The organism is Actinoplanes sp. NPDC051851, assembly GCF_040681165.1.
GTDB lineage: Bacteria > Actinomycetota > Actinomycetes > Mycobacteriales > Micromonosporaceae > Actinoplanes.
This window is the reverse complement of record NZ_JBFAYF010000009.1, coordinates 1-57671: the sequence shown is the minus strand read 5'-3', so window position 1 is coordinate 57671 and position 57671 is coordinate 1. Positions and strand designations below refer to the sequence as shown.

Below are 57671 nucleotides of genomic sequence, written 5' to 3'. Positions count from 1 at the left end.
CCCAGGCCCGCCTCCTCGACATCGGCCACCACACCCCGCTGATCAGCATGCAGCGCACCGCCTTCGACAGCGCCGGCGCCGCCGTCGAGTTCTCCGACAACCTCTACCGGGCAGACCACTACGCCATCGACGTCACGGTCTTCAACCGCTGAACCCTTTTCCGGTACGCCGTGACCACGGACGTCCCGCCTACCGCGGGCCGCGACCTGCCCTGCCCGGGCACGGCCGCAACGCGACACCGGCTCCTGGCTGGTGCTCAGGGGTGTCTCAGCCACCCTGAGGGACCCTTCAGCGCCAGCTCGTCCGGTTGCGGCTGGTCGTGAGCGGTGCCTCGAAGGGCTGGAGGCACCCCTGAGCACCAGCCACAACCGGGACCGCACCCCTGTCAAGGGTGACCCCCGTGACTTCAGGGCGAGCCGGGCAGGGGTTAATGTGCCCTATGCGTGACCGCCACCAGGACCGGCCATGGGCATAGTCGCCACCGTGCGCGCCTACCGCCGCCCCGGCCGCCACCGGCTCGACCTCGCGCCCGGCGCCCGCATCCCGGCGTCCCCCTCTCCCGCGCCCCTCTCACTCACCCCGCGGAGCCGGCAGGACGATCTGTACGAGGTCTACGCCAGCAACCCCGAATACTGGCGGTTCAGCGGGGACCTCGACCCCGACGACATCACCCGCCCCCTGGTCTCCGGGATGCTCGACGACCTCGGCCCGGACGAGGAGGCCCTGGTCGCCCGCGCCGAGGACGGCCGGATCGTCGGCTACGCCGAGATCCTGCACCACCACCCGGTCGACGGGCACCCGTGGATCGGCCTGCTGCTGATCGACGGCCGCCACCACCGCAAGGGGTACGGCCGAATGATCGCCACCCAGCTGGAGAACCGATTCCGGATGGCCGGGCGATCCACGCTCTACCTGGGCGTCCTCACCAACAACCTGAAGGCCCAGCAGTTCTGGACGGCACTGGGCTATCGCCGCGTGGACCTGCGGCCGGATCGCGCCAAGGCCCGCCCGACCCTGGTCCTCGCCAAGCAGCTGCTGCCACCCGGCTGATCGCTCTCAGCGCCCGGCTCGCGACAGGTATCGGAGCCCGCGGAGCACCACACGCGAACCGGCGCCGGGGCCTGAGCAGCCCGATCGCGCTCCCGCACGTCCGGCCGGACGGCGACGTCCTCCTGCCCGAGATTCCCGCCGGCGAGCCGGACCACGACGTCGATCACCGGGTACACCTCTACGGCAGCCGGGCGGGGCGCTGATCACCGGGTCTTGCTGCAGGTGAGGTCGGGGCGGTCGGCGAGCGTGTCGTCGAGGTCGATCGTGGCGCGGCAGGTGCGGGTGGTGGTCACCGCCTTCGCCACCACGTTCTGGTAGTCGTCGAGGCCGCTGGCGGTCAGCGTCACCACGGCGACGCCGTCGGTCGGCGGCACCACGGAGCGGGCCAGGACGCCGGTGCCGCCGGAGCTGTAGCCGACTCCGGTCAGCGTGGCGTCGACCAGGCTCGTCGCGGCGACTCCGGGAAACGTGAAACGGACGATGAGCGTCTGCCCGGCGGGCTGGACCTCGGTCAGCCGCATCGAGAGTACCGGGGAGGACGGCCGCGGGCCGTCGGGGCGCGACACCACGATCAGCGCCCCGGCGGTGGCGAGAACGACCGCGACCGCGGCGAGCAGGGCGGCCGCGGTGAGCACGCGGAGCGCGGAGCGCACCTGGGCGAGCAGGGCGGTGAGCAGCGCGAGGGCGGCCGTGCCGGTGGCGAGGACCGCGAGCACACGGGCGGACGTGACGTCGCCCAGGTGCCGCGCGGTGATCAGCACGACGGCGATGATCAGGGCGCCGACCAGGCAGACCGCGGCGGTGAGCGGCGCGCGGGAGAAGCCCGGCCCGGCATCGGGTGCCGACGGCTCGGTGTCGGCGGTCATGGTGCTGACGCTAGCGCCCGGCGGTCGCGAGCGCCGGGAGAACCGGCCGGACCGGGCGGCGTCGTTGCCGTCCGGTCCGGCCGGTCGTATCCGGGTTGGCGTCCGGAAGTCAGATCAGGATCACGTGCAGGTTGCGGGGGCCGTGGACGCCCTCCACCCGGTTCAGCTCGATGTCGCTGGTGGCGGAAGGGCCGCTGATCCAGGTCAGCGGGCGGGTCGGGTCGAGGCGGGCGAGTGCCTCCGGGACCGAGGCGACCACCTGGGTCGCGCGGACCACGCAGACGTGGATGTCCGGCAGCACGCTGGCGAAGTCGACCTCGATCAAGAATCCGGCCGATTCCTCGGATTCCGCCAGCTACACCGGCTGGCAGCTGACCGACACCGACGGATCAGTGACCACATGGACCAAGGGAAGCACCGGCATCTGGGCCGTCGCCTGGGTCGACGAGGCTGGCACCGAGGGCGAGACCACGTACGCCCGTGACGCTAACGGCAGGGTGACCACCATCCTGGCGCCGACACCCACTGGCGTCACCTGCACGACGTCGTCATTCAAGGTCGCCGGTTGTACCGCATTGCAGCTGAACTACGCCACTGCCACCACGGCAGCCGGCACCGGTGAGTCAGGATGGGGTGATTACTCCGGTCTGATCTCCGGCATCACGTGGACCGGCTATGACCCGGCCACCTCTGCCGTGGTCACCAAGCAGGTCGCGGCGTACCAGTACGACTCCGGCGGACATCTGCGCGCCGCATGGGACCCGCGCCTGAACACCCCGTTGAGGGCTCGGTACAGCTATGACGCCGCAGGACGCGTCAGCACCATCACGCCGGCCGGGATCAACGCCTGGACTCTGGCCTACGACACCAGCGGCCGCATCGCCAGCGTGTCTCAGGCCGACCCGGCCAACGGCGCAGCAGTTCAGACCGTCGCCTACAACGTTGCCGTCTCCGGCGTGACCGGTGCGCCGGACGTATCGGGCACGACCGCGGCGACATGGGGACAGAGCTCGGACCTCGCCTACACCGGTGCGGCGGTCTTCCCCGCGTCGCACGTTCCCCCGGTCAGCTCCGCAGGTGCCTACACCCCGGGAAGCGGTGACTGGCCGTACGCCACCATCGCGTACGCCGACATCGACGGGCGCGTGGTGAACATCGCCGGTTACGGTGCTGGGGCATGGCAAATCTCGTCGAACCGGTACGACAGCGATGGCAACGAGATCTGGACTCTGGACCCAGGCAACCGCGCTGAGGCGCTGAACCCGACCGCCGATACCGACCCCTACGTCGCCTCGCAGGCATCATCCGCGGCGCGCGCCGACCTCATGGCCACCATCAAGACTTACAGCGACGACGGCACCGACGTGACCACCACACTGGCCCCGGCGAGTATCGTCCAGCTGAGCAGCGGCGACACCGCCTCGGCACGGGTCAAGACCGCCTACACCTACGACGCGGGGGCACCGAACTCCGACGAATATCACCTGCTCACCAAGACCGTAGTGACGCCGGTCGCACTCGACGGCACCACCGTTCCTCCTGCCGACACCAGAACCACGGTGACCGGCTACGACCCCATCGACGGATCCTCCTCCACCGGGGACACCTCGGGTTGGATCCTCTACAGCCCGACCACGGAAACCACCTGGATGGGCACGAGCGCGTCGGCGGCGAACGATCTCACCACCAAGACCAGGTACGACGCCTCCGGCAACGTTGTCGAAAGTCGCCTCCCCGGCGTGGCGGCCACCGATGCCAGCACCACGGTCACGACCTACTACACCGCCGCGGCGAACTCCACGTACCCAGCATGTGGCGGCAAGGCCTACTGGGCCGGAGAGGTGTGCCGCACGGACGCCGGCGGCGCTCCCTCGAGCGGATACGCGGTCCCCTCCGAGGTCTACACCTATGGCCTCTACGGCGGACCGGCGACTGTCACCGAGACATCCGGTTCCGTGACCCGGGTCACGACCACGACCTACGACGCGGCGGGTCGCGAAACGGGCACGAGTGTGAAGGTGTCCGGGCTCGCGTCATCCACAGCCGTCTCCGCGACCAGCGTCGGGTACGACACCGGCACCGGCGCGATCCTCACCACGACGCAGGGCACAGCGGCGCTCACCAGCACCTACGACGCCATCGGTCGGGCGCTGTCGTACACCGACGCCGACGGTGCGACCACGACCTACACCTACGACATCGACGGCAACCTCACCTCCGTCAACGACGCGAAGGCGACCACCGCCTACACCTATGACTCGGCTTCCGAACACCGCGGCCTGATCACGGCCGTCAGCGCGGGGATGGGCGCAGGCAAGTCCGACTTCACCGCGGTCTACAACGCCCGGGGACGGCTGTCCGCCCAGACCTATCCCAACGGCATGACCACCGAGTACGACTACGACAACACCGGAGGCCTGCGGAACCTCAAGTACACCCTCCCCACCTACACGGGGGGCACCGCGGGAACACTCGAGTTCGCCGACACGCTGGACGCCGTGGGCCGGACCGTGCACAGCCAGTCGCCGCTCTCCTCTCAGGAGTACACGTATGACAACGGCGGCCGGCTGACGTCCGTCGAGGACACCGCCGCCGGCGTCTGCACCACACGGGCGTACGCCTTCGACAAGCAGTCTCAACGCACCTCGCTCACCACCTACGCGGCCGCGAGTGAGGGCACGTGCCAAACCACCACCTCCAGTGGCATCGTCACGAACACCTTCGACACCGCGAACCGGATCACCAACTCCGGTTACGCGTACGACCAGCTCGGGCGGACCACGACAGTCCCCGCGGCCTCGGTCACGTCCGGCAGTGACGCGTTGGCGGTCAACTACTACGACAACGATCTGCCGGCCGGCATGTCCCAGGGCAACGACGCGAAGGCGTACACCACCGACCCTGCCAATCGTTACCGCAAGGTCACGGACAGCACGTCCGGGACCGAGAAGAAACGAATCCTCAACCACTACGCCGGAGCATCCGACTCTCCGTCATGGACCTCCTCCTCCTCCACCGACGGCGGCGCGACCTACACCTGGGAGCGGTACGTCACCGGGATCGACGGCAGCCTCGCGGCCGTTCAGAACTCTGACGGCAGTTCCCTCCTGCAGATCAACAACCTGCACGGTGATGTCGTGGCGACGGTGCCGAACCAGGTTCCCACCGCCACGGACACGACCGGCGCAAGCACCGACGCCTACTTCGAGTCGACCGAGTACGGAATCGCCCGCAGCACTACCACGGCCACCCGTTACGGCTGGCTGGGTGGCAAGCAGCGATCCGGCGACGCGCTGGCATCCGTCGTCCTGATGGGCGTGCGTCTCTACAACCCCGCGACGGGGACCTTCCTCACGGTCGACCCCGTCGACGGCGGCTCGGCGAACGCCTACGACTACTGCGACGCTGATCCCGTCAGCTGCTACGACCTCGACGGGCGGATGGCCGAGGCGGCTCTCGTCGCGTCGCTGGGCCTGGGCCTCACTCTCTGGGAGGTGGTCGTCGTCATCGGTGCGATCGCCTTGACGGCGATCGTCGGTTATGTCGTCTGGTACGGCGTCAAGTACGCGAAGCGCAAGCTCCTCGAGAAGTACAACCGCATGCTCGCCGAGGACGCGGACATGTCCCAGCACGCTAAGGACCAGGCGGGCTCTCGGGGCATCTCCGAGGACTCGATCAGAAACACCATCAAGAACGGCAAGGCCACCAAGGGCAAATCCCACAACACGATCAAGTACAAGACCAAGAAGATCTGGGTCGTGGTGAACAAGCACACGCGGAAGATCGTCTCGGTCGGCTGGAACTGATCTGCGAGAAACGGACGAGTAATGCAACCTACGGTTACCTATGACGAGGAAGCGGACGCCGCGTACCTCAACCTGGCGCCCGGCTCCTCCGAGATCCGGAAAAGGCAGTTCGAGGTCAGTGTTCCGGACGGCGCGGAGTACGAGGTCTACCTGGACCTGGACGCGTCCCACCGGATCATCGGGGTGGAGGTGATCGGAGCCTCCGCCGCGTTGACGGCCGAGACACTGATCGGCCTGCCGCGAATCTGATCCCGCACGACGACGGAGCGATGGGCGGTGCCACTACGGCGCCGCCCATCAAGCCGGGATTCAGCGCGATGGCCGGGCGGGCCCGGGTGACGCCGTTGCCGCCCAGGCCCGCCAGGTCGTATCCGGGTTGGCGTCCGGAGATCGAGGGGTCAGATCAGGATCACGTGCAGGTTGCGGGGGCCGTGGACGCCCTCGACGCGGTTCAGCTCGATGTCGCTGGTGGCGGACGGGCCGCTGATCCAGGTCAGCGGGCGGGTCGGGTCGAGGCGGGCGAGTGCCTCCGGGACCGAGGCGACCACCTGGGTCGCGCGGACCACGCAGACGTGGATGTCCGGCAGCAGGGTGAGCATGCGGCGGCCCTGGTCCGGGGCGGCGTTCAGGACGATCGTGCCGGTCTCCGCCACGGCCACGGCCGCGGCGGTCAGCACACCGTCTGCCGCGGCGATCTGCTCCTGTGTCAGGCCGTCGTCGGCCAGGGCGCCGGCCGGGCGCCACGCTTGCGGCAGTTCTCCGGGTACGACGACCGTCCCGCTCACGATCCCGGCGACCGTCACCGCGATCTGTGACTCGTCGACCCGGTGGACCGTGGCCTTGTAGTCCGTCAAGCGGTCGACCAGGCGTTCCAGGTCGGCGGGCGGGAACGAGCGGCGGTACTCCCGGGGCACCTCGGCCGCGACGGGTGCGTCCCGGAGCGCGGCGCGGATCCGGTCGAGGATCAGGTCGCGGCTGCTCATCGTGATGCCCACCAATCCCGGAAGGTCTGCTCCGGCATCTCCGGAAGGTCCCGGGTGGCGGTCCACCCGTTGAGCGGCGGCGGCACGCCCCGGCCGCGGCGCCCGGCGATCCGGGCGAGTTTGGCGGCCCGCTGCGCCCGCGCGTAGAGCTTCGGCCGGGCCATCGTGAAGGCCGCGGCCTTCATCGCCGCCTTCTCCGCGGGGTGGTGCCGGACCCGGTTGCGCAGGTGCACCAGGATCGCCGGGATGTCGATCTTGACGGGGCAGGCGTCGAAGCAGGCGCCGCAGAGCGACGAGGCGAACGGCAGTGACGCGTTGTCCTCGACGCCGGTGAGCTGCGGCGACAGCACCGCGCCGATCGGGCCGGGGTAGACCGAGCCGTACGCGTGGCCGCCGGTGCGCTCGTAGACCGGGCAGACGTTCAGGCACGCCGAGCAGCGGATGCAGTGCAGCGCCTGGCGGCCCACCTCGTCGGCGAGCACCGCGGTCCGGCCGTTGTCGATCAGGACCAGGTGGAAGTCCTGCGGGCCGTCGCCGGGCGTCACCCCGGTCCACATGGTCGTGTAGGGGTTCATCCGCTCCCCGGTCGACGCCCGCGGCAGCAGCTGCAGGAAGACCTCCAGGTCCTGCCAGGTCGGCACGAGCTTCTCGATGCCCATCACGGTGATCAGCGTGTCGGGCAGGGTCAGGCACATCCGGCCGTTCCCCTCCGACTCGACGACCGCGAGGGTGCCGGTCTCCGCGATCGCGAAGTTCGCCCCGCTGATCGCCACCTTGGTGGAGAGGAACGTCTCGCGCAGGTAGGACCGGGCCGCGGCGGCGAGCGCGGGCGGATCGTCGGTCAGGGCCGGGTCGACACCGGGCATCTCGCGCAGGAAGATCTCGCGGATCTCGGTGCGGTTCCGGTGGATCGCCGGGACCAGGATGTGGCTCGGCTTGTCGTGGCCGAGTTGCACGATCAGCTCGGCCAGGTCGGTCTCGACCGGGGTGATCCCGGCGTCCTCCAGGGCCTCGTTGAGCCCGATCTCCTGGGTCGCCATCGACTTGACCTTGACGACCCGCTCCGAGCCGGTCCGGCGGACCAGGTCGATGACGATCGCGTTCGCCTCGTTGGCGTCGGCGGCCCAGTGCACGACGCCGCCGGCCGCGGTGACCTTCTCCTCCAGCTCTTCCAGAAGTGCCGGAAGGTTCGCCATCACCTGGGCCTTCAGCGCCGACCCGGCGTCGCGCAGCTCCTGCCAGTCGGGCAGCTCGCCGATCACCGCGCCGGACTTGCCGCGGATCGTCTTCGTCGCGTGCCCGAGGTTGCGCCGCAGCTGGGCGTTGCCGAGCTCGTGCAGCGCCGCCTTCGGGAACGGCTCGTCGCCGCGCAGGTTGCCGACGCCGCGCGGCGCGGTGGCCGGCATGCCGAGGAAGGTCGTCATGAGGACTCCGTACTGGCGAGGATCTCGGCGAGGTGGACGGTGCCGACCTCCGAGGAGAGCCGGGAGAGGCCGCCGCCGATGTGCATCAGGCAGGACGTGTCGCCCGCCGCGCAGACCGAGGCGCCGGTCGACGCGATGTTGGTCATCTTGTCGGCGAGCATCGCGGCCGAGGTGGCGGCGTTCTTCACCGCGAACGTACCGCCGAAACCGCAGCACTGCTCGGCGCCGGGGAGCTCGACCAGATCGAGGCCCCGGACGTGACGCAGCAGCCGGAGCGGCTTGTCGCCGACCCGGGTCATCCGCAGGCTGTGACAGGTCGGGTGGTAGGTGACCCGGTGCGGGTAGTACGCCCCGACGTCCTCCACGCCCAGCACGTCGACCAGCAGCTCGGAGAGCTCGTAGGTCCGGGCGCCGGTCTCGTGCGCGTCGGCGGCGAGCCCGTGCTCACCGCAGGCCGCGGCGACCATGGCGTGCTGGTGGCGGATCGACCCCACGCACGAGCCGGAGGGTGCCACGATCACGTCGTACCCGGAGAAGGTGTTGACGTATCGCTTGACCAGCGGCAACGCCTCCTTCTGATAGCCGGTGTTGACGTGCATCTGCCCGCAGCAGGTCTGTTCGAACGGGAAGACCACCTCGTGACCGAGCCGTTCCAGCAGGAGCACGGTCGCCTTCGCCGCCGCCGGGAAGACGGTGTCGGCGAGGCAGGTGGCGAAGAGGGCGATCCGCACGGTCTCAGCCTCCCAGGCGTGATGCGGCGGCGCGCCACGCGGACTCGTCGCCGCGCGGTGCGTACCGGACGATCTCGTGAGTATCCCGGACCAGGGCCCGCATGTCGGCGAGGCCGCCCCGGACGGCACCCTGCGCGCGGGCCTGGACCAGCACGTTGCCGAGCGCGGTGGCCTCCACCGGGCCGGCCAGCACCGGCAGCCCGCAGGCGTCCGCGGTCAGTTGGCAGAGCAGTTCGTTGCGCGCCCCGCCGCCGACCACGTGCACCGCGCCGACGTTCTTCCCGGAGAGCTCCCGGACCTGCCGGACCGCGCGGCGGTGGGCCAGCGCGAGACTGTCCAGGATGCAGCGTACGGTCTCCGCACGGCTCGCCGGTACCGGCTGACCGGTGCGGCGGCACGCCTCGGCGATCCGGGCCGGCATGTCGCCGGGCGCCAGGAAGCCGGGGTCGTCGGCGTCCACCACGGCGGTGAACGCGGGCACCGCGGCGGCCTCGCGCAGCAGCGTGGGCAGGTCCGGGTCGCCCCAGGTGCGCAGGCTCTCCTGGAGCAGCCAGAGGCCCATCACGTTGCGCAGGTAGCGGATGGTGCCGTCGACGCCGCCCTCGTTGGTGAAGTTCGCCGCGCGGCTCTCCTCGGTCAGCACCGGCTCGTCCAGCTCGACGCCGACCAGCGACCAGGTGCCGCAGGAGATGTAGGCGAAATCGGTCCCGGCGGCGGGCACCGCGACCACCGCGCTCGCCGTGTCGTGCGAGCCGACCGCGACCACCGGCACGCCCTGGTACTCGCCGATCACGTCACCCGGGCGGCGCAGGTCCGGGAAGATCTCCCGGCGCAGTCCGAGGCTTTCGATCAAAGGCCAGGACCATTCCTGGGTACGCACGTCGAGCAGCCCGGTGGTGGAGGCGTTCGTGTACTCGGCGCCGGTCTCGCCGGTCAGCCAGTACGCCAGCAGGTCCGGGACGAGCAGCATCGAGGCCGCCGCGGCGTACTGCGGGGTGCCCGCCGCCGCGACCAGCTGGTAGATCGTGTTGAACGGCAGCTTCTGCAGCCCGGCGATCTCGTAGAGGCGCTTGTCGTCGAAGCGGTCCGCGATCCCGTCGGTGCGGGTGTCCCGGTAGTGCACCGGGTTGCCGAGCAGCGCCCCGGTCGTGTCCAGGAACCCGTAGTCGACGGCCCAGGTGTCGATGCCGATGCTCGCCACCGGCCCGGCCGCCTCGAGGCCGCGCAGCACGCCCCGGTAGAGGCTGAGGATGTCCCAGTGCAGGGTGCCCCCGGCCCGGACCGGCTCGTTGCGGAACCGGTGGGCCTCGGTGAGCTCCAGCGTGCCGGCCGCGACGCGGCCGACCATGACGCGCCCGGAGGACGCGCCGAGGTCGACCGCGGCGACCGTCGTCGAGCTCGTCACCGCAGGAACGCCCCGGCGACGCCGGCGTCCACGGGGACGTGCAGGCCGGTGGTGTGGGTCAGGTCGCCGCCGGTGATGGCGAAGACCGCGTTCGCGATGTGCTCGGGGAGCACCTCGCGCTTGAGCAGGGTGCGCTGGGCGTAGAACTCGCCGAGCTTCTCCTCCGGCACGCCGTAGACGGCGGCCCGGTCGGCGCCCCAGCCACCGGCGAAGATGCCGGAGCCGCGGACCACGCCGTCCGGGTTGATCCCGTTGACCCGGACGCCGTGCGGGCCGAGCTCGGCAGCGAGCAGCCGGACCTGGTGCGCCTGGTCGGCCTTGGCCGCGCCGTACGCGACGTTGTTCGGCCCGGCGAAGATGCTGTTCTTGCTGGAGATGTAGATGATGTCGCCGCCCATGCCCTGGGCGAGCAGCACCCGCGCGGCCTCCCGGGAGACCAGGAAGGAGCCCTTGGCCATCACGTCGTGCTGCAGGTCCCAGTCGCGGGCGGTGGTGTCCAGCAGCGACTTGGAGAGCGACAGGCCGGCGTTGTTGACGACCAGGTCCACCCCGCCGAAGGCGAGCACGCCCTCGCGGACCGCGGCGGCGACCGCGTCCTCGTCGGTGACGTCGAGCGAGACGGCGACCGCGGCGTCCGGTCCGCCGATCTCGGCGGCGACCCGGCCGGCGGCCTCGGTGTCCCGGTCGCTGACCACGACCACGGCGCCCTCGGCGGCCAGGCGCAGCGCGATCGCCCGGCCGATGCCCGAGCCGGCGCCGGTGACCAGCGCGATCCGGGTGGCGAGCGGCTTCGGCTTCGGCATCCGCTGGAGCTTGGCCTCCTCGAGGGACCAGTACTCGATGCGGAACTTCTCCGACTCGTCGATCGGGGCGTACCGGGAGACCGACTCGGCGCCGCGCATCACGTTGATCGCGTTGACGTAGAACTCGCCGGCGACCCGGGCGGTCTGCTTGTTGGCGCCGAACGAGAACATGCCGACGCCGGGGACCAGCACGATCGCCGGGTCCGCGCCGCGGATCGCCGGGGACTCGTCGGTGGCGTGCCGCTCGTAGTAGGCGCGGTAGTCCGCCCGGTACGCCTCGTGCAGCTCCTTGAGCCGGGCGATCGTCTCGTCCAGCGGGGCGTCCGGCGCGGTGTCCAGCACCAGCGGCTTGACCTTGGTGCGCAGGAAGTGGTCGGGGCAGGAGGTGCCGAGCGCGGCCAGCTCGGCGAGCCGCTCGCTGCCGGCGAAGTCGAGCACCACGTCGCTGTCGGTGAAGTGGCCGACCTGGGCACGGTCCGTGGAGGCGAGCCCGCGGATCACCGGGAAGAGGTCGGCGGCGCGCTCACGGCGTACCGCAGGGGGAAGAGCCGGAACGATCTCGGCGCCGAAAGGCGCGCTGCGGCCGTGCGAGGCCAGATAGGCCGCGGCCGTGCGGATGATCTCCTGGGAGTTGGCCTCGCACGCGTCGCTGGTGGCGCCCCAGGCGGTGATGCCGTGACCGCCCAGGATCACGCCGATCGCCTGCGGGTTCGCCTTCTGCGCGGCCGCGATGTCCAGGCCCAGCTGGAAGCCGGGACGTCGCCAGTCGACCCAGAGGACGCGGTCGCCGAAGATCTCCTTGGTCAGCGCGGGGCCGTCGGCGGCGGTCGCGATCGCGATGCCCGCGTCCGGGTGCAGGTGGTCCACGTGCGGGACGTCGACCAGGCCGTGCATCGCGGTGTCGATCGACGGCGTCGCGCCGCCCCGGCCGTGCAGGCAGTAGTCGAACGCGGCCACCATCTCGTCCTCGCGCTCGACGCCCGGGTAGACGGTCGGCAGCGCGCGGAGGCGGTCCAGGCGCAGCACGCCCAGGCCCTTCTCGGTCAGGGTGCCGAGGTCGCCGCCGGAGCCCTTCACCCAGAGCAGCTCGACGGACTCGCCGGTGACCGGGTCGTTCTCGGTGCCCTTGGCGGAGGTGTTGCCGCCCGCGTAGTTGGTGGTGGCCGGGTCGGCGCCCAGCCGGTTGGAGCGGGCGAGCAGATCGCGCACGGTCTGATTCACGGTCGTCTTCTCCATCGTCATTTTCAGGCTTTTTTCGGTACGGCGCGGCCTGCCGGTCAGGCGCCCCAGCCGGCCTGGACGCCGCCGGCGCGCTCGGCGCGGATGCGGTCGAAGTAGCCGGAGCGGTGGTACGCGGCGACCGGGTCACGGTCCAGGCCCTGCGACTCACGCAGGTCGGCGAGCATCGGGCGGACGTCGGTGTTGAAGGCGTCCATGAACGCGGCGTTGGCGGCGAGCACGTCACCGGACTGCTGCGCGGCGGTCAGCGCCTCCTGGTCGACCAGGAGCGCCTTGGCCGTGGCCTCCTGGATGTTCAGCACCGAGCGGATGATCGCCGGGATCTTCGCCTCGATGTTGTGGCACTGGTCGAGCATGAACGCGATGCCGGAGTCGGTGCTCAGCGCGTCGCCGCGGACGATCTCGTACATGATCCGGAAGAGCTGGAACGGGTCGGCGGCCCCGGCCATCAGGTCGTCGTCGGCGTAGAAGCGCGAGTTGAAGTCGAAGGCGCCGAGCTTCCGCTGGCGCAGCAGGAACGCGACGATGAACTCGATGTTGGTGCCCGGCGCGTGGTGACCGGTGTCGATCACGACCTGCGCCTTCGGGCCGAGCTCCAGGCAGTGCGCGTACGACGTACCCCAGTCCGGGACGTCGGTGGTGTAGAAGGCCGGTTCGAAGAGTTTGTACTCCAGCAGCATGCGCTGGTCGGCGCCGAGCCGGGCGTAGACCTCGCGGAGCGCCTCGGCGAGCCGGTCCTGGCGTCCGCGGATGTCGTCCTGGCCCGGGTAGTTGGTGCCGTCGGAGAACCAGAGCTTCAGGTCCTTGGCACCGGTCGCGTCCATCACGTCGACGCATTCCAGGAGGTGGTCGGTGGCCTTGCGGCGGACCCGGGGATCGGGGTGGCAGACCGAGCCGAGCTTGTAGTCCTCGTCCTGGAAGACGTTCGAGTTGATCACGCCGATCGCGACGCCGTGCTCCTTGGCGTGCGCCGAGAGCGTGGAGAAGTCGTCGACCCGGTCCCACGGGATGTGCAGCGAGACGGTCGGGGCGATGCCGGTGTGGCGGTGCACCACGCCCGCGTCGGCGATCTTCTCGTACGGGTCGCGGGGCACGCCCTCCTGCGGGAACACCTTGAAGCGGGTGCCGGAGTTCGCGTAGCCCCAGGACGGGGTCTCGATCCGCTGGCCGCGCAGGGCGTCGAGGACGCGCTGGCTGGGCTCGACGTTGCTCATGCTTCCACTCCCGGGGGCTCACTCGATGAAACGTTTCACTCCGCTCCTCAAAGATAAGAGGCGTGTTACGCCCACGTCAAGGCGGAGCGGCGTGACAAAACGTCAGGAAGATCAACCATGAAATGTTTCAGCCGGGAGCGCCGAGCGCTCCCGGCCGACCGTCACCAGAGGTGTCAGTGGGTGGTGCCGTATCGGCGGGCGGTGAGGCCGTTCAGGAGAGCCGCGAAGACCAGCACGGCACCGAGCGCGAGCAGCTGGTACTGCGAACCCTCGTTGCCGATGAACGCGAGCAGGATGCCGGCGTTCAGCCAGACGATCAGCAGCGTCGCCAGGACCACGCCCGCGACCCGGCCGATGCCGCCGGTGATCGCGACGCCGCCGAGCACCGCGATGGTGATCGCCGGGAGCGCCATGCCGTTGCCGGAGACGCCGGCGTCCGGGCGGGCCGAGGCGAACTGCCCGACGGTGACCACGGCGACCAGACCTGCGATCAGGCCCGCGTAGACGTACGCCTTCAGCCGGGTGTCCCGGACCGGCAGGCCCGCCCAGCGGCTCGCGACGTCGTTGGTGCCGATCGCGTAGAGGCGGCGCCCGTACGTGGTCCGGGCCAGCAGCACCCAGACCGCCACGACCGTGGGCAGCAGGAAGGTGAAGATGCCGAGGGGGACGTTCGGGATGTACTGCCCGAAGAGCGGCAGCTCGACCGAGCGGCTGATCGAGTACAGCTCCTGGACCGGGCCGGTGCTGATCGGCTGCTGGTCGTTGATCACGATGGCGAGCGACTTGTACGCGTAGAACGTGGCCAGGGTCGCGATCAGGGCCGGGAAGCCGACGTACGAGACCAGGTAGCCGTTGACCGCGCCGAGCAGCGCGCCGAAGACCGCGGTCAGCACGATCGCCGCCCAGAGCGGCCAGCCCCAGTGACCGTACGCAAAACCGAAGATCATGCCGGCGAGCGAGACGATCGCACCCACCGAGAGATCGATGCCGCCCCGGCCGGAGAGGATGACGAGCAGCTCGGCCAGGCCCAGCATGGCGAGCGGGACCGCGTTGATCAGCGCCGCGGACATGTAGTCGAAGTCGTAGGACGCGGTCAGGTAGCCGCCCGCGTCCTGGACGAAGAAGTTCGCCACCACGGCGACGATCAGCACCGCGAGCAGCGCGATCCGCTGGGTGAGCAGGACGCGCAGCAGCCGCGCGCCGAACGTCTCGGCGGCCGCCGGGCCGGGCGCGGTGGTGACCGGCGGATCGCCGGCGGGCGGCTCGGTGGTCGTTGCCGTGCTCATCGGTTCCTCCTGGTCCGGGCGCGCAGCAGGTCGGCGCCGACCGCGACGATGATGAAGATGCCGACGAAGAGGTCGGAGAGCTGCGACTTCCAGCCCAGCTGGGTGACGCCGGAGCTGACCGACTGGACCAGCAGGGCGCCGAGCAGGGTGCCGAGCACCGACCCGCGCCCGCCCATGATCGAGGTACCGCCGATCACGACCGCGGCGATCACCGCGAGCTCCCGGCCGCTGCCGACCGACTGGTCCAGCGTCGAGGTGCCCTGGGCGATCAGGAAGCAGGCGCCCAGGCCGACCAGGAGACCGGTCAGGACGTACGCGAGAAGCACCCGGCGCTGCACCCGGACGCCGGCCAGACGCGCCGCGACCGGATCGCCGCCGATCGCGAAGAAGTGCCGGCCGCCCGCGGTGTGCCGCAGGTACCACCAGATCGCCGCGGTGATCAGCACGGTCAGCAGGAACGCGTGCGGTACGCCGAGCGTGCGTCCTTCCGGTCCACGGCCGAAGAACGCCAGGGTGCCGGGGATGCCGTTGACCGTTCCCGAGCCGAAGATCCGCAGGCCGAGGAAGGTGAAGAGGTTCGCGGTGCCGAAGGTGATGATGATGGCGTGCACACGGCCGTACGCGATCAGCACGCCGTTGATCAGACCCAGCAGCCCACCGGCGACGATCGCGAGCAGGACCGCGACGCCGAGGCTCACCTCCGCGCCGACCAGGGCCTTGGCGGTGATCACCGAGCAGACCATCATCGCGGCGCCGACCGAGACGTCGATGCCGCCCGTGATGATCACGATGGTCATCCCGGCGCCGACCAGCGCGATCGGCGCGGTCGCGACCAGTAGCGGCTGCAGCGAACCGGCGGTCAGGAACGCCGGGGTGGTCACCGCGAGCGCCGCCCAGAGCAGCGCGATCACGCCGAGCAGGACCAGCTCCTGCCCGGTGACCGGCGGGGGAAGCACACGTCCGCGCGGTGTCGCGGCGGGGGGACCGCCGGCGGCGGACGGCCGCATCGCTGTGGTGGTCATCCGGCCTTCTCCTCATCGTTCGATCCGGCCGCGGCGGCCAGCAACTCGACCTGGGTGGCGTCCGGGCCGAACTCGACCGTCGTCGTGCCGCCCCGGACCACCTGGATCCGGTCGGCGATACGCAGCGCCTCGGGCAGGTCCGAGGTGACCACCAGGACCGCGGTGCCCTCGTCGGCCAGCTCGGTGATCAACCGGTGGATCTCCTCCTTGGCACCGACGTCCACGCCCTGCGTCGGCTCGGCCAGCACCAGCACCCGGGGGCGCTCGACCAGCTGCCGGGCGAGCACCACCTTCTGCGCGTTGCCGCCGGACATCGCGCTGATCGGCTGCCGCTCGTGCGGGGTCTTCACCGCGAGCCGCTTGATCATGCCGGTGGCCACGGTCCGTTCCCGGCCGCGGTCCAGCCAGGTGCCGAACCGGGAGAGCAGCCGCAGGTGCCCGGCGGAGATGTTGAACGCGATCGACTGGAAGCCGAACATGCCCTCCAGCTTGCGGTTCGCCGGCAGCAGCGCGATCCGGTGCCGCTGCGCCTGTTCCGGGCTCCTGATCGCCTGCGGGACGCCGCCGAGCAGGAGTTCGCCGCCGGTCGCGCGGTCGATGCCGTAGACACTGGCCGCGATCTCCGAGACCCCGCTGCCGACCAGCCCGTAGAGCGCGACGATCTCGCCCGCCCGCACCGACACGTCGACGTCGTGGAACCGGCCCGCACGGGTGAGACCACGCAGCTCCAGCACCGGATCGCCGTCCGGGACCTCACGGTGCGGGCGCTCGTCGGAGAGGATGCCGCCGACCATCAGCTCGGCGATCCGGCGCACGCTCAGATCGCTCATCCCGTACGTCCCGATGGTCTGCCCGTCGCGCATGACGGTGACCTCATCGGCGATCCGGAACAGTTCGTCGAGCCGGTGCGAGATGTAGACGACGGCCACGCCCGACGCGGTGAGCCGGCGGACCACGTCGAAGAGCACCTCGATCTCGGCGTCGGTCAGGATCGCCGAGGGCTCGTCGAGGATCAGCACCTTCGCGTCCCCGGCGAGCGCCTTGGCGATCGAGATCTGCTGTTGCTCGGCGATGGAGAGCTCGCCGACCGGCCGGGTCGCGACCGCCGCGGGGAGGCCGAGGAGATCCAGCAACTCGACGACGCGGGCGTTCTGGGCGGCCCAGTCGACCCGCCGCAGTACGGTCTTGCGGATCTCCCGGCCGAGGAAGATGTTCTCCGCGACGGTCAGCTCGGCGAAGAGCTGCGGTTCCTGGTAGACGGTGGCGATACCGAGCGCCATCGCGTCGGTGGTGGAGCGGATCGCCACCTCGGTGCCGTCGAACGCGATGGTGCCGGTGTCGGCGGTCTCCACGCCGGACACGATCTTGATCATCGTGGACTTGCCGGCGCCGTTCTCACCGACGAGGGCGTGGACGGTTCCCGGGCGTACCAGAAAATCGGCATGCCGGATCGCACGGACCGCGCCGAAGCTCTTGGAGATGCCGGCGAGGCGGAGCCGAGGCGCGTCGCCGGACGTGTCGTTGCTGCTCACTCTGCTGTCCTCCCCGGACCCGCGGGTGCGGACGGCAGGGTCGCCGCCCGCACCCGATGAGGCTCAGTAGTCGAACTGGTCGACGTTCTGGTCGGTGATCGCCAGCGCCGGGCCGAGCAGCAGCATCTTGCTCGACGCGTCGTAGGTGACCGCCGGGAGCTTGTCGCTGACGTTGTTGGTCGCGGCGATCTCCCTACCCTCGGCGATCTGCAGGCCGGCCCACGCGGTCAGGTAACCGAGCTGCTCGACGTCCCAGAGGATCGCCGCGGACGAGGACTTGTCCTGCAGGTACGGCTTCATCGCCTGCGGGGTGCCCAGACCGACGGTGAAGACCTTGCCGATCTTCCCGGCGTCCTTGACCGCCTGCGCCACGCCCGGCGCACTCGAGGTGCACTCGCCGACCAGGCCGGTCAGGTCCGGGTGCGCGTTCATCAGGTCGGTCGCCATCTGCGTCGCCTTGGCCTGGTCCTCACCGGCGTACACCACGTCGACGATCTCGGCGTCCGGGTACTTCGTCTTCGTGTACTCCTGCTGCACCTTGATCCACGCGTTCAGGTTCTCGGCGGTCTGGCCACACGAGACGATCGCGTACTTGCCCTTGCCACCCATCGCCGTGAGCAGCGAGTCGGTCAGCCCCTGGCCGATGCCCTCGGCGGTCGCCTGGTTGACGAAGACCTCACGCACGCTGCTCGGGGCGTCGGTGTCGGCGGTCGCGACGTGGATGCCCGCCTCCTTGGCCTGCTGCAACAGCGGCGCCATCGAGTCCGGGTCGTTCGGGGCCACGATCAGCGCGTCGACCTTCTGCTGAATGTACGAGCGCACGATGTCGGCCTGCGCCGCGGCGTCCGCCTGCGTCGGGCCCTGGTACAGCCACTCGACATTGCCCAGCGCGGCCGCAGCGGCCTTACCACCCGAGTTCATCGCCTCGAAGTACGGGACACCCTGCAACTTCGGCACGAACGCGACCTTGTAGGTCTTGCTGCCGCTGTCACCGCTCGCGGCCGTGTCGGTGTCGTTCTTCTTGGTACAGCCGGTCAGGGCGAGGGCCGCGGCCGTGGCCACCGCGACCAGTTTCCGGTCAGCACGCATGAGATCTCCCTCTATGTCGTGAACACATTCTTGAAACGTTTCACGTGATCTAGATCTCACATTACGACCCTGTGTCGGGGCTGTCAAGACTCTGGCCTTCATCGATTCATCAATGACTCCTCCCCGGCCGGCGTCGCCGCCCGGGGTGGCCGCGCGATCACCATCGGTCGCCCCGTCACGCTCCGCGCAGGTCACCATCGGATAACGGCGGCGCCGTGGGTCACCTTCGTGAATTGTCACCGGGATCGCTCCCAGCGAATCACGGCACCGCATTCCCCACCGATAAGGCATTGAACATGACCGAACCGTTGCTTCGGTATGTCCGGCACGTTGCCCACTCGACGGAGTCATTAAAAGGTTTCAAATCTGGAGCCGGGCAGCCGCGCCGAGGGGGACACCGGCCACCGCCCGGCACCGCACCGGCCCGGGCCACATGCCCTGCGGCGACACGGCTCGGCCAGCCCGGGGCGGCACGCCCACACGAACAGCGCGGACGGGGCGCCGCATGCACACGAACGGCCCGAGAAGGGCGCCACGTGCACACGAACGGCACGAACGGCGCGAAGCAGGGGCGGTAGGAGAACACGATCCGCGATCGTGGACTCGCGCAGCCGCCAGAGGGGCGCCAAAACGACTCAACCAGCGATCGGGGACTCCCGTCGCCCCGGCTGGCCATGATCGTGAACCCGGGCCGCCACCGGGCAGCGCGGTCCCGCGGGATGGTCGGTAACTGGGCGACTGACGGAGACCGCGGTGCCGGGTCGACCGACGGAGACCGACGAGGTGGAGCGACCGACCGAGGGCGCGGAGGTGGTGCGACCGACCGAGGGCGCGGAGGTGGGATGGCTGGCGGAGGGCGTGGAGCTGGGGCGATCGACGAAGGGGGCCGGGTAATCACGGTCACGTGGAAGCCGGTGAACCGGGGGTGAACCGGGGTCGTAGTGCGGTGGTCAACGACGACGCCTAGTCATGTGGAGGCACCGCATGGAAGATCCCGACCCTTCTTTACACAGGACGATGTACAGCGAAGTCGACGAGATCGCGTTCCACATGCTCCGTACCGATCTCATGAGGGAGCGGAGCAAGGACACCGGTGCGGTGAGCCGCCGTGCCGTGTCCTCCCTCACCGGGCTCTTCGCCCTCGAACAGGCTTACCGCGAGCAGCCGGGCGGGGAGGGCACCCGCGGGCGCGTGCCGTCCGACCGGTCGGCGTGGACGGTCGGCGACAAGCAGCGGCTGCTGCGCCGGCTCGCGGTGATCCTCTATCGGCAGGATCTGGCACGCCCCGCGTTCGGTGACGAGCACCGGCTGCGGGCGTTCTGGGAGGACGGCTGTTTCCGGTCGGTGGAGCAGCTGTGCGACGAGGCGGTGGCCGGTCACGCGCTGGAGTACTCGGCGGCGATGACCTGGCTGCTGACCAGCTGGATGCGGCGGCGGCCGGCGCGCGGCACCGTCTACGCGGGCGGCCGGCGCACCGCTGGGGTTCGGCGGCGTCCCGCGCGGGCGGGGCGGCCGGGGATCCGGAGTTCGCGCCTGTTCCGTTCGCACAGCACGACCCGGTCCGGGGAGACGCGCTCCTGACCGGTCGCCCATGAGCACCGAAAACCGGCAGGTGTGGTCCAGCTCACTTAATTCGGCTGAGCAGGGGTGATTGATGGGACGTCGTCATGCACGACGACGTCTCATCGCCCGTTCGATCGGACCCTTCGGCCGGGGCGCGGATGTCGACAGGATGATCTGCGCTCCGGCAACGGCGCCGGGCGGCAGACCAGGGACGAAGGGCCTCGCTTGGCGGCCGGGCACCCCCCTGGTGGGCCGGGCGCACCGAGGACTGCAGCCCGGTGCGCCCGTCCTCTTTAAGTAACCCTCCCTGTCCGGAGTCCCGGGGCGGCAGCGCCCATCGCGGGACTCCCCCCCCAGGAGCGGCGCCTATCCGGCGGCCCCGTGGACCGACATGAGGTCCAGAACCACCCAGAGCACCCCGATCGCCGCGAGACCACCGGCCGCGAGACTCCACCAGCGCCACCCGGGACGCCAGCCCGAGCCCGCGGTCGGGACGGCCGGAAGCGGGGCGGGCGAGACGGGCGCCGGGTCGGAGAGCTCGGCGAAGGCGGCCACGAACTCCGGGGGCATGTCGGCCAGGATCGAGGCCAGCGGGCCCAGCGTGTCGCACTCCTCCACGCAGATGACGCACCGGCCGAGATGTCGCTCGAACGCCTCGACCGCCTCCGGGTCCATTCTCCCGCTCAGGTAGAGGACACACGTCTCCAACTCGGCGTGCTCGGCGTCCAGTTCAGTCACGGTGCTCCGATGGTGCGCCGCTCTGGCGCCATCGTCTCCTGCGGCAGGTCCCTCCGACGAAGTCATGCACCCACCACGGCCGGGACCGGCGCCCGGTTCAACGCGCGGGCCGAGTTTCCCGCGCGGTGTCCCGCACCCGAACGGAGACCGGGCGCGCACCCGGGCTGATCTCGGCGGACGGGACCCTTCTCGGTCATGGGCACGAAGAAGCAGGTTCTGCAGGCCGCTGCTCTCGCCACCGCCACGGCCGCCGCGGTCACCCTGGCCAACCCGTTCGGCGGGCCGGCCGCCGTGGCGGGTGCGGCGGGTGGGATCGCCGTCGACGCGACGATCAACGGGCTGAACGCGCCGAGCGCCACCCGGCAGGTCGAGCTCTCCGCGGACGCGCAGGCGGAGCTGGCCGGTCACGGCATCAGCGCGGACCGGGCCACGCCCGCCGCGACGATCCTCGGCACCGACCCGTACCGGAACCTGCAGTACGGCTTCGACGCGATCCAGGCACCGTACGCGAACACCGCCAGTACCGGCACCGACGTGGTGGTCGGCGTGATCGACTCCGGGGTGGCCCGGGTCGACGACCTCGCCGGTGGGCGGGTGCTCACCGGTAAGGACTTCGTCGCCTCCGGGGACGGGTCGAACGACCAGAACGGTCACGGCACCGGTGTCGCCTCGATCCTCGCCGCCACCACCGGCAACGGCGTCGGGATCGCGGGGGTGGCCCCGAGCGTCAGGATCCTTCCGGTACGGGTCTGCAATGCGGCCGGCTCGTGCCCGGTCGACGCGATCGCGGCCGGGATCACCTGGGCGGTCGACCACGGCGCCCAGGTCCTCAACATCAGTGTCGGCGGCGCCTCCACCGACGCGCTGACCGCCGCCGTGGCGTACGCGGAAAGCAAGGGTGTGCCGATCGCGGCCTCGGTCGGCAACAGTGCCGAGAGCGACAACGTCGTGCTCTACCCGGGCGGTTACGACACCGTGCTGGGCGTCGGCGCGGTCGACGAGAACAAGGTCCGCGCGTCCTTCTCCGAGTACGGCACGCAGGTCGACGTCGTCGCGCCCGGCATGAAGATCCTCGAGGCCGATCTCAACAACAAGTTCATCTACAGCTCCGGTACGTCCCAGGCCGCGCCCTACGTCGCCGGGACGATGGCGCTCGCGAAGGCGTACCAGCCGTCGATCACCGCCGCCACGCTGCGCACCACGGTCACCGGCACCGCCACCGACCTGGGCTCGTCCGGGCGCGACGACGAGTACGGCGCCGGCCTGGTGAACGCCGCCGCGGTGCTGACCAAGCTCGGCGCCACGCTCACCGACCCGACCGTCACCCCGTCGCCGGGCACCACCACCGCCCCGGTCGTCGGCGGGGTGCTGCCCCTCTCCGGTACCACCGAGGGCGGCACCACCGTCACGGTCAACGGCTCCGGGTTCTCCAGCCTCGACCCGGCCGACCCGTCCGCGGTCACCTTCGGCGGGGTCGACGCGGCGAGCTTCACCGTGCTGTCGAACAGCAGGCTCACCGCGGTCACCCCGCCCGGCGTGAACGGCGCGGCCACCATCGTCACCACCAACACCATCGGTGGCAGCACCGGTAAGGTCGCCTTCACCTACCGGGCGCCGCTCGGGGCGGAGTTCGACGCCGGGATCACCGCGAAGGTGGCCGGCGGGACGGTCGTGCCGGTCACCGTCACCGGCGGCACCGTTGGCAACAACGTCAAGGAGTTCGCCGCCGAGAAGATCACCGCGACGGTCGGCGACAACGCCGCGACGGTGATCTGGACCGACCCGACCCACGTCAAGGTGACCGCCCCGGTCACCCAGAAGGCGGCCGCCACCACCATCACGCTGATCCACGACGGCGTCGCCGGGCCCGCCTCCACCGCGACCGTCGGGTACGCCCCGGTGACCAACTTCGTCACCCCGGCGAAGGTCTCCTCGGCCGGCGGCACCACGGTCATGCTCACCGGCAGCGGCTACCTCGGGGTGGACGGCGACGACCCGTCCGCGGTCACCTTCGGCGGGGTCCCGGCGACCAGTTTCCGGGTGAAGTCGGCGACCCAGATCGTGGCGGTCACCCCGCCCGGCGTGAACGGCACCCTGCCGGTCGTGGTGACCACCTCGGGCGGCACGGCGAGCCTCCCGATCAAGTACCGGACCCCGATCGACGTCACCGTCACCGCGAGCTCCGTGGTGAAGGCGACCGGCGGCACGGTCACCCTGGAGGTCACCCCCGGCACGATCGGCGCCTCCGCGAAGGAGTTCACCGCCGAGCTGGTCACCGCCACGGTCGGCACCGCCAAGGCCGCCCCGGTCTGGGTGGACGCCACCCACGTGAAGGTGCCGTTCTTCGGCTCCACCGGGGACTCGGCGACGCTCACCCTCTACCACGACGGGATCGCCGGCACTCCGGCCGCGATCGCGTACGTCCCGGTGGTCGTCGGCCTCTCGGCGAACACCGACACCGTCGCCGGCGGCCGGAAGATCAACGTCAAGGTCGCCGGCGGGGACGTCGCCAAGGCCGTCGACTTCGCCTTCGGCGGTGTCCCGGCGTCCTGCACGGCGACCGGCCGCGACGTCTCGACGATCTACTCCTGCGTGGTGCCGGCGGCCGCCGAGGCCGGCTCCACCTGGGTCTCCTTCACCTCCAGCACCGGTGTGGCCAGCCGCTACTCCACCGCGGCGACCTTCGCCTACACCGACATCGACTGAGTTCCCCCGGAGAAGGCCGCAGCCGGTGCCCCTCGGTCACCGGCTGCGGTCCTCTCCTGACGCACCGCTCGTCTAAGGTGGACCCATGTGGGACGCGCTGGTTGCCGCCATCCTCGTCGCGGTGACCACCCGGGCCGGTGAGGACATCGGCGACGCGGCCCGCTTCACCTGGACCACCGCGCTCCGCAAGGTGCGCGAACGCCTCGGCGCACGGCAGGAGCTGATCGACGCGGACGACCCGGCGGCTCTCGAGGAGGCGCTACGGCCGCTGGTGGACGAGGATCCGGCGTTCGCCGCCCGGGTGCAGTCGCTGGTGTCGCAGGCCCTGCGGGAGCGCGGCGAGGCGCCCCTGGCCGCGCTGACCGTGCCGAGCCCGGCGCTCCCCGCCGCCGGGTCCGCACCGCGCCTGCTGCCCGCCGGGCCACCCGACTTCGTCAACCGGATCGCCGCCCTGGCCACCCTCGACGAGATCGCCGGCCGGGTCGCACCGGGCGGCGGAGCCGGGGACCGGGCCACCGCGGGCGGCGACGCCGGGGCCACACCGGTCGTCGTCCTGCGCGGTGCGCCGGGTGCCGGGAAGACCGCGCTCGCGCTGCGCTGGGGGCACCGGCGGCAGGAGTGGTTCGACGGCGGGCAGCTCTACGCGGACCTGCGCGAGCTGCCCGGGCCCGCGCTCGGCGGCCCGGAGCCGACCGATGCCGTGGTGACGTCGTTCCTGCTGGCCATGGGAGTGCCGGGCGGCCTGCTGCCGGACACCGTCGCGGGGCGGCTCGCGGCGTACCGGGCACGCACCGCCGAACGGCCGGTGCTGGTGCTGCTCCGCGGCGCCGCACTGCCCGCGCAGATCAGCCCGCTGATCCCGACCGCTCCCGGCAGCCTGGTGCTGGTGAGCACGGGACACGACGTGAGGGGCCTGGCCATGGACGGTGCCCGTTTCCTCGATGTCGGACCGCTCGACGCCGAGGCCGCCCTGGAGCTGCTCGCCGCCGGTGGGCACGACCGGATCGCCGCGGACCCGGTGGCCGGCGCACGCCTGGCCGAGCTCTGCGGACGGCTGCCGGTGGCGCTGCGGATCGTCGCGGGGCGTCTGCGGGTGGACCCGGACCTGAGCGCGGCCGAGCTCGCCGGGGAGCTGGCGGCGGAGCCGTACCTGCTCGGCGCGCTGGCGCTGCCGGGCGAGGGGAACGCCGTCGAACCGCTCTTCACCCACGCGTACCGGCACCTCGGCGGCGACGCGCAGCGCCTCTACCGCGATCTCGGCGCGCTGCCGGTCGCCGGGATCACCGACGACCTGGTCGCGCGGATCGGCTGGCCCGGCCGGGCGGCTCGGCGGGCGGCGATCGACGAGCTGCTCGGCCGGCGGCTGCTGGAGCGCTCCGCCCCGGGCCGGTACGCCCTGCACCCGCTGATCAGGGCGCACGCGGCCCGGCTCGCCCGGGAGACCGACAGTGATCACGCCGACCGGGTCGTCGCGGAGACCGTCGGGCACTACTGCGACTACGCCGAGTCCGCCGATCAGGCGATCATGGGAGACCGGCGGCGGCTGACCGTCGACCGGCCGCGCACCGGCGGGCCGTTCACCGGTCCGGATCGGCGGGCGGCGGCGCTGCGGGCCCTCGAACGCGACCGTGAGGATCTGCTGCGGGTGGCGCGGATCGCCCTCGCCGCCGGGGAGGACGTCGCGGTGACCCGGCTCGGGACGGCGGCCCAGGCGCTCTACATGAACCACCGGCATCTCGCCGACTGGATCGCGATGTCCGGGCTGACCGTGACGGCGGCCCGGCGGATCGACCGGCCGGACATCGAGGTCCAGGTCCGCTGCCTGCTCTCCCGGGCGTACGCCGACGCGGGCGACCTCGGCCGGGCGCGGGCCGAGATGGAGCACGTGGTCGCGCTGCTGCCGGCCACCGACGACCGGCCGCTGGCCGGGACGGCGTGGGAGTTCGTCGCGCGGGTCCGTGACCTGATCGCCCGGGTGGCGCCCGAACCGGAGCGGGCCGCGGCGCTGGAGGCGGCCGGGGAGGCCTTCCGGACCGCGATCGACATCTACCTCGAGGTCGGGTCGGCCCGCGGGGTGGCGCTGGCCCGCCTCTTCCTCGGGGTGCACCTGGACGCCACCGGGCGCGCCGGGGAGGCGTTGCCCGTACTGGAAGAGGCTCGGAAGGGTTTGAACACTCTCGGTGATGACCGGAACGCGACCCGGGCGGACGCGGCGATCGGCGTGGCCCATCTGCGACTCGGGCGTCCTCAGCGGGCGTATGAGGAGCTCACGACGGCCGCGGCCTACTTCGCGGCGGCCGAGTTGTGGCACTACGAGCTGGAGGTACGCGACGCTCTGGTGCTCGCCGCGACCGCGCTGGGTGACCGGGTGGCGGCCGCCGGGCACGCGGAACGGGCCGCGGAGATCCGCCGGCTGTCAGAGCCCGGGGAGTAGCCGGACGGAGATCGCGTCGTCGCCGGCCCGCCACGTACCGTCGGTGAGGGCGCCGGCGCGCGCCAGGGCGTAGGCGCAGGCGGCCAGCGCCGTGACGTCCTGACCGGAAACGATCGCGCGGCGGCCGTCGCGGAGCTCGGCGATGATCCCTTCCGGAACGGCGGTACAGGCCAGAGCGGCACCGGGGAATCGCACGAGGACGTCCGGATCGCCGGTGGCCTGGGTGAGGACCTCGGCGTTCTGGAGCAGGCGCAGGTCCCACTCCTGATCGGCGGCGGACAACAGGTGGCCGGTCCAGCCCTCGGCGGGCGGGCGCACGTGGCGGCGGACGGCGGCCGGGAAGCGCTCGATCTCGATCCGGTCCGCGGTGACCCGGGTGCGCATCTCGTAGGAGTGCACCGGCGTGGTCTCCGGCACCGGCGGCGGGAAGGCGACGAGCGGCGCGGGCCCGTCCGGCTCGGGGAGGGCGAGCAGGTCGTAGAGAACGGAGCGGAGCGGGCGGGTCACCGGCGGCTCGGCGAACGTCGCGGTGACCGCCGCGGCGTAGCGGTCCGGGGTGTGGCCGTCGATGGCCGCCGCCACCTGGGCGGCGAGCGGACGGTGGAGGTCCAGGCGCACGGCCGCCTCGCTCAGCGCGGTCATCGGGGTGCCCGGGACGACCTCGTCGCTGAGCGGCGCGAGCAGCAGCGGGATGCCGGTGGCCGCGGCGAGCAGGCTGACCGAGGAGTGGTCGCCGACGACGCAGTCGGCCGTGGCGAGCATCGCCTGCCAGCCGGCCTCCGGCGGGACCGCGAGCAGGCCGGCGTCGCGGGCGGCGGCGAGCCAGAGGCGCAGCTGGAGCGCACCGTGGCCGGCGGTGATGTTGGGGTGCAGGACCGAGGCCACCGCGTGGGTGCCGGCGTCGAGCTGGGCGAGCAGGCGGGCCGGCAGGTCGGGCGCGCGGCCGAGCAGCGACGTGCGGCCCCAGGTGGAGCTGAGCACCACGAGTCGCCGGTCACCGAGACCGAGTGCGGTGCGGTAGCGGTGCCGGAGGAGGCGGGCGGCCCGCAGGCGTTCCAGCATCGGGTCGGTGATCAGGACGGCGCGGTCGGCGGCGGCGGGTTCTGCGGCGGCGAGCTGGGCGATCTGCGCCGGGTGGGTGACCGCGACGGTGACGCGGCGGCCGCGCAGGTCGGCGGCGCGGACCGTGCCGGCCAGCCGGCGGCCCTCGCCGCGGGAGTCCGGCAGGATCTTGTGGAATCCGGCGCCGTGCTGCAGGACCAGGGCGGGGGCGTCGAAGGCCCGGAACTCGGTGTTCTCGCTGCAGGTCAGGGCCGCGTCGAAGGTCAGCTCGCCGAGACGGTTCCACGGGACGAGGCGGGCGCCGGCACGTTCCAGCAGGGGCAGGACGCCGTCGTTGAAGGGCGAGGTGTCGTTGAAGGAGAAGACCACCTGGACCCGGGGGTCGTCACGGAGCAGCTGGACGGCGTCGAGGACGCGGGCGGTGGAGGTGACCGTCCGGGCGACGGCGAGGAGGGTGCGCTGCGCGGGGACGGTGACCCAGTGGGCCGCTTCCTCCCCTACCGGTACACGAACGAATCCCGGCTCCCGGCTCCCGGCTCCCGGCTCCCGGCTCCCGGCTCCCGTGGTCAACCGAGTCGGATCGGCGGCGGATACGGCGTGGGGCATGTGTTCTGCGTCACTCGCCGGGCGAAGGGTGGCCGGGGACGGGATGGACGGTCGCACGGCCCGAAGCTAGTCGATGGATCCGGCACGGCAAAGTTCAAGACCCTTTTCGCGTACGCGAAACGTGGCCGCACCGGAACGCCGCGCCCTGCAATCGGAAGATTGCGAATCGTTGTTGTGTTCGCGCCCTGTCCGGATACCGCCCAGCATTGTCCGGAACGGACCGGAGCTGAGCGGTAATCAATTCTGTGAAAGCGGAAAGCGCCCGGGACCGACTCGGCGGCGTGTTCTCGCCGACCTCCACCGCGGGGAAATGACCGGAGTGCTCACCCGGATGTCCACCGGATGTCCTCCCATCGCCCGTAATCGCGGGTCGGCGGACGCCCCGGCGTGGGCCCGAAACCGGGCAGCCCTGGGTCCTTCGACTCAGGAAACCGGTTCCGGCGACCTCTACGGTCTCTGGTTATGCGTGGACACCGGCAGGACGGGAGCGGACAGCGAATGGGCTGGTTCCGCGTCGCCGCCGCGTCCGTGCTGCTCACGCTCGCGGTGATCGTGCTCGGCACGGTGGCGAAGTACGCGACCGGCACCGCGACGATCCCGGTGGCCGCCGCGTCCGTACCCGGTTCCGCACCCGCCTCGCCGGCGCCCTCCACTCCGGCCTCGATCGCACCATCCGCGCAGGTCAACGAGGCCGCCGCGCTGGTGAAGACGGCCACCGAGACCGCCACCAAGAGCGCCGCCGGGACGCTTGCGCCGGTCACCGTCGAGGCCGAGGACGGGACCGTGCGCAAGGGCGCCGACATCGTCTTCTGCACCGGGTGCTCCGGCGGGCAGCGGGTCACCTACCTGGGACAGCTCGACATCGAGGTGCGGATCCCGAAGGCCGGCAAGCGCACGATCACGGTGGTCTACGAGGCCGACCACGAGTCGGTGATCGAGATGAAGGTGGCCGGGACACGCCTCGCGTACCGGAAAGTGACCGGCGATGACCGCAACGAGCAGCAGACCGTGACATTCACGGCGAAATTGCCCGCGGGAAACGTGACGCTCAGCTTTTATGCCTATGAGGGCGACCCCGCCGACCTCGACAGGTTCACCATCAGTTGACCCGCACTCCCCTGAATAGACAGGGAAGTTGATATTTGCAGCGGTTCCCTTTCCTGAGTACGGTGGGGCCTCGTTTCGGATCGAGGCCCCTCAAGGAGAGCGCGCCGTGCAGAGCGACTCTGCTTCACCGGCCGGCGGCGATTCGCCGGCCGACGGGCGGGAGGTGCTCGCCGACCCGGTCCGGCGACTGCTCGATGATCCCCATCGAGGGCTGAAACTGCAGTTCAGGCACTGGGGCGGCATCTTCAGCCTGGCGATCGCGGTGATCGGGGCCGCGATCCTCCTACCGCCCCTGGTGGCCGACGAGCCGGTCTCCGGCGGGACCGTGCCGTCGTGGGGGCCGGCGAGCGTGACCAGCGATGCCCCGTTCTCGCCCTCGCCGTCCGGTTCGCCCGCGTCCTCGCCGTCCGCACGGCCCTCCGGCGGCGGGTTCACACCGGTCACCGTTGAGGCCGAGGACGCCACGCTGAGTAAGGGCGCGGACATCGTCACCTGCACCACCTGCTCGGGTGGCCAGCGCGTCGCGTACCTGGGGCAGGTCGACGTCCACGTGACCGTCCCGAAGGCCGGGACCCGTACGATCACCGTCGTCTACGAGGCCGACCACGAATCGGTCATCGAGATGAAGGTGCGGGGGCACCGGCTGGCCTACGAGAAAGTCACCGGTGACGACCTGACCGAACAGCGAACGGTGCGGTTCAGCGTGCGGCTTCCCGCGGGTGACGTCACCCTCGGCTTCTACGCCTACGAGGGCGATCCCGCCGAACTCGACCTCATCACCGTTCGATGAAACAAGCCGGAAATCGTCGCGGAAATTGATATTTGCGCAGGTTCGGACCAATGGGTACGGTGACCCCTGCGTTCCGGAACACAGCCCCAAGGAGAGCGCGCGGTGCAGAGCGACTCTGCTCCACCGGTCGGCGGCGACACCACCCCGGTGGCTTCCGATCGCACGGAGACGGTTGGTGACCCGGTTCGCCGGTTCCTCGAGAATTCCCCCAGCCCGGTCCGGCGCGTCCAGGCACGTCACTGGGTCGGCATAGGCAGCCTCGCGCTGGGGGTCGCCGGGGCCGCGATCTTCGTGCCACCGCTGATCACCGAGACCACGAGCACGTCCACACCGGTCGTGGCGGTCTCCTCCGGCTCCCCTGTGGACCAGGCCGTTCCGGCGAGCGTGACCAGCAGCGTCGCACCCTCGGCCGGGCCGGCGTCGGCCGTGCCCTCGGCCGCGGTCTCCCGGGCCCCTGCCGCCACCCCGGGGCAGACGAAGACGGTCACGGTCGCCCCCACACCGTCCACGTCGAAGAAGGCCACCGCCACCACCGCCACCACCGCCACCACCGCCGCCGACGCGGCCCGGTTCACCGCGGTCAGTGTGGAGGCCGAGGACGCCACGCTCAGCGACGGCGCCGCGACGGTCGCCTGCACCACCTGCACCGCCGGGGTCCGGGTCCGGTTCGTGGGACGGGTGGACGCGTACCTCTCCGTCGCCGCGGCCGGCAGCCGGACGATCACCGTCACCTACGAGGTCGAGGGCGACCGCTCGCTCACCGTCGCGGTCAACGGCACCGAGGTGCTGACCGACCGGACGGTCACCGGCACCTCGTGGGAGACGCCGAAGACGATCAGCTTCACGGCCGCGGTCCCGGCCGGCACGGTGAACGTCGCCCTCTACGGCGGCGGCCTCGGAGCCCCCGACATCGACAAGATCTCCATCAGCTGATGAAGCGGTTCATCGCGGCTACCGCGCTCCTGCGCGCGGTGCTGATCGGCCGTCTCGTGCTCGCGGGCACCACGGTCGGGGTGAGCTTCCGGCTGACCAGCGATCCCACCGCGGCCGCCCTGGCGCTGGCCCTGATAGCGCTCAGCACGGTCCTGGCGGTGGCGCTGCTCAACCGGCGCCCGCAGGTGCTGCGGCGCAAGCTCACCGTGCTCTTCGCGGACGCGGTGGTGATGGTCGCGGTGCTGATGGTCAGCAAGGGCGGGGTGGCCTACTTCTGTTACGCGGCCGGCTCGGCGGCGCTGGCCGGGGTGCTGCTGGGCACCGGCGGCGCGGCGCTCTGGGTGGCGCAGGCCGTGCTCGGCCTCTCGGTCGCCGTCCAGCTGCTGCGCGGCATCGAGCACGGGCCCCGCGAGGTGGTCGCGCCGTTCCTGGTCGCGGTGCCCGCGCTGGACCTCGTCTGCGGCCTCGGCGCGGCGGTGCTGACCGCGACGCTGTACCGGTACATCGAGCTCTCCGTGGAGACCGCGGTCGACGCGCAGCGCTCCGCGGCCGCCTCGGAACGTGCCCGGCTCGCCCGGGAGATGCACGACTCGGTCGCCAAGACGCTGCGCGGGATCTCCTTCGCCGCGGTGGCGCTCCCCTCCTCGCTGCGGCGGCACCCGGCCCTGGCCGAACAGCTCGCCGAGACCGTCTCGCAGGGGGCGGACGTGGCCGTACGGGAGACCCGCGAACTGCTCACCGCGCTGCGCCGGGACGTGCCGGACCAGCCGTTCATCGAGACCGTACGCGGCGTCTGCGAGGGCTGGAGCACGTCGAGTGGCGTCCATGTCCGGCTCGCGGTCACCCCGGTGGAGCCCTCGCTCGCCGCACGGTACGAGCTCACCCAGATCCTCAACGAGGCGCTGCGCAACGTGGCCAACCACGCGGGGGCCCGGCACGTCGAGGTCGCGCTGGGCCGCTCCCCCGGCGGCGTACGGCTGACCGTCCGTGACGACGGCGCCGGTTTCGTCCTCCCCGCCGACCTCTCCCATCTCTCCTCCCGCGGTAGCTTCGGCGTCGTGGGCATGGCGGAACGGGCCAAGACGGTCGGCGGGACCCTGCACATGGAATCCCGCCCCGGCGCCGGCACGGTGATGATGGTCGACGTTCCGGCGGACGTCGACGCCTGGACCGAGCGGGTGACCCGATGATTGATGTGCTGATAGTCGACGACAATCCGATCGTCCGATCCGCCATCCGCGCCTTCCTGGGCGGCGCCGACGACGTCCGGGTGGTCGGCGAGGCTTCCGACGGGCGTACGGCCCTGGCCGCCGTGCAGCGGCTACGGCCCACGGTCACCCTGCTGGATCACCGGATGCCGGTCGCCGACGGGCTCAGCGTGATCGGCCGCCTCGCCGAGCACACCTCCGTCCTCGTGATGACCAGCGACTCCGGGCCCGACGTGATCGCCGGGATGCTGCGCGGCGGTGCCCGCGGCTACCTGGTGCACGGCGAGTTCGACCCGCCGGAACTGCTGCGCGCGGTGCACGCGGTCGCCTCGGGCAGCGGCTGGCTCTCGCCGGTGGTCGCCTCGGTCACCATCTCGGCGCTCCGCGAGCAGGCCGCCGAGCAGCGGGCCGCGACCGACCGCACCGAGCAGCTGCGGCGCGACCGGGAGACGTACGGGCTGACCGCACGGGAACGTGACGTGCTCGATCTGATCTGCGCCGGCTACTCGAACGCGGCGATCGGCCGGCGGCTGCTGATCACCGAGAAGACCGTGAAGAACCACCTCAACCACATCTTCACCAAGCTCGGCGTCACCAACCGCACCGAGGCCGCCATGCGCTGGACCGGCCGCTAGCCCGGGTTTCGGAGCCCGGCCGAGTGCGAGGCGCCGGGACCTGCGACGGAAGAAACAGGTAACTGAGTTTCCTGAAAAGGTGTGAACTCGGCGGGGTGGTGGCACGTCGTGTTGGCAGTGGGCAAAGCCCGCGGTGGCCCGGTCGCCGGACGGCGGTGTGCCACACGTCCGACAGCGAAGGCGTGCACGTGCCAGTCGAGCCCCTCACCGGAACGGCATCGCGCGCCTGTTCCGCATCGGACCCGGCCACGATCGATGTCCTCATCGCTCATCCGGACACCGCGCGCCGGACCGCCATGCGGTACCTGCTGGAGCAGCCGCCGTACGTCCGGGTCGTCGCGGTCACCGGCGACGCCGCCACCGCCGCGGCCGAGGCGGACCGGCTGCGGCCCGCCGTGATCCTCATCGACGACCGGATGGCCGCCCGGGGCGGCGTCGAGGCGCTCTCCCGGTACTCCCGGGTGATCCTGCTGACCGCCGCGACCGAGCCGCACGTCGTCGCCTCGCTGCTGCACGAGCCGGCACTCGGGTACCTCGTCTACGACAACTTCGACCCGATCGACCTGGTCGGCGCGGTTCGCGCGGTGGCCCGGGGGCTCGCCTGGCTCTCGCCGATCGTCGCCTCGGCCGCCGCCAAGGTGATGCGCGAGGCGGTGAACCGTCCGGGCCCGGTGGAGCGCGACCCCGGGCCGCGGCTCACCCGGCGCGAACGCCAGGTGCTGGACCTGCTGGGCAAGGGGCTCTCCAACGCGGCGATCGCGGACACGCTAACCGTCACCGAGAAGACCGTCCGGAACCATCTCAGCCGGGGATTCGCCAAGATCGGCGTACGCGGGCGGGCGGAGGCGATGCGGCACCTGGCCGCCGCACGGGCCTGAACGGACTTTACCGGTTCAGTTGCGGTCGCTGCGGTTCAGCAGGCCGCGGACGGCGCGCAGGGCATAGAACGAACGGGACCGGACGGTGCCCTCCGGAATGCCGAGCCCGGCCGCCGTCTCGGCCACCGAGGCGTCCCGGCAGTAGAGCGCGACCAGCACGTCGCGCTGCTGGGCGGAGAGCCGGAGCAGGGCGTCGCGCAGCAGGTGCTGGTCGAGCAGGCGGTCCACCACGTCCTCGGTCGGCGTGGTCCAGACGCCGCTCTCGCCGTACACCTCGACGGGGCGGGCCATCTTCGCCCGGACCGCGTCGATCGCCAGGTTCCGGGCGACCGTGAAGAGCCAGCGGCGCAGCGCGATCGCGTCGTCCGGCAGTTCGTCCATCTTGCGCCAGGCCCGCAGCATGGCCTCCTGCAGCAGGTCCTCGGCGGACTCGTGCTGGCCGTGCGTGAGGCGGACCAGGTACTGCCGCAGCGGCGCGGCGTTGGCCTGGAAGAGGACCCGCATCCGCTGTTCCCGAACCGCCGGATCGACCGTGGGCTTCTCACACACCATGACGCTCATCGCCGTACTCCTCTGCCGTCTGCGCATCGCCGGCGGTTCCCCTGGCCTGCGATGACGTGGACGGTAACCACCCGGTAGTCCCGCGCGACTGAGCCCAAAGACCCATAAGGACCCACAGGGAGGCCCCGTTATGGCCCGTTTCGTGACGGCACGTGTTTCCGCAGGTCACAGGACGTATCAAATCGTCCATGATCGACACTTTGGGCACCCGGAGAGCTACCGAAGGTGTCGATATATTTTTGGTTACACGTGGCTTCAGGTCCGTTTTTTTGGGACTGCGTGGGCCCCGGAGGCTACGGACGATCGCCGGCGAGGAACTCCGGGAGGCTCATCCCGCCGGTGCCGGGCACCGCGCGCCAGCCGAACTTGGCGGGCGTCAGCACCTGCCGCACGGTCACCTTCTCGAACTCGCGGACCGGCAGGATCAGCTCGATGTCCCGGGCCGCCAGCTCCGGTGCCGAGGTCTGGATCGAGGAGAGGCTGCCCAGCTGACGGGCGGCCAGGCGTACGTCGATCGCCCGCCGCCGGGGCACCTGCAGCTGGAGCAGCCGGTGCCCGGCCTGGCCCCGCGGTTTCGCCGAGAGCAGCGCCATCGCACCGTTCGTGCCGGCCACCCGCGGCGCCGGGAGCAGGGTGTACGCCGTGTCGTCGCTCGCCCGGGGCCAGCGCGGCACGTCGCCCGGCAGCCCCTCGACACCGTGCCGGGCGTCCGCGCTGTGCAGCCGGAGCGGACGGTCACCGGTGAACCGCTCGCGCGCCGAGTACCCGCCCGACGGGTGCCCGGTCCAGCCGTCCAGCAGCGTGGCCCGGTCCAGCAGACCGCCCGGGAGCAGGTACGACTCCCCCTGGCTGGCCAGCAGCAGATGCAGGGTCGGCGGCACGTGCACGTCGATCGAGGAGAGGTCGACGGCGCCGCCGGGGGCCACGCGTACCCGGAGGAGGTTCTCGTCCCGGCGCAGGGTGGTGGAGACCGGCGGCTGGAGGCGGCCGATCGCGAAGAGGTACGGCGTCCGGACGCCCTCACCGGCCGCACGGGCCGGATCGCCGGAGCAGACCACGTAGAGGTCGACCGGCTCGGCGTTGACCCGCGGGCGGTCGGCGAGCCAGTAGAGGCCGTGCCGCAGGCGCAGGCGGTGCGTGGTCAGCTCGGGGGTGGTGTCGACCGGGAGCGCGCCGGCCGGACCGCAGTGCGCGTCGCCGGGGTCGGCCTCGGTGGGCCGCTGCTCCCCGGCGCCGGGTATGGACGGTGGGGTCGCCGGGGTGGTGCCCGGAGCCGACAGCGGGAGGATCTGGTCGACGACGGGGAGGGCGTACGCGTCGGAGTGCCACTCGTTGGCGAGCACGGGGTAGGCGCCCGAGTCGCCGTCGACCAGGGGGAACGCGCCGGACCCGCCGTCGAAGTCGCGGAGCGGGGCCGGCTCCGGCCCGGCCAGGAGGGGATAGGCCCCGGAGTCCTGCTCCAGGGGGTCCACCAGCGGGTCCGCCGCGGGGCTCGCCACCGGGCGTGGGGGCACACCCGGACTGTTGAGGGCGGGCAGCGGGGTGACCGGAGCCGGGGCCACCGGTGCGCCCCGGCTGCCCTCGTGGGACTCGACGGGGCGGCGGACGTCGCGGACCATCGTCGGTTCCGGCCCGCCGGTGCCACGGACCGGAACCGGGGCCGGGACCGCAGGATCGGAAGCGACCGGGGCCGGGGATCCGGGGACCGGGGTGGGCGTGATGGGCGGGGGGACCGGGGTGGGCGGGGGGACCGGGGTGGGCGGGGTGGGCGGCTGCGTCGTCAGCGCCGGGTGGGTCACCGGGAGCGGCCACGCGGGAGAGACCGGGGCGGGGACCTTGGCGCCCTCCTCGGCGACCGGGTTCCAGTCCGGGAGGCGGCGTACCGGACCGATCTCGAAGCTGCCGTCGGCCGCGGGGGTGGGCAGGACCACGGGAGTGTCCGGGGTGGAGGGCACCGGGCCGGGCTTGCGGATCGGGCGGACCGTGCGGCGGCGGGCCGGGTTTCCGGTGGACCTCTGGCGCACCACCTTGCGGACCGGGGCGCTGGGCGCGCTCGGCGCCGCGCCCGGGACCGGGAAGGACTCGGAGACCAGAACGCCGTTCCGGCTCTCCCAGCGCCGCTCCCCCTCCCCCACCAGGCACTCCCACTCGACCAGGGCACCCCGGGCGTCGACCGCCACCGGCACGCCGTCCAGGACGGTGAAGTCGGCTCCGGCGGGCAGCGTCCAGACCTCCGCGCGGAGTCCGCCGATCAGCCTCTCGCCGTACCGGAGAAAGCCTGGAGAAGCGGAATCGGGGTAGCCGGCCAGAACCATCAGGTCCTCGCCCTGCCAGCCCGCGTTACGCAGCTTCTTCTGCAGCTCCAGGGGGCCGAGGGCGTAGGGGCCGGAGTCGGAGTGGATCTCCGCCCAGCGGCCGTCCGGCAGCACGGTCAGATCGAGCCGGAACAGGCCCGGGTGCACGTTCAGCTGCTCGTAGCGGTCGGCGGCGGCACGCCAGCGCTCGGCCGTCACACTGATCAGCGGCACGCCCCCGGTCGACATGGTGACCGGCTCGGCGGCGGGCGAGAGGCGGCCGTCCGCGTCCGACGCGAACCGGGGCGCCCCGAAGGCCGGCGGGCCGTAGGCGTCCCACGTCGCCTGGCCGCCCTCCCGGGTGGAGACCGCGAGATCCCGGCAGCTGTCCAGCACGCCGACGCTCGCGTCCGGGTCCGGCGCCCACACGATGGCGCCGCTGATCTCCGCGAACTCGTGCAGGTTCGTCCGGAGCCGCTCCTGCTCGTCCGGGTCGGAGGGCCAGGTCACCCACATCCGGACCTCGGTGCCGTAGAGCGGGAGCGCCGCGAGGGCCGCCGAGAACCGGACCCCGTCCGCGACCTCGTGCCCGCCGGTGTAGTCGCCGATCACGAACCCGCCGGTCCGGATCGCGGCGCCGATCGTGGTCAGCTCCGGATGCCCGTCGAGCAGTGAGCCCGCGCTCGCCCGGCGGGCCACGAAGTCAGCCCGGGTCGCGAGCATCACGCCGCCACCGGGCAACGGCAGACAGACCATTCCGGTACGGGCGGTCGTCTCCGGCCCGCCGGTGTCGTACCAGCCCGGCAGGTCGGTCGCCATCGCCGGTGGCTGCAGCACCCGCCAGCCCCCGGAACCGTCCCCGATCAGCACGTCCCGGCCGAGCATCCCGGCCAGCCCGGCGAAGAGCGGCTCGTAATCCTCGCCCCCGGCCATCAGGATCCGCACGTCGTCGGCGGCGCCGCCGCTGCGCCGGACCAGGTCGGCCAGCGCGGCCGCGTCGGCCAGCACCTCGGTGCCCCGCGCGGGGCGCAGCCCGCCGTCCGGCCCGGGCCGCAACTCCAGGTCGAAGAGCCCGTCCAGCCGGCGCACGGCCGGCGGGCGCTCAGGCGTCAGCATCGCCGGGCCGGGCGATCGAGTGGCCGGGGCGCTGATGCCGCTCGGGGCGCTGCTGGTTCCCACACTCCGATCAACGTTGCCCACGCCGCCACTGCTCAAATCCCGTTCGCGGACTGCTCACGCTTCGTTCCGGGCCGCTCATTGTTCCCTCGTTCCGTGGCTCCGGCGCGACCAGACTGCCCACTCTAGACGGCCCGGGGCGCTGCGGCGCGAGTCGCTGATCACGCCCGCTCCCGGTTCTGGCCGGCGCTGAGGGGTGTGTCGCACCGCTCGACACACCCCTCAGCGCCAGCCAAAAGCTCGCGCCGCCCCGCTCGCGTGCCCACGCACGGCCTCGCGCCACCCCCGTGCCGGGCCGGCCCGGCGCGGGGTGCCCGTGCCGGGCGCCCGGCACGGGGTGCGGCACGGGGTGTGACGCGGGGCGTGGCGCGGGGGTCATGGGAGGCGGACGGACCAGCGGGCGCGGGGGACGTCGCCGATCAGGACCGGGATGGGGCCGCCGGAGGCGCGGGCGGCCCGGGCGGTGGCGAGGTCACGGCCGGAGAGGCGGCCGCTGACCACGATGCCCGGTGAGCCGGAGTCGCAGGCGTCGGTCATGGTGGCGACGCGGCGGCAGCCCTGCGGGATGGACGCGGTGAAGATGTCGTACCCGAGGATGGCGACGTCGTAGCCGTGGTCGATGACCTGGCGGATGAGGTGCAGGGTGTACGCCTCCCCGTCCGGCAGCGCGGCCGAGACCGTCAGCGCGTCGGGGCAGCGGTTCAGGTCGAGGTAGAGGCGACGGCCGTTCCGGTCGCCCAGGTCGACCGGGAGCGTGGCCGCGGGCATCGGCCGGGCCGGGTCGCGCCAGCCGTGCGGGGCGCCCGGGCCCTCGCCGGTGACACCGACCAGGGAGACCTGGATGCGGATGCCGCCGGCGACGAGGTCCGCGGTCACCGGTTTCTCCCGGGAGGGCGGCTCCGGGGACGAGGGCTCCGGGGACAGCGACGGGGGCGGGGGCGGGGGCGGTGCGGCCTCCTGCAGGGTGTGGGCCATCCGGTCGTCGTGGTGCAGGGGGATCAACGGGCCGTCGTAGCCGATCGGGGCGATCCGCGGCTGCTGACGTACCGGGGTCGTCGCCGGTGGGTGTGCCGGCCTCTGCGGGATCGTGCCCGGGAACTCGAAGTAGACGGTCGCCGGGGTGGCCGAGGGCCACCGGGAGGCCGGGGAGGGCTCGGCGGCGGGCGGGGCCGTGACGCGGTGGGACTCGCGGCGGCCGGCGAGTTCGGAGCCCACCCCCGTGTCCAGGGCGACGGTGGGCTGATCGGCCGGGTCGGCGGGGAGTGGGAGGAGTGGTGCGGGGACGGGTGCCGGGACCGGGTCCGGCCGGCCGCCGCGCAGGATGAGCACGGCGGCCACGATGAGCAGGAAGGAGAGGCCGACCCCGGCGCTCAGGATCAGCAGCCGCTGGTCCCCGGTGGCCGCCGCGTAGTCGTTCATCTCAGCGGACCTCGAACTCGTAGAGCGAGTAGCCGTAGTTGTCGCTGCTCCGGGCGGTGCCGACCATCCGCACGTAGCGGGCCGGCACCTGGCTGACCGAGATGTCCACGTCACCGCCCTTGCCGCGAGTGGTCTGGTAGACCGTCTGCCACGTCGAGCCGTCCGCGGAGACGTCCACGTGGTACGCCGTCGCGTACGCCGACTCCCAGAGCAGGCGTACCGAGGAGACCTGCCAGAGGGCGCCCAGGTCCACTGAGATCGACTCCGGGTCCGAGGCGAACTCGCTGCTCCATCGGCTCTCCTCGTCCCCGTCGACGGCGTTCGAGGCCCGGAACGTACCGGGCGGCTCGGTGCTGGAGACCGTGACGTCACCGTTGAGGGCGAGGTTGTCGCCGCCGGTGTTGACCTGTCCCGCGACCGTGGTGGTGGTCGCCGCGGGCGTGGCCGCCGGCGACGTCGTGGCCTTCGTCCTACCGGCCGCGGTGGTGGCCTTCGCGGTGGCCGCCTCGACCGCCGCCGCGGCGGGCGTGGTGGTGGTCAGGCTGCTCGGCAGGGCCGGGACCGCACTCGCCGGCGGGGCTGCGGCGCTGGTCCCGGTGGTGCCGGGTACCTCGTCGTCCGCGGTGATCGAGGGCGCGGCGGTCTCCACGGCCACCGGGGCGGTGTCCGAGTCGGGCAGCGTGCGGTTGAGGACCACGGCGGTGGCGACCACCACCGCGACGACGGCGACCGCGGCGAGGACCGGGGAGACACCCCGGCGGGGACGCGGGGGTTCCCCGGCGAACGGCGCGGCCGGCAACTCGGCCGTGTACTGCTCGATCGGAGCGACCACGGTCTGCAGCGCGATCGGGGCGGTGAGCGCGGCCTCCACCGGGGGCACCGCCACGATCGGGGGCACCGCCACGATCGGCAGCGGCGGCCTGCCGAAGAAGGCCGAGACGTCGCTCAGGACCATCGGGTGCTGGACGGCGTCGAGCGGCCCGCTGCGCGGCACGCCCCGCGGGTCGGTGTCCTCGTCGCCGGAGACGCTGTCGGTCGCGGCCACCGCGAACCGCTCCGGCGCGATCTCCACCCGGCGCCGGGCCTGCGGCGGCATCCGGCCGATCAGCGCGCCCAGCAGCGGCAGCACCTCGTGGCCGGGCGGGTTGCCGGGCGGGCCCACGAAGATCCGCAGGAGCGACGGTTTCCACGGGTGGTCCCGGACCACCCCGGCACCGGTCTCGTCGTGCGGCGAGCGCACCCAGAGCCCGGACTGGGTCACCTCGGCCACCCACTGCTCGTTCAGGCGGAACACCCGCTCGCCGGCCATCGGGTATCTGCCGAGCTCACGGACGTCGCCGACCGGCCGGGCCGGCCCGGTGGGCGGGAAGCTGAGGCAGGTGGCGAGCGGTTCCCACCACTCCGGCTCGGGGCCGTCGGTGGCGACGCTGATCAGCCGGCCGTCGACGGCGAGGGCGGGCAGGCCGGTGGAGACGCAGACCGGGGCCTCGATCTCCCGGGCCAGGGCGATCGCGGGCAGGGCGGGGTGCTCGGCGTAGCCGTACGGCGCGAAGACCACCCGGTGGCGCAGGGCGAGGGGCAGCCGGGCGACGATCGCGGCGACCTCGTCGGGCGAGGGCTCCGGGTGCCCGGGCCGGCCGATCAGCACCACCGGGCGGTCACCGTCCTGGGGTACGCCGTACGCCGGATCGGCGAGGCCGGGCAGGGGATCGCCGACGGCACCCGCGTAGATCCAGACGCCCGCCGGGATCGGGAGCACGACCAGGCTGTTCGCCGTGCGCGCCAGGTCGTCCATCGCCTCCTCCCAGTCCGGCCGGGGCGTACGGCGCCCGGCCGGGCTCATCTCGCCAGCGGCGTCGTACGACAGCCAACCGTCCACCGCGAAGAGCGAGCCGCCCGGGACCAGGACCAGGTCGCCGAAGGGGGCGGTGATGGTGGCGGTCAGTTCACGGGCGAGCCGGGCGGCGAGACCGAGGCCGGGCTCACCGGCGCCCGCCGCGGCGAGCCGGCCACGGCTGCCGGGTGGCACCGCGATCGGCACCACCGCCTCCATCAGCGACCAGTCGTCGGGCGCGCTCCCGTCGCGGGGACCGATGACGGTCACCATGTCCGATTCCGCCGGTAGCGCCGCGGCCGCCGCCGCGACCACGCCGCCCGGATCGGGCCCGACCACCGCCAGCCGATCGCCGATCCAGTTCAGAGCGGTGCCGACCCCGCTCCACTTCCCGCCGTCGGTAAGCCACCCCACCGGCTTATCAGCGGCGTTTTGTGACGAATTCGCCACGATGTCACCCGACCCCTCAATCGCCTTTCCGAGTCACACCCGTATGACGACGGGTATCCGGCGGCTGTTCAGGGACGACGAGCGAGAAACCTCGCAGATTTTCCGCACTTTCATGAACCAAATGGAGTTCACGTTCGTCGTGATGACGATGCTGCTGCGTAGAAGGGCGCGGTTCCTGTGGCTATACCGATTCCGAAACTCAACGAGGCGCTCGGCCGCCGCACGGCAGCCGCCGTCATCGCGAGCCTCGCGGTGCTCTCCGCCGTCGCCGCCGGTATCGGCTATGGCGTCGCGGTGGCCGACAACAACACGCTGACCGGGAGCGACATCCCGGACGACTATCTCCCGGCGATCAACACCGCCGCGCGCGCCTGTCCGGTGCTGACCGGCGCCCGGGTGGCCGGCCAGCTGATGGCCGAGTCGGGGATGAAGACCACCACCGCCAAGTCGGACACCGGCGGCTGGGGCATCGCCGGCCTCGACGCCACCGACTGGAAGACCTGGTCGCCGTGGCCGAGCGCCAAACGCTCGAACGCCTCGGCCAACATCCTGGCGCTGGCACACCAGGTCTGCGACTTCAGCGGCCAGATCCGGCTCGCCGGGATCTCCGGCGACTCCTGGGAGCTCTCGCTGGCCGCGTTCGACGTCGGCCTGGCCGCGGTGGTCAAGGCGGGCGGCGTGCCCGAGTCCGCCGAGGACTACGTGGACACGGTGAGCGGCTACGCGACGTACTACGCGCGGCAGCCCGAGTTCAGCACCACCAAGGCGACCGCCACCCCGACCCCGACGGCCACCACGGGCAAGCCGGTGCCGGACGAGTACCTCACGTCGGTGATCTCCGCCGGCGGCATCTGCCAGCAGTTCCCGCCGGCCGCCGCGGCCGCTCTGCTGATGGCCTCCTCCGGGTTCAACGCGAACCTGCTGGGCGCCGGCGGCGAGCAGGGCATCACCCAGTTCCGCGAGGACCTCTGGAAGCGGTACGGCAACCCGGACGCCGACGCCTGGGACCCGGAGGTGGCCATCCCCGCGGTCGGCACCGCGATCTGCGGCCTGATCACCGAGCTCTCCAACCTGGAGGGTGACCCGTACACGCTCGCGCTGGCGGCCTTCCACATCGGGCCGGACGCGGTGCGCGAGAGCGGCGGCACCTACGACGCGAACACCATCGCGTGGCTGAAGAACGTCGCCTCGTACACGACGTACTACCAGCTGGACACCCGGCTCAAGTCCACCCCGTCGGCGAGCGGCTCGGCCTCGGCCAGCGGCTCCGCGTCGGCGTCGGCATCCGCGTCCGCGTCGGCCAGCGCCTCGGCCTCGGCGCCCGCCCCGGCCACCTCGTCGAAGACCCCGGCGGCGGAGACCTCGACCACCCCGGCCCGGACCAACCAGCCGGCGGTCAAGGCGGAGAACGTCAAGAGCACGTACGGTCCGTACTTCATCTACAACTACGCGACCTCGATGTGCTTCGACCTGCCCGGTTACGGTCCCTCGGACGGCCCGGACGGCCCGGTCAACCAGTACCCCTGCGCCAAGACCGGCACCGACAACCAGGAGTTCAACTTCGTACCGCGGGCGGTCGACGCGGACGGCTACCAGCTCTACTGGATCCGCAACACCGACGACAACTACTGCATCGACCCGCCCGGCCTCGGCTCGGTGGCGAAGGACACCGCTCTCAACGAGAGCAACTGCTTCGACGACGACAACCAGTACTTCCGCCTGGAGCCCACGGTCACCGGCAAGACGTCCGGTTTCCAGTACTACTGGCTGAAGAACGTGGCGAGCGGGCTCTGCGTGGACCTGCCCGGCACCGCGGTCAAGAAGAACGACCTCCGCCTGGCGCTCTCCACCTGCCTGAGTGGGGACGACCAGGACTGGGCGCTCATCGAGAAGTCCGAGTTCTGACCCGTAGCGGCACACTGAGCGGCACACACTGAGGGGCGGTCACCGGATGGTGACCGCCCCTCAGCCTTTCCTGCGGGACCGGTATCAGTACTGGAAGAACTCGTCCGGCTCGACGACCGGGCGCTCCTTGGCCCGGTGCCCGCCCGCCTTGCAGCCGGCGAACGGGCCGTTGGGGTCGCGCAGCTTGTCCATCGTCGGCCAGAGGTAGCTCTGGTGCCACGAGGCCGGATCGGACTGCTGGGCGTTCGGTCCGGTCCGCTCCTGCCAGGCCAGCCAGAGGCCGTGCAGGTACGCGATCGCCTCCGGGTGCTCGCGCCACCGGGGACACCAGGGCGAGCTGGAGGTGACCTCGGCCCCGTACACCGGGATCAGCAGGTTCTCCACCCAGAACGAGAGCCGGCGCAGCTCCTCGATGTACTCCGGCCCGTCCAGGTAGAGGATGAAGAACGGCTGGGGATCCTGCTGGCCGCCGTCCTCCGGGACGAACTGCTCGGTGGTGTCCTGCCCGTATTGACCGGTGTCGTCGGTCATCTGTGTCATGTCAGGTCCTCAGCATGTCAATGCCGCGTCGTCCTCGGGCTCGATGCCGAGGATCTTCGTGATCCGCTTGTAGGCGGCGATCCGGTCGGCGACCTGGTCCGGATGACCGTTGTTGCACTCGATCGAGTTGATGATCCGGATGGTCGAGCCGAAGCCGAGGTTACCGACCACCGCGCTGTGCGCCGAGGTCGAGCCCGGCTGGGTCATCCAGAACCAGAGCGCGGTCTCCCACGCCACGGTCTCGTCGTTCTTCACCAGGTCCGGGTCGTTCAGCAGGTCCACGCCGAGCGCGTCGCCGGCGGCCTTGTAGTTGTAGTTCCAGCTGAGCTGGATCGGCCCGCGCCCGTGGTACGCGGTCTGGCCGGCCGGGCAGCCGTACGACTGGCTGCTGTCGCAGTAGTTGCCCCAGACGCTCTGGTTCAGCTCCTCCGTGTACACCAGTCCGCCGGACTCGTGGTACAGGTTGGCCAGGAAGGACGCCATCTCGCGCTTCTTGGTGTCGTCGCTCCCGGTGGTGGCGAACTCCGGGTACTTCGCCATCGCCTTGGTGAATCCGGCGTACGTGTAGAAGGAGCTCTTGCCCGAGAAGAACTCGTTGAACGTCGCCTCGGTCAGCATCCCGGAGCCGGTCGACGTGGTGTCCGTCGAGTCGTCGTCGGTCTCCTCGCCCTCGCCGGTGTACTTCGCGAAGTGCTGCCGGAGCTGGAAGGGGTAGCTCGCCACGTCGATGTAGACCATGCCGCCGTACGCCTCGACGTTGGTGAGGCTGGTGTTCCAGGCCATCAGGGTCAGCGAGAGCTGGTCGCCGAGGACCGCCTTCTTGTCGATCAGCTTCTGCACCTCGGTGGCGAGGAAGCAGAAGTACCGGGCGTGGGCGTAGATGTCGTCCGCGGCGTCGAGCTGGGAGATCTTGCCGTTGTCGTCGTCGTCCTCGCCGTACTTCTCGAACTCGGCGGTGGTCATCTGGGAGAGACCCTTGCGGCCGTCGTCGCCGGTCTTGGTGGCGTCCCAGTTCGAGGCGTACTCGATCTGGGCGGAGAGGATGATCGGCGTGAGCAGGTCGCACTTCTTGGCGGCCTTCTTGATGATGTCGACCAGGTCCTGGTCCGGCACCGCGGAGCTCTTGAACTTGCCGGTGCCGTCCCCGCCGTACTGGTCGATGATGTTCTGCGCGTTGGCCGGCAGGCCGGACGCGCTCGGATCGGGGTTGTACGTGCTGCTCTGGCTGCCCAGGATGGAGATGATCGCCAGGATCACGATCAGCGCGATGAACGCCATGAACGCGAACGGCAGCAGCCCGATCGAGGACGCGAGGATCCAGAGGATCTTGGTGGCGTCGAAGCTGAAGACCGCCTTGGTGGTGTCGGCCGTCTTGGCCGCCGCCGAGGCGGCACCCTTCGCGCCCTTCGCCGTGGCCTTCGCGGCCGAACCGACTCCGGCCATCGGGTCAGCTCACCCGTCGCGGCGAGCGGTGCTGCCAGGCCAGCGCGGCACGCGAGGTGATGTCGTGCACCTCGGCCTTGGCCGCCTCGTTGATCGGGCCCGCGTTCGGCTCCTTGTACCAGGGGCGCAGCTTGATCATCGCGGGCCGGATACCGGTGGCGAGCAGCAGCGCGGTGCCCTTCGGCAGCGCCCGGATCTTGTCCGCCGGCAGCACCTGCTCCTGCCGGTACGACGTCGACCGCGAGTTCCCGCCCTTGCTCCTGGTGTAGCTGCGGGTCCGGACGTCGTGCTGGCCGACCAGCCGGGCGACCTTGTCCACGAAGTCGGCGTCGTCGAGACCGGCGCCGAGCAGCTTGACCGTGGCGGCGCTCCACAGCGCGTTCATGCCGGCCTCGCCCCAGACCCGGACGCCCTGCCGGTAGCTCTGCAGCAGGGTGACCACGCTGATCCCCCGGGAGCCGAGGTGGCTGTAGAGGTCGGGCAGGTCGGCGATCCGGCAGACGTTGGCCGCCTCGTCCAGGATCGCGGTCATCGGCGGGTCCAGCCGGCCACCCATCTGCTCGGCGGCGATCACGCCGGCCCGGATGGTGGCGTCGGCGATGCCCGCGATGACACCGGCCGCGGAGCCACCGCCGTCCTTGGAGAGCAGGTAGAGCGTGTCCTGGCTGAGCACGTGCTCGTCCGGGATGAACTGCGGCAGGTCCGGGTCGGGCGTCACCCAGGCGAGGATGTCCGGGTCGAGGAGGCAGGCGACACACTGGCGGGCGGTCTCGTAGATGCCGTCCCGGGTCTGCACGGCGCCGCGGACCGTACCCTGCAACTGATCGGCCATCGCGTCCAGGCCGACGCTGCGCAGCAGGTCGATCGGCTCCCGGTCGGCCGGGTCGGCGAGCCAGCTCAGCAGGTCACGGACGGTCGCGCCGCCCCGGCAGGCGGCCAGGAAGAGCGCGGTCAGGGTGTTCTGCGCCGCCGAGATCCAGAAGTCCTTCTTGGACGCGTCGTCGTTGACCGAGCTGACGAAGTGCCCGGCCAGCCGGCGCGCGCCCTCCATCGTGTCGCAGTCGGCCAGGATGTCCCACCACATCTCCCGTTGGGCGTACGCGATGCCCTGCGGGTCGAAGGTCCAGACCCGGCCGACCTTCAGCCGCTCCTGCCGGGTCACCGTGAACACGTCGGACTTGTTCGAGGTCAGCAGCACCGCGCCGGGCGCGCGCAGCACCCGCGGGATGGCGATGCCGGTGGACTTACCGGCACGCGGGGCCATCAGGTCCAGCTCCACGTCCTCCCAGGAGGAGCGGAGTTCGGGGCCGTTCGGGAAGAGATCGCCGAGCAGGTTGCCGCTCTCGTCCGGGTGCGGCTTGGCGATGCCGTTGAGCGACGGGCGCAGCGCCCGGGCCCGGCTCTCGATCTCCTTGGACATCATCGACTTGAGCTCGCCGGGACGGGCCAGGCCCTTCTTCCGGCCGCCCGACTCGGCGATCTTGCGGATCACCAGGACGATCGGGACCACCACCGGCAGCAGCATGAGCAGCGCGCCGCCGTAGACGGCGAACGAGGAGACGCCCGGGAAGACCTTCTCGGTGTCGCCGGTCAGCAGGTTCAGGTACGTGTCGAGGCTCGACGGCGGCGGTTCCCAGCCACCTCCGGCCAGGGCCGCGCCGACGGTACCGCCGAGCCAGAGCACCCCGAAGAGGATCCCGTTGATCCCCGCGATGCCCGGGATCAGCCACGGCATGATGTCGCCCTGGTTCGGCTGGCCCCCGCTCATACCTGGGCCTCCCCGAACTGGGGCGCGGTCGGCCAGTTGCTCGGGTCGCTGAACTCCTGCACGTCGCCGCCCTGCACCGCGCGCATCAGCTCGGCGCGCTCGGCGCGGACCCGGTCGGCGTCGCCGTTCGCGATCCACCGGGTGTTCGTGTCGTGCAGGTGCTTCTCGGTCTCGGTGATGACCACCTTGATCGGGATGCCGGGCCGGCCACCGACCTTGATCAGGAACCGGCCGCGGCCGGGCGGCTCCTCGTTCGTGCCGTTCTGCGCCCAGCCGGGCGGCGACGACCAGGAGGAGACCAGCTCGATCTCGCGGCGGGACAGGCCGATCACCCGGCCCAGGTCCTGCATCTCGGCCTTGGGCAGCCCGGCGCAGGCGACCATGCCGGCGCGCTCGACGAAACCGCGGGCCTTGGCCTTGTCCGCCTCGGTGCCGACCGCCTCGGCGTCCTTCAGCGTGTGGGTGATCTTCGCGTCGCAGAGGCCGAGGGTACGGTTCAGCCGGGTCAGCGCGTCGACGCGGTCGACGATGCCGGACGCGGCGCGCAGCGGGCGCCACAGCTCGTCCAGCACGGTGAAGAACCAGCGCCGGGGCGCCAGTCCGGCGTCCGCCAGGGCGTGCGAGGCGGCGACCGTACCGAGACCGTCCGACCAGGCGGCGAGCATCGCGGCCGCGGTGAGCTGGCTGTCCGCCTCGCCGATGCCGGAGATGTCGATGCAGACCGCCGGGGCGTCCAGGTCGATCTTGGTGGACTTCTCCGAGGCGAAGGTGTCGCCGAGCGGGCCGTCCAGGATGCCGAGCAGTGACCGGTGCAGCGGGTCGACCGCGTCCCGGTACCGCGACTCCTGGCCCCGGTCGAGGGTGATCTGGCGGACCCGCGGCGGGCCCTCCTCCAGCACCTGCAGCAGCTGGGGCAGGCGGACCGTCTCGCCCGGGCGGGTCCGCTCGTAGAGGTGCCGCAGGCAGGCCGAGACCACCGACTGCTCGTGGTCGCTGATCGGCTGGCCGCGCACGATGGTCAGCAGCGCCGCCACCATGTTGAGCACCCGGCCGTGCGCCTCGGCGGAGAGCGCCGCGCCGGCCGCGCCGCCGATCCGCGCGGCCGCGGCGCCGGTCGCGCCCGGGTCCAGCACGTTCAGGCCGCCGACGCCGCGGGCGATCGAGATGACCTGGCCGCCGAGGGCGCGGACGGTGTCCGCGTAGTCCGGCTTGAGGTCGCCGAGCACCAGCGGGACCACGCCCTGCGAGGCCAGGCCGATCAGCATCCGGTTGATCAGCGTCGACTTGCCCAGACCGGGCATGCCGAGCATGAACAGCGACGGGTTGGAGATGTACCGGGCCCGGGTGAACCAGTTGAACGGGTCGCCGCAGACCGTGGCGCCGGTGCTGATGTTCTGTCCCAGCGGCACCCCGGTCATCGGGGCGCCGGAGCCGGAGACGAACGGCCACAGACCGCAGGCCTGGACCGTGGTGGCGCGCCACAGGGTGGGGCCGTCCAGCGGGTTGACCCGGCCGCCGCCGGGCAGGAACGAGCCGCGGTGCGGCACCGACTCCTCCCGGTTGAGCTTGGCCATCCGCTGCATGTGCCGCTTCTCCAGCAGCAGCGCCTGCTCCTCCAGCTTGCGCCGCTTCTTCATGGCACGGGCGGTGGTCGGGCCGGTCTCGTCCACCTCGCGGTACTGCGAGTCCAGGTCCGGGACGACCAGGCCGGAGAGGGCGTTGGCGGATCCGGAGAACCCGCGCGGCCAGCCCGCGCCGAGGTCCACGTCGCGCAGCCGCGCCTCCGGGTTGATCGACGGCGTCGTCACAGCGCCTCCTGAAGCTCTTGCGGCATCATCGACTGCTCCCACGGCAGGATCCCGGTCGGCAGCGAGCAGCTGAACGCCGCGGCCTGCATCCGGTCGGCCGGGCGCATCGCGATCCGGGTCGCGCCCAGCAGGTTGCGCATCGTCACGTTGGCGTCGGAGAGGTCCTCGACCGAGTCCACGGTGAGCGTCACGACCATGGAGAACTCCACCAGGCCGGCGCCGGACGCCTCCTCCGCGGCGGCCTGCTCGGCGGCCTCGATCTCGGCGCTCGCCCGGGCCTTGACCAGGCCCTTGGTCGAGTTGGCCACGAAGTGCGCGTTGCGGCGGTCGGCCTCCACGATCCGGGCCGAGGTCGCCGGGTCGAGCGGGCGGTAGATCAGCGCCACCCGCTTGCGGCGGATACTCATCGCCGGGTCGAGCAGGCTCCGCAGCACACTCGAGCGGACGGTGCCGCGCGGCGCCAGGGTCAGCAGCCAGCTCCGGGAGACCCCCGAGTCGTGCTGGTAGTGGCTGACCGTCTCGACCGTCGCCGAGGGGCCGCAGTCCGCCCACTCCTGGCCGGTCGACCCGTGCTGCGCGCGGATCGCCACCATGTCCGGGGAGACGGCCGGGTCGTACGCGACCCGGACCGCCTCGGCGATCCGCTCCGCCGACATCGGCTCGGCCCAGCCGCCGCCCGCGGCGACCAGTCCGTTGAGCAGGCCCTGCAGCCGCAGCGCCAGGTCGCTCAGGATCTCGTGCTTGTTGCTGCGCGAGCCGCCGGGCACCGCGTAGGTGAGCGTGATGTAGGTGTTCATCTCGGACGACGCCTCGGGGTAGTCGTCCACCACGTCCTCCATCACCGCACGGGCCGCGTTCGGCGAGGTCGGCGCGATGTGGTCGATCACCTCCTGCTCGAGGCGGGTGCCGGGGTCCGGCGCGGTCTCGACGATCACCGAGGCGCCGCGCAGGCCGGGCTCGTGCGACAGCCGGGAGAGCCAGTTGCCCCAGAGCGCCACCCACGTGTCCACCTGGTCGTTGTCGACCAGCGAGCCGCCGTCCGGCTCGCAGCTGATCACCAGGGTGTAGAGGTGCCGGTTGCGGTGGTACAGCACGCCGAACGGGCGGTCGTAGGGGTCGCGCCCCTCCAGCATGGACACCTTGGCGAGCAGGCCCGGCGGGCGGAACCGGCCACCCGGGCGGGCCGAGAGCGGTCCGGAGACGTACAGGGTCTGGCGGTTGGACTTGCGCCGCCACCAGCCGAATCGGACACCAGCCATGGTGTAGACGTTCCTTCCGTCCTGGGTGCGGACCGCGAGCGGGGCCAGCGTCAGCGCGAGCGGGAGACCCACCACGAACGCCGCGTTGAGCGAGAAGAGGGAGGTGAGCAGGACCAGGACCAGGGCGCCGAAGAGGCCCAGGGTGCCGACCAGGCCCAGCGAGCCGAGACCGGCCTTGCGGGGGCGGCGCCAGTTGCCGTACGTGGGTGCGTTCGCGGCGTCAGTCACCGATGGCCCCCTCGCTGATGCCCTGCGCGTGCTTGTTCAGGCTGGCCGCACCGCTCGCGGCCCGCTGGCCGACGTTGGCGGCGGCAACACCGGCCGCGGCGACCGGGCCGAGCACGCGGCCCGCGGCGCCGAGCGCACGGGCTGCCGAACCGGGTTTGCCGGGGGCGCCACCGGGACCGGAGCCGCCGGGGGTGCTGCCGGAACCGCTGGGGGTGCTGGAGCCGCTCGGCGACTTGCCCTTGCCGGCCGCCCAGTTGGTCGCGCCCTGCACGGCCTTGGCACCACTGGCCACGGCGCCCGCGCCGGCACCGGCGGCCGCGATGCCGCCGCCCATGTTGTCCTTCGCACCGAACGAGGCCATCGCCGGGACGACCAGGCGCATCAGGGCGGGCAGTGCGACACCGGTCAGCAGCAGGATGCCCGCGCCGGCGAGTTTGTACTGTTTCGCGTCGCCCCCGGTAGCGCCGATCATCGCCGCACCGCCGTACATGATCAATCCGACTGTCGGTTTGTAGGCCAGCCACGCGACCATCCAGGCGATGTGCTTGCGCCACCAGCCGGTGCCGGTCTCGGTCATCGACGCCGCCGCCGCCATCGGCAGGGTGCCGATCAGCAGCGTCATCAGGCCGAGCCGGATGTACATCAGGATGACGTGCACGACGCCGGCGATCAGCAGCAGCAGGCCGACGATGATCAGCAGGAAGGCGGTCAGGCCGTCCGTGCTGCACTTGGCGATCAGTTTGAGCTGTGACTTGATGCCCTGGTCGTAGAGGTGGCTGGAGTACTTGTCCGCCTCGGCGGCGACCCAGCTGAGCACCGCCCAGGAGGCGCCGGCGACCAGGATCATCCGGACCATGCCCTTGAGGGCCTCGACGCCGGGGCCGCCCTTGCGTTCCAGGGCCATCCGGAACGCCGCGGCCAGCAGCGAGGCCACCGCGATCGTGACCGTCAGCCAGTTGGTCTGCAGGTGGATCGAGGCGTCGATGGACTTGGCCGTGGTGTCGCTGCCGGTGTCCGAGCCGGCCAGCGTGGGCACGTTGCCGAGGTCGGCGAAGAGGTCCACGGCCGCGCCCATGATGGCGGCGGCGATCTTGCTGAGGATGCCGTCGATACCGCCGGAGAGGAATCCGGAGATCTGCCCGATGTCACCGATGTACACGGCGTCACCGCTCACGCACTGTCCCGCCATCTCAGGACTCCTTCCACATGACGAAACCGGCGGTGGAGTAGACCTCGCCGACCACGTCGTACAGGCCGCCGGTGCTCAGCGCCCGGAGCTTCCAGTCCACGCCGTCCCAGTCGACGGTGTAGTTGACCGATGCGAACACCAGGTTGGCCTGGCGGACCAGGATCTTCACGACCGCCGAGTCCGGGGTGTACGACACCAGCGCGAACCCGATCACCTCGGTGGTCGACTGGGTCGTCGCGGGGTCGTTCATCGACTCCCGCATCGATTCGAAGTAGTCCCGGCTGAGTCCCGGCACCAGCTGCTGCTGGGTGACCACCCGCCAGTCCGGCCCGCTCATCTGGCGCGGAATGGTGTTGGCCGCCATGACCGCGCCCATCGGGGTGTGCGCGAAGCACCACCGCAGCGGGCCGGTCGTCTTCAGGGGGCCCGCCGACGCCGACTTCGGCACCGGCGCACCGTTGAGATCCGACCACGTGACGTCCCGTGGCGCCGTGGTCGGAAGGGTCTGTACCGCGTCGTTCGTCCGGCACTGCTGGGGTCGCGACCCGTCCGGGCCGAGCCCCCCGATCACCGGGCCGGAGTCCGCCACTCCGGCACCGGTGTCGTCGCCGCCGAACGCGTACGCGCCCAGGCCGATGACCAGCGCGAGGAAGAGGAAGGCGGCCGACATCTGCCACCGGCCCTGCTCCCAGAAGGGACGTTCGTCCTCATCGCGGTCATCGTCGTCGATCTCGCGGTCCACCACTCGTAGATTCATGACGCCTGCCTCGTCAACGAATACTGTTCGGGTACCTACTGGTTGGTGGCCGCGGTGTCCGAGCCGCCGTTGAAGAACCAGCTGACCAGCGGGCCCGCCGCGGCGACCAGGACGCAGCCGGCCAGCACCAGGCCGAGACGGCTCATGTGCTCGGAGGCCTCACCGCGCTTGTGCGAGATGGCCATCACGGTGCCGCAGGCCAGGACGCCGATGACGCCGGCCGCGGTACCCGCCCAGGCGAGCAGGTTCAGGCCGACCTTGACGGCGCTGACCAGGTCCTTCGGCGCCGAGCCACCCTTGGTCGGCTGCGGGACCTCGGCCGGGAGGGCGATCAGGGCGCGGTAGTAGAGGTCGGGCATGGACATGTCGTTCTCCTTAGAGGTGGTACGCCGGCTTTACGTGTGGGGTCCGGCGTGCTGTCACTGGTCGAATCCGAACCACTGCACGAGGGGGCCCGCGGAGGCCGCGATCAGGCAGGCCGCCGCGATGATCGACAGTGGTTTGACGTACTCGTTGGCCTTCTCACCGGCCGTACCGCGGCGGAGCTGCATCGCGAGCTGCGCGCCGGTGATCAGCAGGCCCGCCACCGCGGCGGCGCTGACGCACCAGGCGATCAGGTTGAGCAGCTTCATCACCGGGTCGTTCGGGTCCGCCGTGTTGACCTTGAAGGCCTCGATCGCGGGTGGGCTGTAGGTCTCGGCGCCGCCCTTGGGCCAGTCGCACCAGAACTTGCCGTTGGAGACGAGGCCGTTGAAGTCGCAGTTGTGCGCGTCGGTGACGTCGATGTCGTTCACCGTGCGCGAGTCGCTGCCGATGATGAACATCTCGAAGTCGACGTAGACGCTGTCACCCTCGGTGTAATCCACGGCGAGCAGGAACGTCTTGTTCCGGTCCGCCGCGATCCCGTCGTACTTGGGTGTGCAGTTGCGGTCACCGCCGCCGGCAGGGTACTTCTTCATCGTCGTGGTGCTCTTGAGACAGATGATGTACCAGTACTGCGCGCTCTCCGAGTCGAAGTCCACCGTGTACGTGCCCGGGGAGTTCGGCGCGGGCTTGGTGTCCGCCAGCGCGACACCGGGGATCAGCATCACGGCCACCACGGCCAGCAGCGCGGCCAGCGCCTTGCGGATCATCGTCCACCCCGCGCGGAGGTGTGCCGGGTGTCGACCACGTCGCCGAGCCGGATCAGCTGGCGGGGCAGCTTCTTGGGCGCCTCGCCGAGCCGGTACGACGGGATCCACGGCACCCGGTGCACCGGGGCGATCGAGCGGATCAGGCGGATCCGGCTGGTCAGCGGGGCGGGCAGCGAGCCCGGCGCGTCCGCGATCAGGACCACGCCCTTGAGCCGCATGCCCGACGGGTGCCGCCCCTCCTTCATGGCGAGCAGCGCCCGGGAGACCGCGCGCAGACCCTCCATGTTGGTCCGGCCGACCAGCATCACCTTCGCCGGCTCACCGATCGCGGCGTCCGGCCACCGGCAGCCGATGTCGGTGCCACCGAACAGCGTCGCCAGGGTGGTCGCGCCGGCCCCGCCGTGGGCCCCGATCCAGCCGATCCCGTCCTCGGAGAGGCTTCCCTGCCACCCCGACGGACCGCTCCCGTACGCCGGAACGCGCGGGAATCCGCCGTCCGTCGTCTCGGGAGACCGCGGCTGCGGTCCCAACAGGACACCGGGTTGCATGCTCATCCGCCTCCGCCTCCTTCCTGACTCGCCTGACTCGTCGCCTGCCGCGCTCAATGTCTGTCGTCACCGGCTCCGGGCATTGGCAGGCGGGAGCCCGGAGCCGGTGATGGCAGCTTTACGACCGACCCCATATCCCGGTTCAAACCGACTTCCGAAAATTTTTCGACCGTACGGCGAACCGCGCGCCCGGCGGAACGTGGTACATGGCGTACCCGGCGATTCCTGGAGGAGACCCGATGCCCGCACCGCTTCAGCAGCCCGGCCGGGCGGCACCACCGTGGATGAACTTTCAGCCGTCACCGGTCATGCGGACCCTGGCCCAGCCACCGGCCGTCAACGTGGCGGCCGCCGCGGCGATGACGCGCAGCATCGGGGCGGCCGCCAAGGCCCGCGCGAAGCAGCCGGTGATGGACCCGAAGACGGCCAAGCAGCTCGCCCAGCTCCGGGCCGCCGCGAAGTTCGACACGCAGCGCGCCGGCCAGGAGAACAAACTGATGTTCCAGGAGCGGCGCGACTACTTCGCCACGCCCAACGGCCACCGTCTGGCCCGCCGCGAATACGACGAGAAGCTGGTCTCGGAGAACTACCGCGACCAGTGGACCAGGAACGCGCTCGTGTCCCAGAAGGCGCTGACCCTGGCCACCCAGGCCGCGAACATGACGAGCGTCCGGAAACCGCAGGCCCCCAAGCAGACGCTCATCCAGGCGCTCCTCGGCCTCGGCCCGTCCCTCACCCCCGCCCAGCAGCAGGGCCAGGCCCCGGCGCGATAGTCCCGGTTCCGGCGCGGACGCTGCCAGGCGCGCTCTGGGCCACGCCGCAGCCCCGGTCGGGTTCCCGAAACCCGGGCTAACGGTTCGGTGTCTGCCCCGGTGGCTGCTGGTGCCGGTGCGGCGTGGGCGGCTGGCTCCGCCCGGCTGCCGGACCGCCCCGCCCGATCCCCCGGTTCACGACGCTGGTCGTCCAGGCCGCCCGCGACGACCGGCTCCGCGGCTGCTGCGGCGGGCCGGAGACGACACCGCGGTACGTCGACTGGTCCCGCCGTACCGGCTCCGGCCGGGACTCGGGCACCGGGTGCAGCCGGTTCAGGTGCCCGCCCTCCCGCACCGACCCGTGCTCGGGCTGACCCGCCCGCCAGATCCGGTTCAGCGCGGGGTTCGAGATCAGCACCGCCGCCTCCAGCCGGGCCAGGCTCACGGCACCGGGCTCGGCGAGCCGGCCGACGGCCTCCCGGGCGGTGAGCGGTGTACGCAGGCCGTCCCGCACCCACGCCACCGCCCGCCGCGCCTGCCGTCCCGGCGAGAAGCCCTCCCCGGCCCGTTGCCGGCGGCGGCGGCGCCGCACCACCTTCTCCTGCTCGTCGAGGAACGCGCGGGCGGCCTCCACGTCGATCCGCACCGGATGCCGCTGCCGGGGGTTCACCCGGGCCAGCTCCGCCCGGTACCGGTCCTCGTACCGGGTGACGTCCTCGCGGGCGAGCGCGATCACCGCGAGCTGGATCCGGTGGGGTGGGGACCGCAGCGCACGATGGTCCAGCTCATCGTGCTCGCCCGGCTGTGCCATCGGACCTCCCGGCGGATCCGGCTACAACACCTGCGCCGGGGCCGCGGTCTGGGCCTGCGTCTGCGCGGGCGGCGGCGAGACGGCGGTCCGTTGCGGGCGGGGCGTGTTCGACGGCGAGGAGACGGTGCTGTTCAGATTCGCGGCGATCGACTGCGAGTTGGGTGGCGGCGTCGGGATCGGGGACACGATGCCCGGCCCGGGGCGGACCGGTGCCGTCATCTGGTCGCGGTACGGATTGTTGTTCTGCTCGACCGGGAACGTCGCCGGCGCCGGCGACTGACGTCCGTTCACCCCGCCACCGGCGCCGAACTCGGAGAGCGGGGTGCTGACCCGGGAGTAGTCGATCGGCTGCTGCGCGGGCGGCTGACCGAAGGTGTTCCGCTGCATCTGCTGCAGCTGGTACTCCTGGGACGGCGGGGTGTACTGCGGCGGAGGGGCGTTGTTGCCCTGTTCCTGCCCGTTCCCGTACTGCTGCCGGCTCGGGGGGTTGTACGCCTGCTGCGGCGGCGGCCGCAACTGTTCGTAGACGTGATCCCGGTTGCCGCCGAACGCGTAGTCCTGCTGGAACGACACCCGCTGATCCTGGTAGCCGTGCTGCTCATGACCGTGCTGCTGATGAACCGGCTGCTGACGGACGGGCTGCTGGTACGACTGGTACTGCTGGTGCTGCGGGTACGGCTGCGCACCCCGGGCATAGGCCTGCTGAGCGGAGCTCTGCTGCGGTTGGTAGTACTCCTGCCGGCCGCTGACGACCCCCGACTGCTGCGGCTGCTGATACTGCTGCGGCTGCTGATACTGGTACTGCTGCTGAGGCGGGTACTGCTGCTGCGGGGGCAGGCCCCGTTGCTGCGGGGCCGTGGGGCTCGCGTACAGGTTGACGTTCTGGAGGAGCCCGCCCTGGTGGAGCGCGCGCACCGCCGGGTTCTGGCGCATGGACTCCATGTGCCGCGCCACGATCGGCTTCACGTCGGGTTCCATGAGCCGCGCGTGCGCGTTCGTCGCGCTGATCGCCCGGTACGGCATGTGGTCATGGATCTTCCGGATACCACGGCTGGTGTTCCGGAAGATGCGGAACACGTTGGTGCCCGGTCTGTTCTCCCGCCGCTTGTCCTTGAAGACCTTGCGCAGGGAGGCTTTGACCGCCTTCTGGGCCTCGGTGACCTGCGGCGCGAGATCGGGACGGGTCCGCTCCAGGACCTTGAGGTCCTCCCGCATCGCGGCCAGCAGAGCGTGCCGGATCCGCCGCTCGTCGATCCGCGCCTGTTGCATCCATTCGTTCGACTGTTGTGGCTGGGTCATGTGTGGCCTCCGGTACATGGTCGGCTGGCCCAGGCTCTACGGCCGGTCCGGGGGCACGGTTCAGCGCCTTTCACCGGGAATTTCGCCGGCGTCACCGCGGCTACGTCGCGAGGCCCGGTGCCGGGGACGGCGGCGTCGGTCCCGGCTGCGGGGCCGGCCTCCGGTTCGCCGCGCTGTTCTGGGCACTCGTGGGTACGTTGGTACTGGTCAGCCCGGCTGCCGCCCGACCGAACGGCAGCTGCCCGCCGGTGGCCGGCGAGAGCGGCGAGAGGCCGTCGATGGCGGGAAGGCGCCCGGGATTCGCGGCGATGGCCCGCATCTCCGGGCTGGGCAGCGGCGAGATCTGCGGCGACGGCGACCCGGTGCCGCCCTCAGAACCCCGGGCGGGCGACGCCGGAGCGGCCTGCGGATTCCAGGTCTGCTGCGGCGGGGGCTGCCAGACCTGCTGCTGCGCCGGCTGGTTCCAGGTCTGCTGCGGCGGCGACGGCGGGTTCACCACCAGCCGCTGCCTCTGCGGGTTCCACGGCTGGACCGGGGCCTGCGGCGCGGGCTCCGGGCTCGGCATCCGCGGCGCGGGCTCCGGCGCCTGCTGCACGGGCGGCGGCGCCTGCCGTTCGGGCTGCGGGCTGGGCTCCCGCGACTGCTGCGGGTCCGAGGCCGGTGACTGTGGCGGCAGCACGGCCTGGACCTGGTCCGCGGAGAGGGAGTTGTTCGAACGCTGGGCACGCTCCGGATTGAGATACCGGTCCAGGCTGGGCAGCCTGCCCTGCGCCTGCAGCGCCCAGATCGAGTTGTGCTGCATCATGCCGTGCATGACATGTTGAGCCGCTTCCCGTACGGCCGGGTCCCGGAGCCGTTCGTGTGCCGCCTCCGCAGCGAGTGAGCTCTGCGTGGCCATGCTCCGCGCCGCCATCGTGGGACGTCGCGAGGTCCGTCCCAGAGCCGCGCGGGACGGTATCCCCTCCGCGGGCCAGGTCACCGCCCGCGCGTCCTGCCGGACCTGGCGCGTCTGGGCTTCCTCGGCCGACACGTAGGCCCGCGCGCTGATGACACGCCTGCCCAGAACGCTCGTGTTGTCGGGAAACTCCCGCTGAAGCGGTTCGAGATCCCGTTTGAGCAGGGTGAGGACCGCCTTCGTGGCCGTCCGGTAGATCTGCTGGTCGCCAGCGTTCGGCGAAGTCACGCGTGTTCCCCACGTTCCTGTCGGGGTGATCCGGTCGGCCGGTGACGGCCGGCCGGATCACCGTGTCGATTCGACGCGGAGGCCGGACATGGCCGACGCCCCGCGACGCCGGCCCCGGGGGGCGGGCGCGGCGTTGTTGATTACCGGGCGGGCCCCCCCCGGGGTGAGGGGGGGCCCCCACCCGAAGCCCGGCGGTGCGATCGA

General features: G+C 71.6%; 45 protein-coding genes and 1 pseudogene (1 of these 46 running past the window's edge). 15 read left to right on the top strand and 31 right to left on the bottom strand.

Going from position 1 to position 57671, the window contains the following annotated elements; translation table 11 throughout:
- Positions 1-152 carry the end of a GntR family transcriptional regulator gene (locus AB0M08_RS11650; protein ID WP_364491748.1) on the top strand. 586 nt of this gene lie to the left of the window's left edge, so only the last 152 of its 738 coding nucleotides appear in the window; the start codon falls outside the window, past its left edge; the stop codon is at positions 150-152.
- Between the two features lie 313 nt (positions 153-465).
- Positions 466-1050, top strand: a complete 585-nt coding sequence (locus AB0M08_RS11645) for a GNAT family N-acetyltransferase (protein ID WP_364491746.1) — start codon at positions 466-468, stop codon at positions 1048-1050.
- Positions 1051-1253: 203 nt separating this feature from the next.
- Here AB0M08_RS11645 and AB0M08_RS11640 read toward each other — a convergent pair whose 3' ends face one another.
- Together AB0M08_RS11640 and AB0M08_RS11635 are read right to left on the bottom strand one after the other, a co-directional pair.
- Positions 1254-1916, bottom strand: a complete 663-nt coding sequence (locus AB0M08_RS11640; protein WP_364491744.1) for a hypothetical protein — start codon at positions 1914-1916, stop codon at positions 1254-1256.
- Between the two features lie 109 nt (positions 1917-2025).
- Positions 2026-2220: pseudogene (locus AB0M08_RS11635) on the bottom strand (LUD domain-containing protein); the annotation flags it as partial.
- Between AB0M08_RS11635 and AB0M08_RS11630 the strand changes: the two are divergent.
- Positions 2204-5722 carry an RHS repeat-associated core domain-containing protein gene (locus AB0M08_RS11630; protein WP_364491742.1) on the top strand — a complete coding sequence of 1173 codons (3519 nt, stop codon included), beginning with the start codon at positions 2204-2206 and terminating at the stop codon, positions 5720-5722. The pseudogene AB0M08_RS11635 and the gene AB0M08_RS11630 sit on opposite strands and share 17 nt — an antisense overlap.
- Before the next feature lie 21 nt (positions 5723-5743).
- Positions 5744-5971, top strand: coding sequence for a DUF2283 domain-containing protein (locus AB0M08_RS11625; RefSeq protein WP_364491740.1), 228 nt, complete (start codon positions 5744-5746; stop codon positions 5969-5971).
- A 149-nt stretch (positions 5972-6120) separates the two neighbouring features.
- Here AB0M08_RS11625 and AB0M08_RS11620 read toward each other — a convergent pair whose 3' ends face one another.
- The 10 genes from AB0M08_RS11620 to AB0M08_RS11575 form a co-directional block, all read right to left on the bottom strand.
- On the bottom strand, positions 6121-6705 hold the full coding sequence (locus tag AB0M08_RS11620) for an LUD domain-containing protein (protein ID WP_364491738.1): 585 nt from the start codon (positions 6703-6705) through the stop codon (positions 6121-6123).
- Positions 6702-8129: a LutB/LldF family L-lactate oxidation iron-sulfur protein gene (locus AB0M08_RS11615; RefSeq protein ID WP_364491736.1), complete on the bottom strand. Its 1428-nt coding sequence runs from the start codon at positions 8127-8129 to the stop codon at positions 6702-6704. Before AB0M08_RS11615 ends, AB0M08_RS11620 begins: the two co-directional genes overlap by 4 nt.
- The gene (locus tag AB0M08_RS11610; RefSeq protein ID WP_364491734.1) at positions 8126-8860 is read right to left on the bottom strand and encodes a (Fe-S)-binding protein; all 735 of its coding nucleotides are present in this window, start codon (positions 8858-8860) and stop codon (positions 8126-8128) included. Before AB0M08_RS11610 ends, AB0M08_RS11615 begins: the two co-directional genes overlap by 4 nt.
- Positions 8861-8864: 4 nt before the next feature.
- On the bottom strand, positions 8865-10265 hold the full coding sequence (locus AB0M08_RS11605) for a rhamnulokinase family protein (RefSeq protein WP_364491732.1): 1401 nt from the start codon (positions 10263-10265) through the stop codon (positions 8865-8867).
- Positions 10262-12289, bottom strand: a complete 2028-nt coding sequence (locus AB0M08_RS11600) for a bifunctional aldolase/short-chain dehydrogenase (protein WP_364491730.1) — start codon at positions 12287-12289, stop codon at positions 10262-10264. The genes AB0M08_RS11605 and AB0M08_RS11600 overlap by 4 nt, the downstream gene beginning before the upstream one ends.
- Before the next feature lie 56 nt (positions 12290-12345).
- Positions 12346-13521, bottom strand: a complete 1176-nt coding sequence (gene rhaI, locus AB0M08_RS11595; protein WP_364491728.1) for an L-rhamnose isomerase — start codon at positions 13519-13521, stop codon at positions 12346-12348.
- Positions 13522-13694: 173 nt separating this feature from the next.
- Positions 13695-14807: an ABC transporter permease gene (locus AB0M08_RS11590; protein WP_364491726.1), complete on the bottom strand. Its 1113-nt coding sequence runs from the start codon at positions 14805-14807 to the stop codon at positions 13695-13697.
- Complete coding sequence (locus AB0M08_RS11585; protein WP_364491724.1) at positions 14804-15829, bottom strand: ABC transporter permease; 1026 nt, start codon at positions 15827-15829, stop codon at positions 14804-14806. The genes AB0M08_RS11590 and AB0M08_RS11585 overlap by 4 nt, the downstream gene beginning before the upstream one ends.
- A complete protein-coding gene (locus AB0M08_RS11580; RefSeq protein WP_364491722.1) occupies positions 15826-17361 on the bottom strand; it encodes a sugar ABC transporter ATP-binding protein in 1536 nt (511 codons plus the stop codon). Before AB0M08_RS11580 ends, AB0M08_RS11585 begins: the two co-directional genes overlap by 4 nt.
- A 63-nt stretch (positions 17362-17424) precedes the next feature.
- Entirely contained in the window at positions 17425-18450 is a 1026-nt protein-coding gene (locus AB0M08_RS11575) for an autoinducer 2 ABC transporter substrate-binding protein (protein WP_364491720.1), read from the bottom strand.
- 1017 nt (positions 18451-19467) lie between these two features.
- Between AB0M08_RS11575 and AB0M08_RS11570 the strand changes: the two genes are divergently transcribed.
- Positions 19468-20031, top strand: a complete 564-nt coding sequence (locus tag AB0M08_RS11570) for a hypothetical protein (protein WP_364491718.1) — start codon at positions 19468-19470, stop codon at positions 20029-20031.
- A gap of 348 nt (positions 20032-20379) precedes the next feature.
- On the opposite strand, the gene AB0M08_RS11565 is transcribed toward AB0M08_RS11570, so the two are convergent.
- A complete protein-coding gene (locus tag AB0M08_RS11565) occupies positions 20380-20751 on the bottom strand; it encodes a hypothetical protein (protein ID WP_364491716.1) in 372 nt (123 codons plus the stop codon).
- Between the two features lie 195 nt (positions 20752-20946).
- Here AB0M08_RS11565 and AB0M08_RS11560 point away from each other — a divergent pair, with 195 nt between their 5' ends.
- Both AB0M08_RS11560 and AB0M08_RS11555 read left to right on the top strand, forming a co-directional pair.
- On the top strand, positions 20947-23457 hold the full coding sequence (locus AB0M08_RS11560) for a S8 family serine peptidase (protein ID WP_364491714.1): 2511 nt from the start codon (positions 20947-20949) through the stop codon (positions 23455-23457).
- Between the two features lie 85 nt (positions 23458-23542).
- On the top strand, positions 23543-25891 hold the full coding sequence (locus AB0M08_RS11555; RefSeq protein ID WP_364491712.1) for a hypothetical protein: 2349 nt from the start codon (positions 23543-23545) through the stop codon (positions 25889-25891).
- Here AB0M08_RS11555 and AB0M08_RS11550 read toward each other — a convergent pair.
- Positions 25874-27559 (bottom strand): hypothetical protein, encoded by a 1686-nt coding sequence (locus AB0M08_RS11550; protein WP_364491710.1) that lies wholly within the window; start codon positions 27557-27559, stop codon positions 25874-25876. The two genes, AB0M08_RS11555 and AB0M08_RS11550, sit on opposite strands and share 18 nt — an antisense overlap.
- A 462-nt stretch (positions 27560-28021) precedes the next feature.
- Between AB0M08_RS11550 and AB0M08_RS11545 the strand changes: the two genes are divergently transcribed.
- The 6 genes from AB0M08_RS11545 to AB0M08_RS11520 all read left to right on the top strand — a co-directional run bounded on the left by AB0M08_RS11545 (position 28022) and on the right by AB0M08_RS11520 (position 33110).
- Complete coding sequence (locus tag AB0M08_RS11545; protein WP_364491708.1) at positions 28022-28666, top strand: hypothetical protein; 645 nt, start codon at positions 28022-28024, stop codon at positions 28664-28666.
- 106 nt (positions 28667-28772) lie between these two features.
- Complete coding sequence (locus AB0M08_RS11540) at positions 28773-29456, top strand: hypothetical protein (RefSeq protein WP_364491706.1); 684 nt, start codon at positions 28773-28775, stop codon at positions 29454-29456.
- 102 nt (positions 29457-29558) lie between these two features.
- Positions 29559-30389, top strand: coding sequence for a hypothetical protein (locus AB0M08_RS11535; RefSeq protein WP_364491704.1), 831 nt, complete (start codon positions 29559-29561; stop codon positions 30387-30389).
- The gene (locus AB0M08_RS11530) at positions 30389-31579 is read left to right on the top strand and encodes a histidine kinase (RefSeq protein ID WP_364491702.1); all 1191 of its coding nucleotides are present in this window, start codon (positions 30389-30391) and stop codon (positions 31577-31579) included. Before AB0M08_RS11535 ends, AB0M08_RS11530 begins: the two co-directional genes overlap by 1 nt.
- The gene (locus tag AB0M08_RS11525) at positions 31576-32232 is read left to right on the top strand and encodes a response regulator transcription factor (protein WP_364491700.1); all 657 of its coding nucleotides are present in this window, start codon (positions 31576-31578) and stop codon (positions 32230-32232) included. Before AB0M08_RS11530 ends, AB0M08_RS11525 begins: the two co-directional genes overlap by 4 nt.
- 188 nt (positions 32233-32420) lie before the next feature.
- The gene (locus tag AB0M08_RS11520; RefSeq protein ID WP_364491698.1) at positions 32421-33110 is read left to right on the top strand and encodes a response regulator transcription factor; all 690 of its coding nucleotides are present in this window, start codon (positions 32421-32423) and stop codon (positions 33108-33110) included.
- Between the two features lie 15 nt (positions 33111-33125).
- On the opposite strand, the gene AB0M08_RS11515 is transcribed toward AB0M08_RS11520, so the two are convergent.
- The 4 genes from AB0M08_RS11515 to AB0M08_RS11500 all read right to left on the bottom strand — a co-directional run bounded on the left by AB0M08_RS11515 (position 33126) and on the right by AB0M08_RS11500 (position 40808).
- Positions 33126-33671 carry a sigma-70 family RNA polymerase sigma factor gene (locus tag AB0M08_RS11515; protein ID WP_364491696.1) on the bottom strand — a complete coding sequence of 182 codons (546 nt, stop codon included), beginning with the start codon at positions 33669-33671 and terminating at the stop codon, positions 33126-33128.
- Positions 33672-33964: 293 nt separating this feature from the next.
- A complete protein-coding gene (locus tag AB0M08_RS11510) occupies positions 33965-37144 on the bottom strand; it encodes a hypothetical protein (RefSeq protein WP_364491694.1) in 3180 nt (1059 codons plus the stop codon).
- A 372-nt stretch (positions 37145-37516) separates the two neighbouring features.
- Entirely contained in the window at positions 37517-38560 is a 1044-nt protein-coding gene (locus tag AB0M08_RS11505; RefSeq protein ID WP_364491692.1) for a hypothetical protein, read from the bottom strand.
- A gap of 1 nt (position 38561) precedes the next feature.
- Positions 38562-40808, bottom strand: coding sequence for a discoidin domain-containing protein (locus AB0M08_RS11500; RefSeq protein ID WP_364491690.1), 2247 nt, complete (start codon positions 40806-40808; stop codon positions 38562-38564).
- 213 nt (positions 40809-41021) lie between these two features.
- Here AB0M08_RS11500 and AB0M08_RS11495 point away from each other — a divergent pair, with 213 nt between their 5' ends.
- Positions 41022-42749, top strand: coding sequence for a hypothetical protein (locus AB0M08_RS11495; RefSeq protein ID WP_364491688.1), 1728 nt, complete (start codon positions 41022-41024; stop codon positions 42747-42749).
- Positions 42750-42833: 84 nt separating this feature from the next.
- On the opposite strand, the gene AB0M08_RS11490 is transcribed toward AB0M08_RS11495, so the two are convergent.
- The 10 genes from AB0M08_RS11490 to AB0M08_RS11445 are packed head-to-tail and all read right to left on the bottom strand — an operon-like array spanning position 42834 to position 53428.
- On the bottom strand, positions 42834-43289 hold the full coding sequence (locus tag AB0M08_RS11490) for a DUF4913 domain-containing protein (RefSeq protein WP_364491686.1): 456 nt from the start codon (positions 43287-43289) through the stop codon (positions 42834-42836).
- 9 nt (positions 43290-43298) lie between these two features.
- The gene (locus tag AB0M08_RS11485; protein WP_364491684.1) at positions 43299-44732 is read right to left on the bottom strand and encodes a glycoside hydrolase family 19 protein; all 1434 of its coding nucleotides are present in this window, start codon (positions 44730-44732) and stop codon (positions 43299-43301) included.
- Between the two features lie 4 nt (positions 44733-44736).
- Positions 44737-46500 (bottom strand): TraM recognition domain-containing protein, encoded by a 1764-nt coding sequence (locus tag AB0M08_RS11480; protein ID WP_364491682.1) that lies wholly within the window; start codon positions 46498-46500, stop codon positions 44737-44739.
- Entirely contained in the window at positions 46497-48308 is a 1812-nt protein-coding gene (locus AB0M08_RS11475) for an ATP/GTP-binding protein (protein WP_364491680.1), read from the bottom strand. The genes AB0M08_RS11480 and AB0M08_RS11475 overlap by 4 nt, the downstream gene beginning before the upstream one ends.
- On the bottom strand, positions 48305-49795 hold the full coding sequence (locus AB0M08_RS11470) for an SCO6880 family protein (RefSeq protein ID WP_364491678.1): 1491 nt from the start codon (positions 49793-49795) through the stop codon (positions 48305-48307). The genes AB0M08_RS11475 and AB0M08_RS11470 overlap by 4 nt, the downstream gene beginning before the upstream one ends.
- Positions 49788-50984: a hypothetical protein gene (locus tag AB0M08_RS11465; RefSeq protein WP_364491676.1), complete on the bottom strand. Its 1197-nt coding sequence runs from the start codon at positions 50982-50984 to the stop codon at positions 49788-49790. Before AB0M08_RS11465 ends, AB0M08_RS11470 begins: the two co-directional genes overlap by 8 nt.
- 1 nt (position 50985) lies before the next feature.
- Positions 50986-51741 (bottom strand): hypothetical protein, encoded by a 756-nt coding sequence (locus AB0M08_RS11460; RefSeq protein ID WP_364491674.1) that lies wholly within the window; start codon positions 51739-51741, stop codon positions 50986-50988.
- Positions 51742-51776: 35 nt separating this feature from the next.
- Positions 51777-52106 carry a hypothetical protein gene (locus AB0M08_RS11455; protein ID WP_364491672.1) on the bottom strand — a complete coding sequence of 110 codons (330 nt, stop codon included), beginning with the start codon at positions 52104-52106 and terminating at the stop codon, positions 51777-51779.
- A gap of 54 nt (positions 52107-52160) precedes the next feature.
- Entirely contained in the window at positions 52161-52874 is a 714-nt protein-coding gene (locus tag AB0M08_RS11450; RefSeq protein WP_364491670.1) for a hypothetical protein, read from the bottom strand.
- Positions 52871-53428 (bottom strand): hypothetical protein, encoded by a 558-nt coding sequence (locus tag AB0M08_RS11445; protein WP_364491668.1) that lies wholly within the window; start codon positions 53426-53428, stop codon positions 52871-52873. The genes AB0M08_RS11450 and AB0M08_RS11445 overlap by 4 nt, the downstream gene beginning before the upstream one ends.
- Positions 53429-53661: 233 nt before the next feature.
- Here AB0M08_RS11445 and AB0M08_RS11440 point away from each other — a divergent pair, with 233 nt between their 5' ends.
- A complete protein-coding gene (locus tag AB0M08_RS11440; RefSeq protein ID WP_364491666.1) occupies positions 53662-54195 on the top strand; it encodes a hypothetical protein in 534 nt (177 codons plus the stop codon).
- Positions 54196-54271: 76 nt separating this feature from the next.
- On the opposite strand, the gene AB0M08_RS11435 is transcribed toward AB0M08_RS11440, so the two are convergent.
- The 3 genes from AB0M08_RS11435 to AB0M08_RS11425 form a co-directional block, all read right to left on the bottom strand.
- Complete coding sequence (locus AB0M08_RS11435) at positions 54272-54985, bottom strand: hypothetical protein (protein ID WP_364491665.1); 714 nt, start codon at positions 54983-54985, stop codon at positions 54272-54274.
- 21 nt (positions 54986-55006) lie between these two features.
- Entirely contained in the window at positions 55007-56284 is a 1278-nt protein-coding gene (locus tag AB0M08_RS11430) for a hypothetical protein (protein ID WP_364491663.1), read from the bottom strand.
- Positions 56285-56384: 100 nt separating this feature from the next.
- The gene (locus AB0M08_RS11425) at positions 56385-57467 is read right to left on the bottom strand and encodes a hypothetical protein (protein WP_364491661.1); all 1083 of its coding nucleotides are present in this window, start codon (positions 57465-57467) and stop codon (positions 56385-56387) included.
- Positions 57468-57671: the final 204 nt, after the last annotated feature.

Excerpts from the sequence above, each read along its gene's own strand:
- AB0M08_RS11645 (WP_364491746.1), top strand. The coding sequence starts at position 466 with ATGGGCATAGTCGCCACCGTGCGCGCCTACCGCCGCCCCGGCCGCCAC.
- AB0M08_RS11640 (WP_364491744.1), bottom strand. The coding sequence starts at position 1,916 with ATGACCGCCGACACCGAGCCGTCGGCACCCGATGCCGGGCCGGGCTTC.
- AB0M08_RS11630 (WP_364491742.1), top strand. The coding sequence starts at position 2,204 with ATGTCCGGCAGCACGCTGGCGAAGTCGACCTCGATCAAGAATCCGGCC.
- AB0M08_RS11625 (WP_364491740.1), top strand. The coding sequence starts at position 5,744 with ATGCAACCTACGGTTACCTATGACGAGGAAGCGGACGCCGCGTACCTC.
- AB0M08_RS11620 (WP_364491738.1), bottom strand. The coding sequence starts at position 6,705 with ATGAGCAGCCGCGACCTGATCCTCGACCGGATCCGCGCCGCGCTCCGG.
- AB0M08_RS11615 (WP_364491736.1), bottom strand. The coding sequence starts at position 8,129 with ATGACGACCTTCCTCGGCATGCCGGCCACCGCGCCGCGCGGCGTCGGC.
- rhaI (WP_364491728.1), bottom strand. The coding sequence starts at position 13,521 with ATGAGCAACGTCGAGCCCAGCCAGCGCGTCCTCGACGCCCTGCGCGGC.
- AB0M08_RS11590 (WP_364491726.1), bottom strand. The coding sequence starts at position 14,807 with ATGAGCACGGCAACGACCACCGAGCCGCCCGCCGGCGATCCGCCGGTC.
- AB0M08_RS11585 (WP_364491724.1), bottom strand. The coding sequence starts at position 15,829 with ATGACCACCACAGCGATGCGGCCGTCCGCCGCCGGCGGTCCCCCCGCC.
- AB0M08_RS11575 (WP_364491720.1), bottom strand. The coding sequence starts at position 18,450 with ATGCGTGCTGACCGGAAACTGGTCGCGGTGGCCACGGCCGCGGCCCTC.
- AB0M08_RS11570 (WP_364491718.1), top strand. The coding sequence starts at position 19,468 with ATGTACAGCGAAGTCGACGAGATCGCGTTCCACATGCTCCGTACCGAT.
- AB0M08_RS11560 (WP_364491714.1), top strand. The coding sequence starts at position 20,947 with ATGGGCACGAAGAAGCAGGTTCTGCAGGCCGCTGCTCTCGCCACCGCC.
- AB0M08_RS11555 (WP_364491712.1), top strand. The coding sequence starts at position 23,543 with ATGTGGGACGCGCTGGTTGCCGCCATCCTCGTCGCGGTGACCACCCGG.
- AB0M08_RS11550 (WP_364491710.1), bottom strand. The coding sequence starts at position 27,559 with ATGCCCCACGCCGTATCCGCCGCCGATCCGACTCGGTTGACCACGGGA.
- AB0M08_RS11545 (WP_364491708.1), top strand. The coding sequence starts at position 28,022 with ATGCGTGGACACCGGCAGGACGGGAGCGGACAGCGAATGGGCTGGTTC.
- AB0M08_RS11530 (WP_364491702.1), top strand. The coding sequence starts at position 30,389 with ATGAAGCGGTTCATCGCGGCTACCGCGCTCCTGCGCGCGGTGCTGATC.
- AB0M08_RS11525 (WP_364491700.1), top strand. The coding sequence starts at position 31,576 with ATGATTGATGTGCTGATAGTCGACGACAATCCGATCGTCCGATCCGCC.
- AB0M08_RS11515 (WP_364491696.1), bottom strand. The coding sequence starts at position 33,671 with ATGAGCGTCATGGTGTGTGAGAAGCCCACGGTCGATCCGGCGGTTCGG.
- AB0M08_RS11505 (WP_364491692.1), bottom strand. The coding sequence starts at position 38,560 with ATGAACGACTACGCGGCGGCCACCGGGGACCAGCGGCTGCTGATCCTG.
- AB0M08_RS11490 (WP_364491686.1), bottom strand. The coding sequence starts at position 43,289 with ATGACACAGATGACCGACGACACCGGTCAATACGGGCAGGACACCACC.
- AB0M08_RS11485 (WP_364491684.1), bottom strand. The coding sequence starts at position 44,732 with ATGGCCGGAGTCGGTTCGGCCGCGAAGGCCACGGCGAAGGGCGCGAAG.
- AB0M08_RS11480 (WP_364491682.1), bottom strand. The coding sequence starts at position 46,500 with ATGAGCGGGGGCCAGCCGAACCAGGGCGACATCATGCCGTGGCTGATC.
- AB0M08_RS11465 (WP_364491676.1), bottom strand. The coding sequence starts at position 50,984 with ATGGCGGGACAGTGCGTGAGCGGTGACGCCGTGTACATCGGTGACATC.
- AB0M08_RS11460 (WP_364491674.1), bottom strand. The coding sequence starts at position 51,741 with ATGAATCTACGAGTGGTGGACCGCGAGATCGACGACGATGACCGCGAT.
- AB0M08_RS11455 (WP_364491672.1), bottom strand. The coding sequence starts at position 52,106 with ATGTCCATGCCCGACCTCTACTACCGCGCCCTGATCGCCCTCCCGGCC.
- AB0M08_RS11450 (WP_364491670.1), bottom strand. The coding sequence starts at position 52,874 with ATGATCCGCAAGGCGCTGGCCGCGCTGCTGGCCGTGGTGGCCGTGATG.
- AB0M08_RS11445 (WP_364491668.1), bottom strand. The coding sequence starts at position 53,428 with ATGAGCATGCAACCCGGTGTCCTGTTGGGACCGCAGCCGCGGTCTCCC.
- AB0M08_RS11440 (WP_364491666.1), top strand. The coding sequence starts at position 53,662 with ATGCCCGCACCGCTTCAGCAGCCCGGCCGGGCGGCACCACCGTGGATG.
- AB0M08_RS11435 (WP_364491665.1), bottom strand. The coding sequence starts at position 54,985 with ATGGCACAGCCGGGCGAGCACGATGAGCTGGACCATCGTGCGCTGCGG.
- AB0M08_RS11430 (WP_364491663.1), bottom strand. The coding sequence starts at position 56,284 with ATGACCCAGCCACAACAGTCGAACGAATGGATGCAACAGGCGCGGATC.